The sequence below is a fragment of the Streptomyces gamaensis genome (genome assembly GCF_042656465.1).
In the GTDB taxonomy this organism is placed as follows: domain Bacteria; phylum Actinomycetota; class Actinomycetes; order Streptomycetales; family Streptomycetaceae; genus Streptomyces; species Streptomyces gamaensis.
Genome location: NZ_JBHSPB010000002.1, coordinates 229,416 through 284,782, shown reverse-complemented (window position 1 = coordinate 284,782; position 55,367 = coordinate 229,416). Strand labels below are relative to the sequence as shown.

Annotated in this window: 52 protein-coding genes and 1 tRNA gene (2 of these 53 cut by a window edge); 24 read left to right on the top strand and 29 right to left on the bottom strand. The window is 73.1% G+C overall.

Features of this window, described 5'->3' with window-relative positions:
• The 4 genes from ACFP1Z_RS03935 to ACFP1Z_RS03920 form a co-directional block, all read left to right on the top strand.
• Positions 1-2,972: the 3' portion of a ferritin-like domain-containing protein gene (locus ACFP1Z_RS03935; RefSeq protein ID WP_390314421.1), read on the top strand. Its footprint begins 355 nt before the window's first position; the window shows 2,972 of its 3,327 coding nt (coding positions 356-3,327); its start codon lies off the left edge, out of view; the stop codon is at positions 2,970-2,972.
• 6 nt (positions 2,973-2,978) lie between these two features.
• Positions 2,979-4,610, top strand: a complete 1,632-nt coding sequence (locus ACFP1Z_RS03930; protein WP_390314420.1) for an FAD-dependent monooxygenase — start codon at positions 2,979-2,981, stop codon at positions 4,608-4,610.
• Positions 4,607-5,815, top strand: a complete 1,209-nt coding sequence (locus ACFP1Z_RS03925) for a cytochrome P450 (RefSeq protein ID WP_390314418.1) — start codon at positions 4,607-4,609, stop codon at positions 5,813-5,815. Before ACFP1Z_RS03930 ends, ACFP1Z_RS03925 begins: the two co-directional genes overlap by 4 nt.
• 158 nt (positions 5,816-5,973) lie before the next feature.
• Entirely contained in the window at positions 5,974-7,227 is a 1,254-nt protein-coding gene (locus ACFP1Z_RS03920; RefSeq protein ID WP_390314416.1) for a phophatidylserine decarboxylase associated domain-containing protein, read from the top strand.
• A 70-nt stretch (positions 7,228-7,297) separates the two neighbouring features.
• Here the strand turns inward: ACFP1Z_RS03920 and uriT are convergent, their stop codons facing one another.
• Together uriT and ACFP1Z_RS03910 are read right to left on the bottom strand one after the other, a co-directional pair.
• Complete coding sequence (uriT, locus tag ACFP1Z_RS03915) at positions 7,298-8,749, bottom strand: uridine transporter UriT (protein WP_390314414.1); 1,452 nt, start codon at positions 8,747-8,749, stop codon at positions 7,298-7,300.
• A 158-nt stretch (positions 8,750-8,907) separates the two neighbouring features.
• A tRNA-Leu gene (locus tag ACFP1Z_RS03910) sits at positions 8,908-8,995 on the bottom strand.
• 105 nt (positions 8,996-9,100) lie between these two features.
• On the opposite strand from ACFP1Z_RS03910, the gene ACFP1Z_RS03905 reads away from it, so the two are divergent.
• Positions 9,101-10,441 (top strand): DUF2254 domain-containing protein, encoded by a 1,341-nt coding sequence (locus ACFP1Z_RS03905; protein ID WP_390314412.1) that lies wholly within the window; start codon positions 9,101-9,103, stop codon positions 10,439-10,441.
• A gap of 35 nt (positions 10,442-10,476) precedes the next feature.
• Here the strand turns inward: ACFP1Z_RS03905 and ACFP1Z_RS03900 are convergent, their stop codons facing one another.
• Positions 10,477-12,036: an aldehyde dehydrogenase family protein gene (locus ACFP1Z_RS03900; RefSeq protein WP_390314410.1), complete on the bottom strand. Its 1,560-nt coding sequence runs from the start codon at positions 12,034-12,036 to the stop codon at positions 10,477-10,479.
• Positions 12,037-12,288: 252 nt separating this feature from the next.
• On the opposite strand from ACFP1Z_RS03900, the gene fdhD reads away from it, so the two are divergent.
• Together fdhD and ACFP1Z_RS03890 are read left to right on the top strand one after the other, a co-directional pair.
• Positions 12,289-13,122: a formate dehydrogenase accessory sulfurtransferase FdhD gene (gene fdhD, locus ACFP1Z_RS03895; protein WP_390314408.1), complete on the top strand. Its 834-nt coding sequence runs from the start codon at positions 12,289-12,291 to the stop codon at positions 13,120-13,122.
• 231 nt (positions 13,123-13,353) lie between these two features.
• Positions 13,354-15,306, top strand: coding sequence for an exo-alpha-sialidase (locus tag ACFP1Z_RS03890; protein ID WP_390314406.1), 1,953 nt, complete (start codon positions 13,354-13,356; stop codon positions 15,304-15,306).
• Positions 15,307-15,634: 328 nt separating this feature from the next.
• On the opposite strand, the gene ACFP1Z_RS03885 is transcribed toward ACFP1Z_RS03890, so the two are convergent.
• A complete protein-coding gene (locus ACFP1Z_RS03885) occupies positions 15,635-16,660 on the bottom strand; it encodes a bile acid:sodium symporter family protein (RefSeq protein ID WP_390314403.1) in 1,026 nt (341 codons plus the stop codon).
• A gap of 86 nt (positions 16,661-16,746) precedes the next feature.
• Between ACFP1Z_RS03885 and ACFP1Z_RS03880 the strand changes: the two genes are divergently transcribed.
• The 4 genes from ACFP1Z_RS03880 to ACFP1Z_RS03865 all read left to right on the top strand — a co-directional run bounded on the left by ACFP1Z_RS03880 (position 16,747) and on the right by ACFP1Z_RS03865 (position 21,929).
• Positions 16,747-17,616: a LysR family transcriptional regulator gene (locus ACFP1Z_RS03880; RefSeq protein WP_390314401.1), complete on the top strand. Its 870-nt coding sequence runs from the start codon at positions 16,747-16,749 to the stop codon at positions 17,614-17,616.
• A gap of 189 nt (positions 17,617-17,805) precedes the next feature.
• Positions 17,806-19,653: an AMP-dependent synthetase/ligase gene (locus tag ACFP1Z_RS03875; RefSeq protein ID WP_390314399.1), complete on the top strand. Its 1,848-nt coding sequence runs from the start codon at positions 17,806-17,808 to the stop codon at positions 19,651-19,653.
• A gap of 172 nt (positions 19,654-19,825) precedes the next feature.
• A complete protein-coding gene (locus ACFP1Z_RS03870; RefSeq protein WP_390314397.1) occupies positions 19,826-20,668 on the top strand; it encodes an aldo/keto reductase in 843 nt (280 codons plus the stop codon).
• A gap of 91 nt (positions 20,669-20,759) precedes the next feature.
• Positions 20,760-21,929, top strand: coding sequence for a DUF1266 domain-containing protein (locus tag ACFP1Z_RS03865; RefSeq protein ID WP_390314395.1), 1,170 nt, complete (start codon positions 20,760-20,762; stop codon positions 21,927-21,929).
• Between the two features lie 24 nt (positions 21,930-21,953).
• On the opposite strand, the gene ACFP1Z_RS03860 is transcribed toward ACFP1Z_RS03865, so the two are convergent.
• Positions 21,954-22,259 carry a 4a-hydroxytetrahydrobiopterin dehydratase gene (locus tag ACFP1Z_RS03860; protein WP_390314394.1) on the bottom strand — a complete coding sequence of 102 codons (306 nt, stop codon included), beginning with the start codon at positions 22,257-22,259 and terminating at the stop codon, positions 21,954-21,956.
• Positions 22,260-22,460: 201 nt separating this feature from the next.
• On the opposite strand from ACFP1Z_RS03860, the gene ACFP1Z_RS03855 reads away from it, so the two are divergent.
• The gene (locus ACFP1Z_RS03855; protein ID WP_390314392.1) at positions 22,461-24,341 is read left to right on the top strand and encodes a hydroxysqualene dehydroxylase; all 1,881 of its coding nucleotides are present in this window, start codon (positions 22,461-22,463) and stop codon (positions 24,339-24,341) included.
• Positions 24,342-24,620: 279 nt separating this feature from the next.
• Positions 24,621-26,039, top strand: coding sequence for an amino acid permease (locus tag ACFP1Z_RS03850; protein ID WP_390314390.1), 1,419 nt, complete (start codon positions 24,621-24,623; stop codon positions 26,037-26,039).
• On the opposite strand, the gene ACFP1Z_RS03845 is transcribed toward ACFP1Z_RS03850, so the two are convergent.
• Positions 26,029-26,790, bottom strand: coding sequence for an SDR family NAD(P)-dependent oxidoreductase (locus tag ACFP1Z_RS03845; RefSeq protein WP_390314388.1), 762 nt, complete (start codon positions 26,788-26,790; stop codon positions 26,029-26,031). The genes ACFP1Z_RS03850 and ACFP1Z_RS03845 overlap by 11 nt on opposite strands.
• A 67-nt stretch (positions 26,791-26,857) precedes the next feature.
• Positions 26,858-27,442, bottom strand: a complete 585-nt coding sequence (locus ACFP1Z_RS03840) for a TetR/AcrR family transcriptional regulator (RefSeq protein WP_390314386.1) — start codon at positions 27,440-27,442, stop codon at positions 26,858-26,860.
• Between the two features lie 177 nt (positions 27,443-27,619).
• On the opposite strand from ACFP1Z_RS03840, the gene ACFP1Z_RS03835 reads away from it, so the two are divergent.
• The gene (locus tag ACFP1Z_RS03835; protein ID WP_390314385.1) at positions 27,620-28,828 is read left to right on the top strand and encodes an aminotransferase class I/II-fold pyridoxal phosphate-dependent enzyme; all 1,209 of its coding nucleotides are present in this window, start codon (positions 27,620-27,622) and stop codon (positions 28,826-28,828) included.
• 34 nt (positions 28,829-28,862) lie between these two features.
• A complete protein-coding gene (locus ACFP1Z_RS03830; protein WP_390314383.1) occupies positions 28,863-30,137 on the top strand; it encodes an MBL fold metallo-hydrolase in 1,275 nt (424 codons plus the stop codon).
• A 56-nt stretch (positions 30,138-30,193) separates the two neighbouring features.
• Here ACFP1Z_RS03830 and ACFP1Z_RS03825 read toward each other — a convergent pair whose 3' ends face one another.
• Entirely contained in the window at positions 30,194-30,733 is a 540-nt protein-coding gene (locus ACFP1Z_RS03825) for a GNAT family N-acetyltransferase (RefSeq protein ID WP_390314381.1), read from the bottom strand.
• An 87-nt stretch (positions 30,734-30,820) separates the two neighbouring features.
• The gene (locus ACFP1Z_RS03820) at positions 30,821-31,393 is read right to left on the bottom strand and encodes a TIGR03086 family metal-binding protein (protein ID WP_390314379.1); all 573 of its coding nucleotides are present in this window, start codon (positions 31,391-31,393) and stop codon (positions 30,821-30,823) included.
• A gap of 163 nt (positions 31,394-31,556) precedes the next feature.
• Here ACFP1Z_RS03820 and ACFP1Z_RS03815 point away from each other — a divergent pair, with 163 nt between their 5' ends.
• Positions 31,557-32,423 (top strand): methyltransferase domain-containing protein, encoded by an 867-nt coding sequence (locus ACFP1Z_RS03815; RefSeq protein ID WP_390314378.1) that lies wholly within the window; start codon positions 31,557-31,559, stop codon positions 32,421-32,423.
• Between the two features lie 199 nt (positions 32,424-32,622).
• Here the strand turns inward: ACFP1Z_RS03815 and ACFP1Z_RS03810 are convergent, their stop codons facing one another.
• From ACFP1Z_RS03810 to ACFP1Z_RS03780, 7 genes are all read right to left on the bottom strand, one after another.
• Positions 32,623-32,973: a VOC family protein gene (locus tag ACFP1Z_RS03810; protein ID WP_390314377.1), complete on the bottom strand. Its 351-nt coding sequence runs from the start codon at positions 32,971-32,973 to the stop codon at positions 32,623-32,625.
• Between the two features lie 91 nt (positions 32,974-33,064).
• On the bottom strand, positions 33,065-35,104 hold the full coding sequence (locus ACFP1Z_RS03805) for a DUF5107 domain-containing protein (RefSeq protein ID WP_390314375.1): 2,040 nt from the start codon (positions 35,102-35,104) through the stop codon (positions 33,065-33,067).
• A 24-nt stretch (positions 35,105-35,128) separates the two neighbouring features.
• The gene (locus ACFP1Z_RS03800) at positions 35,129-35,710 is read right to left on the bottom strand and encodes a GNAT family N-acetyltransferase (protein WP_390314373.1); all 582 of its coding nucleotides are present in this window, start codon (positions 35,708-35,710) and stop codon (positions 35,129-35,131) included.
• 44 nt (positions 35,711-35,754) lie between these two features.
• Positions 35,755-37,188 carry a CoA transferase gene (locus tag ACFP1Z_RS03795; RefSeq protein WP_390314371.1) on the bottom strand — a complete coding sequence of 478 codons (1,434 nt, stop codon included), beginning with the start codon at positions 37,186-37,188 and terminating at the stop codon, positions 35,755-35,757.
• A 91-nt stretch (positions 37,189-37,279) separates the two neighbouring features.
• Positions 37,280-39,520, bottom strand: coding sequence for an ATP-binding protein (locus tag ACFP1Z_RS03790; RefSeq protein WP_390314370.1), 2,241 nt, complete (start codon positions 39,518-39,520; stop codon positions 37,280-37,282).
• 181 nt (positions 39,521-39,701) lie between these two features.
• Entirely contained in the window at positions 39,702-40,325 is a 624-nt protein-coding gene (locus ACFP1Z_RS03785; protein ID WP_390314367.1) for a DUF6879 family protein, read from the bottom strand.
• On the bottom strand, positions 40,318-40,587 hold the full coding sequence (locus ACFP1Z_RS03780; RefSeq protein WP_390314366.1) for a hypothetical protein: 270 nt from the start codon (positions 40,585-40,587) through the stop codon (positions 40,318-40,320). The genes ACFP1Z_RS03785 and ACFP1Z_RS03780 overlap by 8 nt, the downstream gene beginning before the upstream one ends.
• A gap of 502 nt (positions 40,588-41,089) precedes the next feature.
• On the opposite strand from ACFP1Z_RS03780, the gene ACFP1Z_RS03775 reads away from it, so the two are divergent.
• The 3 genes from ACFP1Z_RS03775 to ACFP1Z_RS03765 are packed head-to-tail and all read left to right on the top strand — an operon-like array spanning position 41,090 to position 41,835.
• The gene (locus tag ACFP1Z_RS03775; protein WP_390314364.1) at positions 41,090-41,377 is read left to right on the top strand and encodes a hypothetical protein; all 288 of its coding nucleotides are present in this window, start codon (positions 41,090-41,092) and stop codon (positions 41,375-41,377) included.
• A gap of 15 nt (positions 41,378-41,392) precedes the next feature.
• Positions 41,393-41,683 (top strand): hypothetical protein, encoded by a 291-nt coding sequence (locus ACFP1Z_RS03770; RefSeq protein WP_390314362.1) that lies wholly within the window; start codon positions 41,393-41,395, stop codon positions 41,681-41,683.
• The gene (locus ACFP1Z_RS03765) at positions 41,680-41,835 is read left to right on the top strand and encodes a hypothetical protein (protein WP_390314361.1); all 156 of its coding nucleotides are present in this window, start codon (positions 41,680-41,682) and stop codon (positions 41,833-41,835) included. The genes ACFP1Z_RS03770 and ACFP1Z_RS03765 overlap by 4 nt, the downstream gene beginning before the upstream one ends.
• 68 nt (positions 41,836-41,903) lie before the next feature.
• Here the strand turns inward: ACFP1Z_RS03765 and ACFP1Z_RS03760 are convergent, their stop codons facing one another.
• The gene (locus ACFP1Z_RS03760; RefSeq protein ID WP_390314360.1) at positions 41,904-42,122 is read right to left on the bottom strand and encodes a hypothetical protein; all 219 of its coding nucleotides are present in this window, start codon (positions 42,120-42,122) and stop codon (positions 41,904-41,906) included.
• Positions 42,123-42,326: 204 nt separating this feature from the next.
• Here ACFP1Z_RS03760 and ACFP1Z_RS03755 point away from each other — a divergent pair, with 204 nt between their 5' ends.
• On the top strand, positions 42,327-42,611 hold the full coding sequence (locus tag ACFP1Z_RS03755) for a hypothetical protein (RefSeq protein WP_390314358.1): 285 nt from the start codon (positions 42,327-42,329) through the stop codon (positions 42,609-42,611).
• Between the two features lie 144 nt (positions 42,612-42,755).
• Positions 42,756-43,679, top strand: coding sequence for a hypothetical protein (locus ACFP1Z_RS03750; RefSeq protein WP_390314356.1), 924 nt, complete (start codon positions 42,756-42,758; stop codon positions 43,677-43,679).
• Positions 43,680-43,696: 17 nt separating this feature from the next.
• Here the strand turns inward: ACFP1Z_RS03750 and ACFP1Z_RS03745 are convergent, their stop codons facing one another.
• Positions 43,697-44,536 carry a radical SAM protein gene (locus tag ACFP1Z_RS03745; protein WP_390314354.1) on the bottom strand — a complete coding sequence of 280 codons (840 nt, stop codon included), beginning with the start codon at positions 44,534-44,536 and terminating at the stop codon, positions 43,697-43,699.
• A gap of 20 nt (positions 44,537-44,556) precedes the next feature.
• On the opposite strand from ACFP1Z_RS03745, the gene ACFP1Z_RS03740 reads away from it, so the two are divergent.
• Positions 44,557-45,351, top strand: a complete 795-nt coding sequence (locus ACFP1Z_RS03740; protein ID WP_390314351.1) for a VOC family protein — start codon at positions 44,557-44,559, stop codon at positions 45,349-45,351.
• A 29-nt stretch (positions 45,352-45,380) separates the two neighbouring features.
• Here ACFP1Z_RS03740 and ACFP1Z_RS03735 read toward each other — a convergent pair whose 3' ends face one another.
• From ACFP1Z_RS03735 to ACFP1Z_RS03725, 3 genes are all read right to left on the bottom strand, one after another.
• The gene (locus ACFP1Z_RS03735) at positions 45,381-45,572 is read right to left on the bottom strand and encodes a hypothetical protein (protein WP_390314349.1); all 192 of its coding nucleotides are present in this window, start codon (positions 45,570-45,572) and stop codon (positions 45,381-45,383) included.
• A 102-nt stretch (positions 45,573-45,674) separates the two neighbouring features.
• On the bottom strand, positions 45,675-45,887 hold the full coding sequence (locus tag ACFP1Z_RS03730) for a DUF397 domain-containing protein (protein ID WP_390314346.1): 213 nt from the start codon (positions 45,885-45,887) through the stop codon (positions 45,675-45,677).
• Positions 45,884-46,714, bottom strand: a complete 831-nt coding sequence (locus ACFP1Z_RS03725; RefSeq protein ID WP_390314345.1) for a helix-turn-helix domain-containing protein — start codon at positions 46,712-46,714, stop codon at positions 45,884-45,886. The genes ACFP1Z_RS03730 and ACFP1Z_RS03725 overlap by 4 nt, the downstream gene beginning before the upstream one ends.
• A gap of 394 nt (positions 46,715-47,108) precedes the next feature.
• On the opposite strand from ACFP1Z_RS03725, the gene ACFP1Z_RS03720 reads away from it, so the two are divergent.
• Entirely contained in the window at positions 47,109-47,279 is a 171-nt protein-coding gene (locus ACFP1Z_RS03720; protein WP_390314343.1) for a hypothetical protein, read from the top strand.
• Positions 47,276-47,686, top strand: coding sequence for a DUF6255 family natural product biosynthesis protein (locus ACFP1Z_RS03715; protein ID WP_390314342.1), 411 nt, complete (start codon positions 47,276-47,278; stop codon positions 47,684-47,686). Before ACFP1Z_RS03720 ends, ACFP1Z_RS03715 begins: the two co-directional genes overlap by 4 nt.
• A gap of 83 nt (positions 47,687-47,769) precedes the next feature.
• On the opposite strand, the gene ACFP1Z_RS03710 is transcribed toward ACFP1Z_RS03715, so the two are convergent.
• From ACFP1Z_RS03710 to ACFP1Z_RS03675, 8 genes are all read right to left on the bottom strand, one after another.
• Positions 47,770-48,060 carry a hypothetical protein gene (locus tag ACFP1Z_RS03710; protein WP_390314341.1) on the bottom strand — a complete coding sequence of 97 codons (291 nt, stop codon included), beginning with the start codon at positions 48,058-48,060 and terminating at the stop codon, positions 47,770-47,772.
• Positions 48,057-48,335 (bottom strand): hypothetical protein, encoded by a 279-nt coding sequence (locus tag ACFP1Z_RS03705; RefSeq protein ID WP_390314340.1) that lies wholly within the window; start codon positions 48,333-48,335, stop codon positions 48,057-48,059. The genes ACFP1Z_RS03710 and ACFP1Z_RS03705 overlap by 4 nt, the downstream gene beginning before the upstream one ends.
• Positions 48,336-48,457: 122 nt before the next feature.
• Complete coding sequence (locus ACFP1Z_RS03700; protein WP_390314339.1) at positions 48,458-49,561, bottom strand: PP2C family protein-serine/threonine phosphatase; 1,104 nt, start codon at positions 49,559-49,561, stop codon at positions 48,458-48,460.
• A gap of 16 nt (positions 49,562-49,577) precedes the next feature.
• Positions 49,578-49,844 (bottom strand): DUF1049 domain-containing protein, encoded by a 267-nt coding sequence (locus ACFP1Z_RS03695; protein WP_390314337.1) that lies wholly within the window; start codon positions 49,842-49,844, stop codon positions 49,578-49,580.
• 42 nt (positions 49,845-49,886) lie between these two features.
• Positions 49,887-50,573, bottom strand: coding sequence for a 4'-phosphopantetheinyl transferase family protein (locus ACFP1Z_RS03690; protein ID WP_390314625.1), 687 nt, complete (start codon positions 50,571-50,573; stop codon positions 49,887-49,889).
• 62 nt (positions 50,574-50,635) lie between these two features.
• Positions 50,636-52,012, bottom strand: coding sequence for a condensation domain-containing protein (locus ACFP1Z_RS03685; protein WP_390314335.1), 1,377 nt, complete (start codon positions 52,010-52,012; stop codon positions 50,636-50,638).
• 130 nt (positions 52,013-52,142) lie between these two features.
• Positions 52,143-54,143, bottom strand: a complete 2,001-nt coding sequence (locus ACFP1Z_RS03680; protein WP_390314333.1) for a dipeptidyl-peptidase 5 — start codon at positions 54,141-54,143, stop codon at positions 52,143-52,145.
• A 41-nt stretch (positions 54,144-54,184) separates the two neighbouring features.
• Positions 54,185-55,367: the 3' portion of a M20/M25/M40 family metallo-hydrolase gene (locus ACFP1Z_RS03675; protein ID WP_390314331.1), read on the bottom strand. The gene runs 158 nt beyond the window's last position; the window shows 1,183 of its 1,341 coding nt (coding positions 159-1,341); its start codon lies off the right edge, out of view — the gene reads right to left on this strand; its stop codon occupies positions 54,185-54,187.

Here is a 55,367-nt window from a genome sequence, read left to right as displayed (position 1 = left end):
GGGGGCACTACAACCCGTATCTGCGCACGACCGTCAACCGTGCCCGGGTCTTCGACCTGGACCCGGCCTCGCGGTGGACGACCGCGCTGATGGTGGGTCAGTTCGGGCTGGGCCGGGCGGGCCGCTCGCACGACGGCGGGTACATGCTCCTGGGGGACGTCGAGGGCTGCCACCCGCCCCGCTGGGTGGACTTCCGGCGGATCCTGGACGTGGGCGAGCACGTGCTGGCCCCGCAGCTGCGCTACGGCGCGGTGCACCAGTTCGTGGTGGACAAGGGCGCGGGGCGCTGGCTGCCGGACGCCGGACTCTCCCCCGCCGTCGGCGCGTTGCGCGCGGCCGTCGACGGCGGGGCGGACGGTCTGGTGGTGCAGCTCGCGCTGGACAACATGGCCTCCCCGCGCGTCCCGGACGCCCCGGACGTCTGGCGCGTGCGCGGCACGGTCGCGCCCTGGCACGCCCACGAGCCGCGCTCCTGCCCGGCGGGCCGGCTCCTGGTCCCCACCGGCAGGCGGCTCCCGGCCCGCGCGGGAGGCGACGGGGAGGTTCCGGCCGCCGGTCCCCCGCTGCATCACCTCACCGTTCGTCTCGCCCAGGGCACGGCCGTCTTCAACCTGGTCACCGCCGTCCCTCTCACGCACCGCGCCGAGCACCCCGGCCCCGGACCGCTGCACCGGCTGGGCCCGCCCCTGGACGCGGGGGACCTGGAGCTGCGGACGGCCGGCTCGGGGCGGCTGCTGGCCCGGCTGCCGTCCGGCGCGTACCCAGGGGACGCCACCTCGGGCATCGTCACCGTGCCCGCCGCGCCGGGCGCGTGCGAGGCGGCCGAGGACGAGGCGCTGTGCCTGACCGCCGCCGGCCGCGAGGGGCGGCCGGTGCCCCTGCTCACCGAACGGGAGGTGCGCGTCGACAGCGACGAGGCGCTGCTGTTCGTGCACCCTCCCGACCGGGCGCGCGGCCGCGACCACGCGGTGCGGGTGCCGCTGCGCAGCTACGTGCACGGCCGCCCGGCGGGCGCGACGGTGCGCGTGCGGCAGTACGCCAACCCCCGTGCCCTGCCCGCCGATCCCCGCGCGGGCGCGCCCGGGGCCCGGTGCGGGGACGCGGTGGTCCTGGACGTCCGGGGCCAGGACGGCGGGTACGCCGAGGAGTGCGTGGTGCGCACCGACGAGGCGGGCCACGGGGTACTCACCGTGCGCGGCCGGCGGGCGGGCAGCTGCCGGGTCCTGCTGGGCACCGGCCCCCAGGACGTGCCGCCCGTCGACGAGGACGCGCCGGGTTCGGCGTGGGCGGCCTACGACGACGCCGACGCGCTGGGCCACTGGGCGGGGGTGGGCACGCTGCACGCGCGGGTGCTGCCCGACGACTGGCACCTGGACGAAGTCCCCCGCCAGGACGTGGACTTCGAGCTGTTGCACCGTGAGGTGTTCGCCCCCTACGAGCAGTTGTCGTCGTTCATGCGCTCGGAGGTCTTCAGCCTCGCCGACAGCTGCAAGGTACGTACGTACGCGGAGCTGATCTGGCAGATGTGCGATCCGCGCAACAGGGACCGCACGTACCACATGCCGTCCACCCGCGACCTGACCGAGCCCAAGGCACGGCTGTTGCTGGCGTATCTGCGCAACTGCCAGGCCCGCGTGCGCCCTCCGCTGCCGGTGCCCGCCGTGCCCGTAACGGATCCGGTGATCACCACGCGGGCGCAGCTGTGGTCGGCGCTGCGGCAGGCGGCGGCGCTGGAGCTGGCCGTGATGCTGCAGTACCTGTACGCGGCGTTCTCGGTGCCGACGTACGGGGCGGGGCTCGCGTACGTGCGTCAAGGGCTGTGGACCGAGCGGCAGTTGGCGCTGGCGTGCGGCGGGGGCGGGGCGGGGCGCGACGACGGGATCCGGGGCGCGCTGCTGGCCGTGGCCCGCGAGGAGATGGTCCATTTCCTGCTGGTGAACAACATCATCATGGCGATGGGGGAGGCGTTCTGCGTCCCTGTCGTCGACTTCCCCGCGATCGGCGGCGAGCTGCCGGTGCCCGTGGACTTCGCGCTGGAGCCGCTGAGCGCGGGCAGCGTGCAGCGCTTCGTCGCGATCGAGCAGCCGGCCGCACTGGTCCCCGCGCTGCGCCGGGAGGGCGAGGAAGGGCCGGCGGCGGACACCCGGGGCGAGAGCTTCGTGTGGAGGTCGGCCAGTGAGCTGTACGCGGGGATCCGCGAAGGCATCCAGCGGGTGCCGGAGCTGTTCCTCGTGGAGCGGGGGCGCGGCGGCGGCGAGCACCATCTGTTCCTGCGGGAGTCGGTCAACTCCCGCCACCCGGACTACCAGTTGGAGGTCGACGACGTCTCCAGCGCCCTGTTCGCCGTCGACCTGATCACCGAACAGGGCGAGGGCGGCCGGCTCGCACCCGAGGCCCCGGAGCGGGACGAGGGCGCGGAGGTGTCGCACTTCCGGACCTTCCTGCGCATCGGCGAGCAGCTGACGGCCGAGCACGCTCCCGGCCCGTACGGGCGGCAGCTGCCCTGGAGTCCCGCCTACCCGGTGCTGCGCAACCCCACGCTGCGCGGGGAGGACGGCGCGAAGGACGCGATCACCGACCCCGGGGCGCGGGCCGTGGCCCGGCTGTGCGACCGCTCCTACTACCTGTCGCTCCAGCTGATGGCCCAGCACTTCGGGGAGGGCGCGGACACCAGCCTGCGCCGCTCGAAGCTGATGAACGCGTCGATCGACGTGATGACCGGCATGCTGCGGCCGCTCGCCGAAGTGCTGGTCACCCTGGACTCGGGGCGGCGGGGCAGGACAGCGGGGCCGCCCTTCGAGCTGGAGGCCGCGCCCTGCTGCGTGCCCCGCCCGGACGTCGCCCGCCGGTCGCTGGCGCTGCGCTTCGCGCACCAGGCGCGGGCGGCCCGCGCCTGCGGGCACGTACCGGGCCATGTGGCCGACCTGATGGAGTACTACGCCGGGTACTTCCGGCGCGCGGAGGGGGTGTGAGGCGTCATGGCCGGAGCACGGCTGGAGACGGACGTGGTGGTGGCCGGCGGCGGGCCGGTGGGGCTCGCCCTCGCCCGCGACCTGGGGCGGCGGGGGGTGCGCACGCTGGTGCTGGAGGCGTCCGACGGAACGGTCACCCGTCCCAGGACCGCCACCGTCGGCCCCCGGTCGATGGAACTGCTGCGCCGCTGGGGACTCGCGGGCCGGGTCCGCGCCGCGGGGTGGCCCGGGGACCATCCGCTCGACGTCGCGTGGGTGACCGCGCTCGGCGGGCACGAGATCCACCGGCTGCGGCTGGGCACCTGCGACGAGCGGCCGGCGCAGCCGTGGACCCCCGAACCCGGCCACATCTGCCCGCAGGACGTCCTGCTGCCGCTGCTCGCGGAGGCCGTCGGCACGCACCCCGGCGGGCCGCTGCGCCGGCTGTGCCGCTTCGACGCCTTCACCGAGCACGCCGACGGGGTCACGGTGACAGCCACCGACCTCGGTGACGGCGGTGAACTGACCGTCGACGCGCAGTACTTGGCGGGCTGTGACGGCTCGTCGTCGGCCGTCCGCGAGGCCGCCGGCATCAAGGCCCCGGACCGGTACACCACGCGGGTCCTGCGCGACATCGTCTTCCGGGCGCCCCGGCTGCGGGAGCAACTCGGGCCGCGCGCCGCCCTGCTGTACTTCCTGACCCGGCCGCCCGCGCTGCGCTTCCCGCTGCGGGCCCTGGACGGCCGGGAGCTGTACCGGCTGCTGGTCCCGGCGGACGGCGCGCAGGGCCTCGACGCCGGAGCGCTGGTCCGCGCGGCCGTCGCGCTCGACACCCCGCTGGAGACACTCTCCGAGCACGTGTGGCATCTCACCCACCGGGTCGCCTCGGCCTACCGCGCCGGCCGGGTGCTGCTGTGCGGCGACGCCGCGCACACCCTGTCCCCCTCCGGCGGCCTCGGCCTGGACATCGGCCTCGCCGACGCCGCCGACCTGGGCTGGAAGCTCGCCGGCACCGTCGCGGGCTGGGCCGGGCCCGGGCTGCTCGACAGCTACGACACCGAGCGCCGCCCGGTCGCCGAGGCCGGCCTGGAAGTGGCGAGGACGCATCTGGTGCGGACGCTGCGCCGCGAGCTGCCCGCCGCGCTCCTGCTGGACTCGGCCGAGGGGAAGCAGGCCCGCGCCGAACTGGCCGAGCAGCTGTCCGGCAGCGAGGTGCGGCGTGAATTCGACTGCCCCGACGTGCACTTCGGCCACCGCTACACCTCGCCGCTGGTCGTGCCCGACGCCCCGGAGAGGAACCCCGGGCCGGCCGCCGACGACCGGCGCCCGCGCGGCAGGGACGCGTGGCGCGGCGAGGCGCTGCCCGGCGGCCGCGCCCCGCACGTGTGGCTGGCCGACGGCACCTCGACGCTCGATCTGTTCGGGCCCGCCTTCCATCTGCTGCGCTTCACGGAGTCCGTGCGGCTGACCGCGTTCACGGCGGCGTTCGCGCGGCGGCACGTCCCGCTGACCACGACCCGCTGCCCGGACCGGCGGGTGGCCGCCTGCTACGGGCGCCCGTACGTGCTGGTGCGCCCCGACGGGCACGTCGCCTGGCGCGGCGGCGAACTCCCCTTCGACGCCGGGACCTTGGCGGACCGGCTGCGGGGAGCCCGGTGAGCACGCGGCCGCCGGGCCCGTTCCGTACGGCCGACGTGCCGCCGGCGGACCCGTACCCCTGCTACCGGCGCTACCGGGAGGCCGACCCCGTGCACCGGGGCGCGGACGGCGCCTGGTACGTCTTCCGGCACGAGGACGTCGTGCGCGTGCTGACCGACCGGCGGTACGTGCGCGGCGGCCCGCCCGCCCGGATCCCCGAGAGCTGCGCGCACCTGCGGCGTACCACCGCGCACTGGCTGGTGTTCCTGGACCCGCCCGAGCACACGCGGGTGCGCGCGCTGCTCGCCGGGAGCTTCACCCCGCCCGTGGTCGACACGCTGCGGCCGCGCATCCGGCGGCTGGCGGCCGGACTCGTCGCCGCCATGGGCGAGAAGGAGCGCGTGGACCTCGTCACCCACTTCGCCGCGCCCCTGCCCCTGCTCGTCATCGGCGAGCTGCTGGGCGTACCGGCGGAGGACCGGGGCTGGTTCCGCTCGCGCGCCCTGGACCTGCAACTGGCCACCGGCTCGCGCACCGCCCGCCGGCCGGAGGCGTACGCGCTCGCGGACGCGGCCGCCCGCGACCTGGACGCCTACTTCCGGGCCGAACTCCACCGGCGGCGCGCACCGGGGCGCGGCCCGGGCACGGATCTGATCGGGCGGCTGCTGCGCTGCGCCCGCGAGGAGGACCTCAACGACGACGTGCTGGTGGGCAGTTGCGTACACCTGCTGACGGCCGGTCACGAGACGACGACGAACCTGCTGGCCAAGGGGCTGCTGGCGCTGCTCGGCCACCCCGGGGAACTCGCCCTGCTACGAGCGGGACCGGCGCTGCCGCAGGGGACGGTGGACGAACTCGTCCGCTACGACTCCCCGGTCCAGATGATCAGCAGGCTGGCGGGGGCGGATACCGAACTGGGCGGCCGGCGCGTGCGCCGGGGCGCGAGGATCGTGCTCGTGCTGGGCTCGGCCAACCGCGATCCGCGCCGCTTCACCGACCCGGACCGGCTGGACCTGCGCCGCGACGCGGCCCGGCACACCGGCTTCGGCCTGGGCCCGCACTACTGCCTGGGCGCCCCGCTCGCCCGCGCCGAGGCGGAACTCGGCCTGACCGAGCTGCTGCGCGGGCTGCCCGGACTGCGCCTCGACCCGGACGAAACCGTGTGCTACGCCGACGACTTGGTCTTCCACGGCCCGGAACGGCTCGTGATCCGTACGGGCGCCTGACCGCCCGGCCCGGTGTCCGTCACCCGATCCGGTCCCGGCGCCGGAACCGGCACCGGGGACAACCGTTTCGGGCGATATGCCAGCGGCATGGGACGGCGTAGGTTCGCGTCCACGGACCGGACGACGGGAGTGCCGGGCGACGCGAAGGGAAGCACCGCATGAGCGACGCGATCCCCCAGGCCGTACTGGAGGCCCGCTACCAGCGGTCCTTCGGACGGCTGGCCGGGTATCTGCCGGAGGACCGCGAGGCGGTCGAGGAGTGGCTGGCCGGCCTCGTACGGACGGCCGCCGACTCCACACAGGACTGGAGCACGGCGGTCAAGAGACTCGACGCGCTGATCCAGCGCGACGGGACCGTCCGGCAGTACGTGACCGAGATGATCGAGCAGGTGCCCGTGAACTGCGCGGGCCCCGCGGACATTCCCCAGCTTCTCGCCTGCCTCGACCACATCGGACGGCACGCCCCGCAGTACGCGCCCAAGGGAAAGCGGAACTTCTTCCCGATGTCGGCCCTGTTCGTGCACATGATGGAGACGGAGGCCGGTGAAGTCGCCTTCCGGCTGACGGAATTCAACAACGCGCTCCGCGACATCCTCAAGGAATGGTGCGACCACCTCGACTCGCCCGCCAGCAGAACGGTTCTCGACAAGGACACCGGCTGGCTGTCCCGGGACGCCTGGCGGGAATTCAGGCTCGACGACTTCGACATTCCCGACCCCCACGACGAGTACGGGGGGTTCAAGTGCTTCAACGCCTTCTTCCACCGCGAGATCAAGCCGGACAAACGGCCCGTCGACCCGTCCCGGGAGGGGATCGTCTCCCCCAACGACGGCAAGGTCTACCGCTACGCACAGGTCACCTCGCCCGACGACCGGTTCTGGCTCAAGGCACAGTCGTACTCGCTGACGGACATGGTGCGGGGCCGTGAGCGCGCGCGGCCCTTCGTCGGCGGCTGGGTGTTCCAGTCCTTCCTCTCGGGGGCCGACTACCACCGCTGGCGCTCCCCCGTCGCCGGCACCGTCTCGCGCGTGGAGCTCGTACCCGCCCTGATGTTCAGCGAGACCGTCCGGCCCGACCCGACGGCCGGCACGTACTCGCAGGGCTACCAGGCGTCGGTCAACACCCGCGGACTCGTCTTCATCGACAGCGACTTCGGCAAGCAGGTCTGCGTGATGCCCATCGGCATCACCGAGATCTCCTCGGTCCGGTTCGCGGAGGGCCTGCAGGGCAAGCGCGTGGAGAAGGGCACCGAGCTGGGGTGGTTCAGCTACGGCGGCTCCAGCATGTGCGTGCTCTTCGAGAACGGGCTGATCGACCGGTTCACGGTGCCCAACAACGACCCGATCGAGGGCGACCCCGACGGCGGCGCCCCGATCAAGGTCAACGCGCGGATCGCGACGGCGAACCTGTAGCCCGGACACGCCCGTGGCCCCGGGCGGAGTGTTCCGCCCGGGGCCACGGGTGTGCCGGCCGTGCCGGATGTCAGTGCTGCGCCTCGGCCGCCACCGGCTTCGGGATCAGGAAGGAGGTCGCGAGCGCGGCCGCCAGGATGACGACGCCCGCGATCATGCCGGCGGTGTAGCCGGTGGCCGAGGCCGGGTCGTCGGGCAGGGCCGCGGTCTTCACCGCGTACAGCAGCGCGAAGCTCAGCCCGGCGCCGAGGTTGAAGGCACCGGCGTTGAGCCCCGGCAGGAAGCCCGGGTTCTCGCTGGGCGAGAGCACGATGCCCAGGCCGTTGAGGACGATGTTGGCGACGCCCGCGTAGGTGATGCCCACCAGGAGCGAGATCACCAGCAGCAGGACCTTCGAGTGCGCCGGGATCGTGACGATCATCAGGATCACGGAGGCGACGGAGCCGATCAGGCCGAGCCGCAGCACCCGCCCGTAGCCGAAGGTCGCGGCGAGCCGCCCGGCGACCGGGCCCATCGCCAGGCCCGCGAGCGCGTAGGGGGTGAGCGTCCACCAGGCCGAGGCCTCGGCGGACATGCCCAGGCCCGCCTGCCCGTCCTGCGCGAACGCCGGGATGAGTCCGTTCATGACGGCGAACACACCGGTCATGGTGAGCACGGTCGTCAGCAGGGTCGCCCAGGTCCCGCGCTGCCGCAGGTGCCGGGTGGCGACCAGCGGGTGGGACGAGCGGTCCTCGGCACGCCAGAACAGGGCGAACGCCAGCGCCCCGAGCACCACGAGCCCGGCCACCAGCGGCCAGTTCGCGGCGGCGAGCTTCCCGGCCTCGTTGAGGGCGATCAGCAGCGCCCCGACGGAGACGACGAGCAGGGCGACGCCCGGCCAGTCCATCCGCGTCGCGGCGGCGACCCTGGTCTCCGGGGTCATGGTCGCCACCAGCGCCGTGGCGATCACCGCGACGGCGCCCATGGCCCAGAAGACGGCCTGGAAGCCGTGGTTGTCGGCGAGGTAGCCGCCCGCGAGGGAGTCGACGCCGGCGATGCCGCCGTTCACCGCGGTGATCACGCCGAGCAGGGTGCCGTACTTCTTGGGCTCGGTGACCTCCACCCGCAGCATGATCAGGCACAGCGGCACGGTCGGCCCGGACGCGCCCTGGATGACACGGCCCACGAACAGCACGGGCACGCTCGTCGCCAGCGCCGCGACCACACACCCCACGGCCATCAGCGCCATCATCCCGACCAGCACCTTGCGCCGCCCGACGATGTCCCCGAGCCGGGGCAGGAACAGCGAGAACAGAGCCGCCGAGGTGAAGAACGCGGTCTGCGTCAGCCCGATCTCCGCGGAGCTGGCGTGCAGCTGGTCCTCGATGCTCTTGAGCGCCGGGCTGAGCATGCTCGCGTTGAGCTGGAAGGCGACGCAGGCCGTGAGCAGCGCGGTGACCAGCACGGCTACGCGCGTAGCGCGACCTGCGGGAGCGGTGCCGGCCTGCTCGTCGACAAGGGGTGGTGTGGTGGGTCTGGCCATGAAGGAGCCCCTTTGCTCAGCGGCTGAACGATGGTGCAGTGGATCTCTTGAGCGGTGCAGCAAAAGGGCTGCGACGGGAGACCCGGCGCCAGAACACAGTGACACGGTGTTCCCATAAACAAAAGAACCCCAGCTCACAGAGCTGGGGTTCTTCCCGCTGGTGTCCGAGGGGGGACTTGAACCCCCACGCCCGATAAAGGGCACTAGCACCTCAAGCTAGCGCGTCTGCCATTCCGCCACCCGGACAAGGTGTCTGTCTCCCACGGTGTTCCCCGCGGCGACATGGACAACTCTATCAAGGTTTCGGAGTGCCGTTGACCAGCCCGTTCATCCGGCACATACGGTCCGTTCATGGGCAATCCCGGACACTTCGCAGCGCAGGCCCCCGGACCGGTCCCCGTCCGGGCGCGGCCGCGGCCGCTCTCCCCGCTGCGCGAGCACCTGCGGGACACCTTCTGGTTCACCCCCGGCCTGGGGCTGGTGGGGGCCGTCGTGCTGGCGGCGCTCGCGCTGGACTTCGACGCGTGGCTCATCGCGTGGCTGCGCACCGAAGGGGACTACGACACGATCGGCACGCTGATCACGCTCGCCGACGACGCGAAGTCGATCATCACGGCCGTGGGCTCGGCGATGCTGACCTTCATCGGCGTGGTCTTCTCGATCTCGCTCGTGGCCCTGCAGATGGCCAGCGGCCAGTTCTCGCCCCGCGTGGTGCGGCTGTACGTGCGCAGCAGGATCACGAAGGCCACGTTCGCCGTGTTCCTGGCCACGTTCCTGTTCGCGCTGCTGGTGCAGACCGCGTACGAGGCGAACACCGACCCCCGGACCGTGACGACGGTGCCGTTCGCCTCCGCCGTCCTGTGCGTGCTGATGGTGCTGGTGAGTCTGGCGCTGTTCGTGGCGTACGTGAACTCCACGCTGCGGCTGATGCGGGTCAGCCACGTCATCGACCGGGTCATCCGCGAGTCGTTCCGGGTCCTGGACAAGCACGGGGCGGCCGAGCCGGAGCCGCCCGCGCTGCCGGCGGCCCGGGCGGAGGTGGCGCACACCGGGCGGGCCGGGGTGCTGCGGGACGTGCACATCGCGCGGCTGGTGCGGGTGGCGCGGCGGCACGGGGTGGTGCTGCGGCTGATCCCGCGGATCGGGGACTACGTGGTGCCGGGGACGCCCGTGCTCGCGGTGCACGGCGGGGCGGCCCCGCCGCGCCGGGCCCTGCGGTACACGGTCTCGGTGGGGGTGGAGCGCACCTTCCACCAGGATCTGGGCTTCGGGCTGCGGCAGCTCTCCGACATCGCGCAGCGCGCCCTGTCCCCGGCCGTCAACGACCCGACGACGGCCGTGCAGTGCCTGGACCGCATCGTGCAGTTCCTCGCGGCGCTCGCGCACCGGCCGCTGGGCGCGCTGCACCACCGCGACCGCCGGGGCCGGGTGCGGCTGGTGCAGGACCTGCCGGGCTGGACGGACCTGGTCGACCTCGGCCTCACCGAGATCCGCGGCTGCGCGACCGGCAGTCCGCAGGTGACGCGGCGGCTCGTGGCCGGCCTCGACGACCTGTGGCACCTGGCGCCCGAGGAACGGCGGGAGCCGCTGGAGCGGCATCGCGCGCTGCTGACGGAGGCCGTGACGCGCAGGGTCCCCGAGGGCGCCGACCGCGCGTTCGCGCTGGAGCCGGACCGGCAGGGCATCGGCTGAGACCGGGCCGCACCCCGCGCCGGCCCCGCCCCCGGCTACGGCATCAGGTGGTAGTCGGGGAAGTTCCCCGGCAGCCGCTCCGCGCGCGCCGCCCTGGCCGACACCGGCCGGGTCACCGCCCGTACCAGCAGTTCGCCGCCGACGAACGCGCCGCGCCAGGAGGCGCCGAAGCCGCCGAAGAGCTCCTCGCGGTCGCCGCGCGAACGCGGCCTGCCGTGGCCGGTCTTGAAGGCGCGGATCTGCGGGGCGAGCCGCTCGTAGGCGGCCGCGTCGTCGCAGGAGAGGGTGGCCACGAGGGCGCCGTTGCTCGCGTTCATCGCGGCCAGCAGCTCGGCCTCGGTGTCGACGAGCACGATGGTGTCGACGGGCCCGAAGGGCTCGGCGTGGTGCAGGGGCGAGGACGGCGGCGGCCCGAGCAGGGTGACGGGCGGCAGGTAGGCGCCGGTGTCCTGCCCCGGCAGGAAACGGCCGTCGGCGAGCGAGCCCCGGTGCAGCGGGACGGCGCCCCGGCCGATGGCCTCGGCGACCTGGTCGCCGAGTTCCTTGGCCTTGGCCGCGTTGATCAGCGGGCCGAAGTCGAGGGCGGGCGGCTCGTCGCCGGGGTCCGCGACGGCCAGCGGGTGGCCGAAGCGTACGGACCGTACCGCCGGCAGGTAGCAGGCGAGGAAGTCGGCGAAGGCCGAACGCTGCACCACGAAGCGCGGGTAGGCGGTGCAGCGCTGCTTCGCGTAGTCGAAGGTGCCGCGGATCCGCGCCGCGAGCGCGCCCCAGTCGCTGAAGTTCCACACGCCCCAGGTGTTGAGGCCCTCCTGTTCCAGGATGTGCCGTTTGCCGAGGTCGGCGACGGCGGTCGCGACACGGGCGCCGGTGTCGCGGCCGCCGACGAAGGAGACGCAGCCGATCTCGGGCGCGCGCACCAGGGCCTCGGACAGCTCGCCGCCGCTGCCGCTGACCAGCGTGACGGGCACCCCCTCGCGGGCGACGAGGGCGGCGGAGAGGGTCAGCGCGGCCAGGCCGCCGTCGGTGGGCGTCTTGGCGACGACGGCGTTGCCTGCCAGGGCCTGGACGAGCATCGCGTGGACGAGCACGCTCATCGGGTAGTTCCAGCTGGCGATGTTGGAGACGGGCCCGGTCAGCGGGACGCGCCCGTCGAGCATGGCGTCGATGCCGGCGGTGTACCAGCGGACGCCGTCGATGGCCCGGTCCACGTCGGCCAGCGCGAGCCGCCACGGCTTGCCGATCTCCCACACGAGGAGCAGGGCGAGGAGCTCGCGGTGCGCCTCCAGCGCGTCGAGGGCGGCGCCGACGCGGGCGGTGCGGCCGGCCTGCGGGACCTCGCGCCAGACGCGGTGGGCGTCGAGCGCGGCGCGTACGGCCTGCCGGGCGGTGGCCGCGTCCAGGCGGGGCGGGCCGGCGACGGGGGTGCCGTCGACGGGGGTGACGGTGGCGAGGGGGCGGCCGTCGGCGTGCCAGGTGCCGGCCCACAGATTCAGGACGCGGTCGTCGCGGAACGCCTCGGGGGCGGCGGCCAGGCAGCGCTGCCAGGCGGCGGACCACTCGGTTCCGGGTTTGAGGAGCAGGGGGGTGGGTGCCATGGTCTCGGTCTCCGCTCTCTGCGCGGGGCGGGTCGGACAGCACGTACCTACTGAACCGTAGCCACCGGGAAGGGAGTTGGGGGCGGGGACGCCGGACATGAGGCGCGCGTCACGCGTGACGCCCCACGGGCGGGACTTCGCAGACGGCGCCGCGGTGCTCGGGCCGTCGGCACCCCATGGCCCGCGCCCCGGCCCCGTCGACGACAATTGGCCAGGTCAGCCGAACTTTCGAGCAGCAGGACGGAATTCGCCATGGGACGGGTCACCGCACGCCGCCGCGTCATCCGCATCCGGGACGGCGCGGCCGGCGCCCGCCCGGACACGCTGGTGGCCGAGGAGCCGATGGAGATCCGGCTCGACGGCAGGCCGCTGGCGGTCACCATGCGCACCCCGGGCGACGACTTCGCGCTCGCGGCCGGCTTCCTGGTCAGCGAGGGGGTGCTCGCCGACGCCGGGGAACTGGCGAACATCGTCTACTGCGCGGGCGCCACGGAGGACGGCGGCAACACCTACAACGTGGTCGACGTCCGTCTCGCGCCCGGCGTGCCCGTCCCCGACATCACGCTGGAGCGCAACGTCTACACCACGTCCTCGTGCGGGCTGTGCGGCAAGGCGAGCCTGGACGCGGTGCGCACGACGGCCCGCCACGCCGTCTCGGACGGGCCGGTGCCGCTGCGGCTGACGCCGCGGCTGCTGGCGGGGCTGCCGCAGCGGCTGCGCGCCGCGCAGCGGGTCTTCGACCGGACGGGCGGGCTGCACGCGGCCGCGCTGTTCTCCGCCGACGGCGAACTGCTGGACGTGCGCGAGGACGTGGGGCGGCACAACGCGGTCGACAAGCTCGTCGGGCGCGCGCTCCAGCAGGGGCGGCTGCCGCTCGCGGGGGCGATCCTGCTGGTGTCGGGGCGGGCGTCCTTCGAGCTGGTGCAGAAGGCGGTGATGGCGGGCATCCCGGTGCTCGCGGCGGTCTCGGCGCCGTCCTCGCTGGCGGTGGAGCTCGCGGAGGAGGCGGGGATGACCCTGGTGGGCTTTCTGCGCGGCTCGTCCATGAACGTGTACGCGGGGGACCACCGGATCGCCCTGGAGTGAGACCGGGGTGGGACCGGGGTGGGACCGGGGTGGGGCCGGGGTGGGGCCGGGGTGGGACACGAGTGACACCGGAGTGACGCCGTGCGCCGGGGGCGCGTCGGGGAGGTGCGGGGGGGTCGCGTGACGCGTGGGCGCTCTTCGGCGCGCGGCGCGCCGGGGAAGCTTGTGGGGCGGGCACGCGGGCCCCTACCTTCGGACGCGCCTCGACGCCCGACGCGAAAGGGCCGGTCCATGGTGCCGTTCCTCCCCGCCGTCCCCTTCCGGCTTCCCGCCGGCCGTGCGCTCCTGCGCGGCGGCTCCGCCGTGCTCGCGGGCCTGCTGCTCGTCCTGTCCGCCCCGCCGGGCGTGGCCCGGCAGGCGCCGGGCTTCGCGGAACAGGTGCTGTTCAAGGCCGGGGACGAACCCGGTTCCGGCTACGCGTGCTTCCGCATTCCCGCGCTGGCGGCCACCCCGCGCGGCACACTGCTGGCCTTCGCCGAGGGCCGGCGCGGCACCTGCGGGGACGCCACCGACATCGACATCGTCGTCAAACGCTCGACGGACGGCGGCCGTTCGTGGGATCCGCTGCGGGTCGTGGACGCCGGGCGGGGCGACACGCACGGCAACCCGGCCCCCGTCGTCGACCGCCGTACGGGCCGGATCGTGCTGCTCTCCACACGCAACGCGGGCCGCCGCGACGCCGCGAACTGCGCGGTGCCCTGCGACCGCACCCCGTACGCGCAGGTCAGCGACGACGACGGGGCCGGCTGGTCGCGCCCGCGCGAGCTGACGGCGGCGCTGCGGCCGCGCGCCTGGAACTCCTGGTACGCGACCGGGCCGGGCCACGGCATCCAGCTGACGCACGGTCCGCACCGGGGCCGGCTGCTCGTCGGCGTCAACGCCGAGAGCCGCCAAGGGAGTCGGGCCGCCGCGAACCACGCGGCGCTCGCGCTCAGTGACGACGGCGGGGCGACCTGGCGGCTCGGCGCCGTGGACTCCTTTCCGGTCGCGCCCGACGGCACGTACCGTCAGATGCCCTCCGAACTGGCCCTGGCCGAACGGCGCGACGGCAGCGTCTATGTCAACGGCCGTGAGCAGAACGGCACCGACCTCGGCAACCGCGACGAGGCGGTGAGCCGTGACGGCGGCGCGGGCTTCGCCGCGCCGTTCCGGGCCCTGCCGGACCTGTACGCGCCGACGGTGCAGGCGTCCGTGCTGCAACTGCGGCCCGGCCGATGGCTGTTCGCCTCCCCCGCCGACCCGGACCGGCGGCGCGCGATGACGCTGCGGTCCTCCTACGACCAGGGCCGCGCCTGGGAACCCGTCGAGCGCGGCCGCCGGGTGAGCGCGGACTGGTCCGGCTACTCGGACCTCGCGCTCCTCGCCCCCGGCACGGCGGGCCTGCTGTTCGAGGCGGGGAGGGCGGACGCGCGCGAGGAGATCCGCTTCGCGCGCTTCACGGAGGAGTGGCTGGGGCGTCCGCGCCGCGGCCCCGGCCCCACGACGCCGGACCTGGCGCCGGGCGCGCGCGGCACACGGGGCGCGGAGGTGCTGGGCGGGGTGCGGCGGGTGGCCGGCCGGTCCGGTGGCGCGCTGGCCTTCGACGGTGTGGACGCGGCGGTCCGGGTGCCGTTCCGTACGGGCCTTCCGCTGGGCACCCGGGACTTCACGGCGTCGCTGTGGTTCCGCTCGCGGCCCGGGGCCCGCCCGGAGCCCGGCGAGCAGCCGCTGCTGTGGATGGGCGGGCCCGGGGGCGCCCCGAAGGCCGTACTGCGCGCGCCGCGCCGGGGCTTCTCGGGGACGGTGACCGCCGTCGAGGGCACGGGCCCGGCCCGTACGGCCACGGCCACGTCCACGGCGGGCAACGGACCGTACGCCGACGGCCGTTGGCACCACGTGGCACTGCGGCGCGGCGGCGGCCGCATCACCCTGACCGTGGACGGCACCTCCACGTCCGTGCCCGACGTCCCGGGGACGGTCAGCCGCACGTCGACCTTCGGGGTGCATGTGGGCCAACGGCCGGACGGGCGGGCGTATCTGACGGGGGATCTGCGGGATGTGCGGCTGTACGGACGGGCGCTGACGGACGGGGAGTTGACGCGCCTACGGACGCCGGACGCGGCGGCCGCCCACCGGGACCTGCTGCTGTGGCTGCCGTTGGACCGGGTGCGGCCGGGGGCGGAGGCGGGACGTAGGGGGTGGTGACGGGGCGTCGACGCACAGGGGTACCGGCCGGGGGCGGCGGGACGTACCGACGGTGACGGGGCGTCTGCCCACAGCGCCGCCGACCGGGCAGCCAGGCAATGCCTGGGGTGCCCGCACGCCGCACCGGCCCCGAACCGCCCGGCTCCGGCCTACCGCTCGGGGCACCCACCGCCCACCCACCGGCCCGACCGCTCGGCTCCGGCGGGCCGTGCCCGGGCGCTCGGAGCTCCCGGGCCGGGCCGGGCGACCGGAACGCCCCGGTGCCGGGGGCCGCGTCGGCCGACGGGGGCTGCCCGGCCCGGCAGGGCCCCCGCGTGGCACCCCGCCCTCAACTCCCCTGAGCCGGAACCGCTTCCTGCCTCCCCCGCACCGCTTCCGGTGCCGCAGGCACCCCCCGCGCGTACCTCTTGGCCAGGACCGCGCACACCATCAGCTGCATCTGGTGGAAGAGCATCAGCGGCAGCACCGCCAGGCTCGCCTGCGCGCCGAACAGCACGCCGGCCATGGGCAGTCCGCCGGCCAGGCTCTTCTTCGAGCCGCAGAAGACGATCGCGATGCGGTCCTCGCGGGAGAAGCCCAGTCTGCGGGAGGCGAGGGAGGAGACGGTGAGCATCACCGCGAGGAGGACGGCCTCCACGCCGAGCAGGGCCAGCAGCCGCAGCGGGGTCACCTGGTGCCAGATGCCGCGCACCATGCCCTCGCTGAACGCCGCGTAGACGACGAGGAGGATCGAGCCCCGGTCGACGTAGCCGAGGATCTTCTTGTGCCGGGTGAGGAAGCCGATGACGCGGGAGCGCAGCAACTGCCCTGCCGCGAACGGCACCAGCAGTTGCAGCACGATGGAGACCAGCGAGTCGAGGGAGAAGCCGCCGCCGCTGCCGCCCAGCAGCAGTGCCGCGAGCAGTGGGGTCAGCACGATGCCGACGATGCTGGAGAAGGAGCCCGCGCAGACCGCCGCCGCCACGTTGCCGCGCGCGATGGAGGTGAAGGCGATCGAGGACTGGATCGTGGAGGGCACCAGGCACAGGAACAGCAGCCCCGAGTACAGCGGCCGGCTCAGCACGGTGGGCACCAGGGCGCGGGCGGCCAGCCCGAGCGCGGGGAAGAGGACGAACGTACAGGCCAGTACGGTCAGATGGAGCCGCCAGTGGCGCAGCCCCGCCACTGCCTCGCGGGTGGAGAGCCGGGCTCCGTAGAGGAAGAAGAGCAGGGCGACCGCGCCGGTGGCGGCCCCGTCGGCGGCCGGGGCGGCCGCGCCGCGCGCGGGCAGCAGCGCGGCGAGGCCGACCGTGGCGAGGAGGGCGGCTATGTAGGGGTCGACCGGGACTCGGGTCAGGAAGGCGGGGCGTCGCATGATCTCCAGGGTGGCCCCGGCGCCGGCTCATCGGGAACCCTGTTCACCGCTCTGACTGTTATCACGGATCGCGATAGCCTGGATGGGTGTTCGATCCGATACAGCTGCGGACGTTTCTGGCGGTCGCCCAGACCCTCAGCTTCACGCAGGCCGCCGGCCGGCTCGGGGTGCGGCAGTCCACGGTCAGCCAGCAGGTCCGGCGGCTGGAGGCGGCGGCCGGGCGGCCGCTGTTCGTCCGGGACACGCACGGGGTGGAGCTGACCGAGGACGGCGAGGCGATGCTCGGTTTCGCCCGCGCGATCCTGGAGGCGAACGAGCGGGCCGCGCACTGGTTCGCGGGGACGCGGCTGCGGGGGCGGCTGCGGTTCGGGGCCTCGGAGGACTTCGTCGCGACCCGGCTGCCGGAGATCCTGGAGGGTTTCCGGCGCGAGCACCCCGAGGTGGATCTGGAGCTGACCGTTGACCTCTCCGGCACTCTGCACCGGCGGCTCGCGGCCGGGCACTTCGACCTGGTGCTGGCCAAGCGGCACCCGCAGGAGCCGCACGGGCGGCTGGTGTGGCGGGACCGGCTGGTGTGGATCGGCAGCGAGCGGCTGCGCCTGGAGCCGGGCCGCCCCGTGCCGCTGGTCGTCTTCCCGCCGCCGGCGGTGACCCGGGCGCGCGCCCTGGAGGTCCTGGAGCGCGAGGGCCGTACCTGGCGTGTCACGTGCACGAGCGGCAGTCTCAACGGGCTGGTGGCGGCGGCCCGTGCCGGGCTGGGGGTGATGGCGCACACGCGCGGCATGATCCCGCCGGGGCTGACGCGCGTCCCGGCCCGCGCCGGGCTGCCGGAGCTCGGCGGCATCGACGTGGTCCTGCTCTACGGCGCGGACCCGGGCAGCGCGGCCCGCGGCCCGGCGGAGGCGCTGGCGGAGGCGATCCTGGCGGCGGGCGACCGGCTGCAGTCGGCGGCCTGAGCCCCGCCCCGCGCACACCCTGGCGCATACCCGTGGCGCATACGCGTCCGTGACGCCCCCGTGCGCACCCCGCAGAGATTGTGTGCAGACCGCACGCAAGCGGGGCCGCGCGGGCCGGATTCGGGTTCGCCGCCGCTGTCGGCCGGGTACGGTCACCGCGCTGTGCGGAGCGGCGCGAGGAGCGGTCCAGTGCGCGAGTTCTCGGTCCCACCCCTGGTGGCGACGCCCCACGCCGGAGGGCTGGCGGACGCCGTCTTCGAGCGTGCCGGGCACGAGCCCGACCGTGTCGTGCTCGCGCGCCGCGAGACGGACGGCACCTGGCGGGACGTGACCGCCGCGGTCTTCCGCGACGAGGTGCTGGCGCTGGCGAAGGGACTGCTCGCGGAGGGCGTCCGGTTCGGCGACCGGGTCGCGGTGATGTCGCGGACCCGCTACGAGTGGACGCTGTTCGACTTCGCGCTGTGGACGGTCGGCGCGCAGCCGGTGCCCGTGTACCCCACGTCCTCCCCCGAGCAGGTCGGCTGGATCCTGCGCGACGCGGGGGTGACCGCGTGCGTCGTGGAGCACGCCGACCACGCGATGACCGTCGGCTCGGTGATCGGCCGGCTGCCGGGGCTGGCCCGGCTGTGGCAGCTGGACGCGGACGCGGTGGGCCGGCTCGGCGCGGCCGGGGCGGGGATCGCGGACGAGGTGGTGCACCGGCACCGGCGGGCGCTGACCCCGCGGTCCCCGGCCACCGTCGTCTACACCTCGGGCACCTCCGGCCGCCCCAAGGGCTGTGTGCTCACGCACGCGAACTTCATGGCGGAGGCGGACAATCTCGTCGCCCACTACGACAGCGTCTTCCGCTCCCGCCCCGGCGAGCAGGCGGCGACGCTGCTGTTCCTGCCGCTGGCGCACGTCTTCGGGCGGATGGTGCAGGTCGCGGCGGTGCGCGGCGGGATCAGGCTCGGGCACGAGAGCGAGCTCACGGCGGGCGCGCTGCTGCCGGCGCTGCGCGCGTTCCGGCCCACGTTCGTGCTCGCCGTCCCGTACGTCTTCGAGAAGATCTTCGCGGCGGCGCGGCGCAGCGCGGAGAGCGAGGGCCGGGGCGAGGTCTTCGAGCAGGCCGTGAAGGTCGCGGTGCGCTACGCGATGGCGCTGGAGGACAAGGCGTTCGGGATCGGCCCGGGTCCGTCGGCGGCGCTGCGGGTGCGGCACCGGTTCTTCGACCGGACCGTGTACGCGAGGCTGCGGGCGGCGCTCGGCGGGCGGATGCGCTGCGCGATGTCCGGGGGCTCGGCCATGGACCGCCGGCTGGGGCTGTTCCTGGCGGGCGCGGGTGTGACCGTCTACGAGGGGTACGGGCTGACGGAGACCACCGGTGCCGCGACCGCCAACCCGCCCGGGCGCCCGCGTTTCGGCACCGTGGGCCGGCCCGTGCCGGGCACGGCGGTGCGCATCGCCGAGGACGGCGAGGTGTGGCTGCGCGGCGGGCAGGTCTTCTCCGGCTACCTGGGCGACGCGGGGCGGGGGGAGGCCCGGGTCGACGGCTGGTTCGCCACCGGTGACCTGGGCGCGCTGGACGGCGAGGGCTATCTGTCGCTGACCGGGCGCAAGAAGGACATCCTGGTGACGTCGGGCGGCAAGAGCGTGGCACCGGGCGCGCTGGAGGAGCGGGTGCGGGCGCACCCGCTGGTCGCGCACTGTCTGGTCGTCGGCAACGACCGTCCGTACGTGGCCGCCCTGATCACCCTGGACGCGGACGCGGTCGCGCACTGGCTGTATCTGCGTGGCAGACCTGCGGCCGACCTGGCGGGGGCGGCGGGCGACGCGGAGCTGCACACGGAGATCCGGCGGGCGGTGGTGGCCGCCAACACCCTTGTCTCGCAGGCCGAGTCGATCCGCGCGTTCCGCGTCCTGGGCAGCTCGTTCACCGAGGAGCACGGTCTGCTGACGCCCTCGCTGAAGCTGCGCCGCAAGGCGGTCGAGCGGCGGTACGCGCACGAGATAGCGGCGCTGTACGGGTCGTCGAAGGCACCGCTGTACGGGACGTGAGCGCACGTCACCGGCAGTGATCCACGCGTGGTCCGCAAGGTGACCCGCATGTGATCCGCACGTTTTCGACGGATTCGGGAATGCCCGGGCGGGAGCCCGGGTTGACGCCGGACGGAAGGATGTCAGCTGTCGTCCTTCCGCAAGATGTCTCCGTCACAAGGATCGAGCGCTCGTGAGCAAGGTTCCCACCATCACTCTCAACAACGGCGTCGCGATGCCGCAGCTCGGCTTCGGTGTGTGGCAGGTCCCGGACGCCGAGGCGGCGGCCGCGGTCGGCACCGCGCTGGAGGCCGGCTACCGCAGCATCGACACCGCTGCCGTCTACGAGAACGAGACGGGTACGGGCAAGGCGATAGCCGACTCGGGCATCGCGCGCGAGGAGCTGTTCGTCACCACGAAGCTGTGGAACAGCGCGAAGGAGACGTGGACGCGCGAGAGCGTGCTGCGCGAGTTCGACGCCTCGCTCGCGCGGCTGGGCCTCGACTACGTCGACCTGTACCTCATCCACTGGCCGCGCGCGATGCGCGACGACTACCTGACCATTTACCGCACGTTCGAGGAGATCGCGCGCAGCGGCCGCGCGAAGGCCGTCGGCGTCTCCAACTTCCACCAGCACCACCTGGAGCGGCTGCTGGCCGAGACCTCGGTGGTGCCGGCGGTCAACCAGATCGAGCTGCACCCCCATCTCGCCCAGTCCGGGCTGCGCGCCTTCCACGCGCGGCACGGCATCGCCACCGAGGCGTGGTCGCCGCTGGGCCAGGGCAAGGCCGTCCTGGAGGACGCCACGGTCGCGCGGCTCGCCGGGAAGCACGGCCGTACCCCCGCGCAGATCGTGCTGCGCTGGCACATCCAGCTGGGCAATGTCGTCATCCCCAAGTCGGTGACCCCCTCGCGCATCCGCGAGAACATCGACGTCTTCGGCTTCGAGCTGGACGCCGACGACATGACGGCGCTGGCCGCCCTCGACAACGGCACCCGGCTGGGCCCGGACCCGGAGGACTTCGACTGGAACTGACCGTCCGTCGCCACTGAGCGCGGCAGGGGGTGCCGCCCCGAGGGGGCACCCCCTGCCGCGCTCGTCCGCGCGCTCTATAGGGTCGGCGACCATGTACTACACGCCCTGGATCGCGCCCACCGAGACCGAACGTCTGCTGTACGAGGCGACAGCACGCGGGGACTGGGACGGGCAGATCGCGGCGCTGGCCGCCGGCGAGCTGTATGTGGCGGTTCCCCGGGCGGAGGCCGACGGCCTCGTGCCGCCCACTCCCCCGGCCCCCTACCGGGATCCGGCAACGGGCAGGCCCTGTCTGCCGGTGGTGACGCGCGGCGGGCTGCCGCCGTGGCAGCCGGACTGGGTCTTCGAGCGGATGACGCTCGCGGAGCTCGCCGGGGTGTGGCCGGACGACAGGTGGCGGCTCGCCGTCAATCCGGGGACGCCGGGCGCGGCCGTGATCGAGGCGACGCCCCTGGACCGCGAGGCGTGGCTGGAGGTGTGCGCGGAGACCCCGAGGGCGGGCGCGGGGCGGCTCGTGGGCCTGATGACGGGTCCGCTGCACGGGCCGCTCGCGCGGGGGCTCGCGTGCGGGGCGCCGTCGGCCGTACGGGACGGGGTGCCCTGGAACGAACTCGGCGCCGTCCACCGCGACTACCAGCAGGACCGGGCGGAGCTGTGGGAGACCTGGGGTGTCAACGACCCCGTGTCCTGGCGGCAGTTGACGGAACGTCTGCTGAGCGGTGCGGGCGCCGGGCGCGAGGCGGAGTTCGCGCTGCGGGCCCGCGAGGGTCTGTCGGAGCACGCATCGGGGAAGGCGCCGACGGCCGAGGAGTGGCGGGACGCCGTACGGCGGGTACTGCTGCACCGCGCGGCGTCGGACGGGGACACCGAGGCGTTCACGTCGGCGGTCGACCGGATTCTCGCGTGCGAGGAGCGGCTGCGGGCGGACGCGGTACTGCCGCCCGGGGGCCGCGTCGCCTCGGCGGCCGCCTTCGACCACGGGTGCGCGGTCCTGCTGGCCCGGCTGGGGCTCGCGGCCCGGCTGTGTGCTCCGGCGGACGCGGAGTACCTCGTGGTGAGCGCCGGGGAGCGGGCCCGCGCGGCGTACGGGTCCTGGCAGGAGTTCGCGGCGGGCTTCCTGCTCGGGCTGGCGCTGCGGGAGCGGGAGCGCAACGATCCCAGGGGCGGGCAGCGGGATGCCCGGTACGCGTCCGCGCTGGCCGCGCACCGCGTGCTCACGGCGGACGCGGCGAGCCCGTGGGCCAACATCCCCTGGACCTGACGGTCGCCCCGGCCCGGCGGCGGGTCAGCGCGCGCCGTGCCCGGGGGCGATCTCCTCGACGCGGCGCGCGAGTTCGATGTCGAGGCCGGTGACCTTGCCGCCGACGCTGTGCGTGTTCACGGACACCGCGAGCGTGTGGTAACCGAGCGTCAGCTCCGCGTGGTGTCCCAACTCCTCCTGGATCCCCGCGACATGGACGACCATCGCGGCCGCCGCGAAGTGGCCGTCGAAGGTGTAGGTGCGGCGAAGGCGCAGCCCGTCGGTGCTCCAGCCGGGCAGCTCCTCCAGGCGTTCCTCGATGTCCTTCTGCGACAGCGGCTCGACCGCCATGGCGCCGGCTCCTTTCTCCTGTCGTGCCGGTTTCCCTTGTCGTGCCGGCCTGTGGCCCCAGCGTCCCACGGGGCAGGGACGGTTTCGCGTCAATGTAGGACCGGTACCCGCCCGGGCCGGCCGCACTCTTCCGAGTACACAGGGGCGCCCCTATCCTCCTGCGCCGGACGTGACCGGACGGGCGACGGCGGGAGCGGTGGCATGGCGGAGACGGGCGGCACGGAGACGGGCGGGGCGGAACGCCCGGACACGACCGGCAGCAACGGCACGGGCGAACCCCCGGCCACGAGCCCGGCCCACGGCACCCGCAGGGCGTTCCTCGGCGGGGCGGCGGCCGTGGCGGGGACCGTGGCCCTGGCCGGTACGGCGGCGCAGCAGGCGGCCGCGGCCCCGCGCCCGGCCCGCCCACCCGGCGGCACGGCCCGCGCGGGGCGCACCGTGGCGGTGCTCGGCGGCGGCGTCGCCGGGCTGACGGCGGCGCACGAACTGGCCGAGCGCGGCTTCCGGGTGACGGTGTACGAGCGCAAGGCGCTGGGCGGCAAGGCCCGCAGCATGGACGTGCCCGGCAGCGCGCGCGGCGGCCGCAGACCGCTGCCGGGCGAGCACGGCTTCCGTTTCTTCCCCGGCTGGTACCGCAACCTCCCCGACACGCTGCGCCGCATCCCCTTCCCCGGCAACGCCGAGGGCTGCCACGACAACCTCGTGGACTCGCGCGAGGTGATGATCACGCGGATGGACGGCCGGGAGGCCCTGCGCGTCCCCTTCGCCACGATCGGCACACCGCTGCCGGTGCTCACCCCGGACGCGCTGGCCCGCGCGCTGAAGGGGTTCTTCGACACGCTGACGGGGCTCCCGGGCGAGGAGATAGCGCACTTCGTGGGCCGGCTGCTGGTGTGGTTCACCAGCTGCGAGCGGCGGCGGCTGGAGCAGTGGGAGCGCGTGCCGTGGTGGGAGTTCACCCACGCCGCGCGGATGTCGCGGGACTACCAGCGTCTGCTGTGCGTCGGCATCACCCGCAACATCGTCGCGACCAAGGCGGAGGTGGCGAGCACCCGCACGGTGGGCACGTACAGCGAGGCGTTCGTCCACAACTTCCTGCGCCTGGGCGCGGACGGCGAGCTCGACCGGGTCCTCGACGCCCCCACCAACGAGGCCTGGATCGACCCGTGGGTGAGCCATCTGCGCTCCCTGGGCGTCGAGTTCCGGGTCGGTCACGCGGTGAGCGAGCTGCGTCTGGCGGACGGCCGGATCGCCGCGGCGGTCGTACGGACCCAGGACGGGGCGCGGCGGACGGTGGGCGCGGACCACTTCGTCCAGGCGATGCCGGTCGAGCACGCGCGGACCACCTGGAACGCCGAACTGCGGGCCGCCGACCCGCAGTTGGCGCGGTGCGACCGGCTGCGCACCGACTGGATGACGGGCATTCAGTTCTATCTGACCGAACCGCTGCCCCTCGTGCGCGGGCACGTCGACCACGTGGACACCCCGTGGTCGGTCACCTCGATCAGCCAGGCGCAGTTCTGGCCGGGGCGCGAGTTCCGCCGGGACTACGGCGACGGCACGGTCACGGAGTGCCTGTCGGCGATCGCCTCCGAGTGGGACAAGCCCGGCATTCTGTATGGGAAGACCGCCAAGCAGTGCACGCGCGAGGAGGTCGTGCGCGAGGTGTGGGCCCAGCTGAAGGCGGGCCTGAACACCGGCGGGCGCACGGTCCTCAGCGACGCGAAGCTGCACTCGTGGTTCCTGGACCCGGCCGTCTCCCTCGGCGGAGGGCATCCGGAGAACGACGAGCAGCTTCTGATCCACCCCGTCGGCACCTGGTTCGACCGCCCCACGGCCCGTACCAGGATCCCCAATCTCTTCCTGGCCGGCGACTATGTGGCCACCGATGTGGACCTGGCGACGATGGAGGGCGCCAACGCCTCCGCGCGCCTCGCGGTCAACGCCCTGCTCGACGCGGCGGGCTCGGACGCCGAGCGGTGCGCGGTGACCTCCCTGTACCGGGCGCCGGAGCTGGAGGCGGCCCGCTGGGACGACGAGGTGCGCTTCTCCCTGGGCCTGCCGAACCTCTTCGACGTGTGACGGGAGGCACGTGTGACGGGAGGCACGGCCCGGGCCGCACCGGAGACCGGAACTACAGATTCCTGTTGATCTCCACCTCTTGCTTTCCCCCGGTTTCCTCCTGATCGTGATCAGTGAACGATTCCCGGCCGGGCGGCCGGTCGACAGCACCTTTTACGGCTGCCGGACCCGCCCGACGGAACAAAGAATTCCGATTTGGAGGACCCGGGCCGGGCGGTGACCATGTGCTGTCGCACAGATCCGGCGACCTGCCCGCAGGACGAGAGGCACATTCCCGCAATGCACGACACCACCGACGGCGCCCGCAGTCGCCGTTTCGGCCTCCCCACCGCCATCGCGCTGGTGATGGGGAACATCATCGGCGGCGGCATCTTCCTGCTGCCCGCCTCGGTCGCGCCGTTCGGCACCGTGAGCCTGCTCGCCTTCGGCGTGCTCACCATCGGCGCGATCGCCCTGGCCCTGGTCTTCGGCCGGCTCGCCGAGCGCGACCCGCGCACCGGAGGCCCGTACGTCTACGCGCGCGAGGCCTTCGGCGACTTCGCCGGCTTCCTGTCGGCCTGGTCGTACTGGACGATGACGTGGGTGAGCAACGCGGCGCTGGCCGTCGCGGGCGTCGGCTACTTCCATGTGCTGACCGGGGGCTCCTCCTCCAAGGGCGAGGACCTCGTCGTGGCGCTGGCCGCGCTGTGGCTCCCGGCGCTGTCGAACCTGGCCGGCACGCGCTGGGTCGGCGCGATCCAGCTGGTCTCCACGGTGCTGAAGTTCGCCCCGCTGCTGTTCGTCGCCGTCGTCGGGCTGTTCTACTTCGACCCGGCCAACCTCGGCGGGTTCACCGCGGGCGGCGGCAGCTGGCTGGGCGGTCTGTCGGCCTCGGCCGCGATCCTGCTCTACAGCTACGTCGGCGTGGAGTCGGCGGCGATGAGCGCGGGCGAGGTCCGCGACCCCGAGCGCAACGTGGGCCGGGCGAGCGTGCTCGGCACGGTCGGCGCCGCGCTGGTGTACCTGCTGGGCACACTGTCGGTCTTCGGCAGCGTCCCGCACGACCGGCTCGTGACCTCCACGGCACCGTTCTCCGACGCGGTGAACTCCTGGTTCGGCGGCCAGTGGGGCGGCACCCTGATCGCGGCCGCCGCCGTCGTCTCGATCATGGGCGCGCTCAACGGCTGGACCCTGATGAGCGCGCAGGCCCCGTACGCGGCGGCCAAGGACGGCCTGTTCCCGGCCATGTTCGCCAGGAAGCGGCGCGGGGTGCCCACCGCCGGGGTGCTCGCGGCGGCTGTTCTGGCCTCCCTGCTGACGGTCGTCAACTACACGGTCGGCGCGGCCGGGGTCTTCGAGATCCTCGTGCTGATCACCACGTTCTCCGCGACCGTGCCCTACCTGCTGGCGGCCGCCGCCCAGGTGTACTTCCTGCTGACCGGGCAGCGCGAGAAGGTCCGTACGGGCCGGATGGCGCGGGACATGGTGCTGGCCCTGGCCGCCTTCGGCTTCTCCTTCTGGCTCGTCGCCGGTGCCGGGTACGAGGCGATCTACCAGGGCGTGCTCTTCCTCTTCGCGGGCATCCTCGTGTATGTGTGGATGGCGGCCCGCCGCCCGGCGGGGGAGGCCGGACGACGGGCCGGTACGGAGCCGGCCGCCGCCGCGCCCGCAGACGCGCGGCAGGAGACCGCTCCGGCCGCGGCGTCCGTCACGCAGTGACACCGCCGTCGACGACGAGGTCGGCTCCCACCGTGAAGCCGGCCTCGTCGGAGGCGAGGTGGAGCACCGCGGCGGCGAGCTCCTCCAGACTGCCGGTGCGGCCGGCCGGGACGTCCCGCCGCATCCGCTCGGCCTTCTCGGCCGCGGACTCGCCGGGCCGGGTGGACATCGGGGTCTCGGTGGGGCCGGGGCTGACGGCGTTGATGCGGATGCCCTCGCCGATGTGGTCGCGGGCGGCGTTGCGGGTCAGGGCGGAGACGGCGGCCTTGCTGACGGTGTAGGCGCCGAAGCCGTCCTTGCGCATGTGGGCGCCGATGTTGGAGGCGATGTTCACGATGGCGCCGCCACCGTGCTCGCGCATGTGGCCGATCTCGTGCTTCATGGACAGCCAGACGCCCTTGAGGTTGGTGTCCATGACGCGGTCCCAGTCGGCCTCGTCGATGTCGCCGACCCTGGCCGCCGGCACCAGCATGCCGACGTTGTTGACCGCCACGTGAAGTCCGCCGAAGCGCTCGACGGTCCAGGCCACCAGTCCCGCCACGTCCTCGGAACGGGTCACGTCGGCGGTGACCGCGAGGGCCTCCCCGCCCTCGGCCTCGATCAGGGCCACGGTCTCCTTCAGCGGCCCCTCCCTGCGGCCCGCGACCACCACCCGGGCGCCCTCACGGGCGAAGGCGAGGGCGACGGCCCGTCCGATGCCGGTGCCGCCACCGGTGACGAGGGCGGTCCTGCCGGTGAAGCGGTGCGTCATGAGCTACTCCCCAAAGAACGATCAGTCTTGAACAAGGGCCCGATGCCCTGGCCGAGGGGACCGGGCATCAGTCGAGCAGGGCGAGCGCCTGCGCGGCGGCGTCGCGGATCCGGGCCGGGCTGCCGGGCGCCGCCTTGCCCACGACCCGGATGCCCTGCATGAGCACGAGCAGCATCCGCGCGAGCGCGACCGGGTCGCGCTCCCCGGGCAGCTCGCCCTGCGCGCGGGCGCGCATGAGCGCCGAGGTCAGGGCCGTCTCCACGCAGTGCCAGCTGGCCTCGACCGCGCGGCCCGCCGCCGGGTCGTGCGCGGCGAGCTCGACGGCGGTATTGGTCACGAAGCAGCCGCGCCGCAGCTCGTCGCAGCCGGCCTCGTCGGCGAAGCGGAGCACCAGGGCGCGCACGGCGGGCAGCACCGGCCCGGGCCGCGAGAGCTCCTCCACGATGCGCGGGTCGTACAGCTCCCCGTACCGCTCCAGAGCCCTCTGGTACAGCTCGCGCTTGCTGCCGAACGTCGCGTACAGACTCGCCCGCGCGATGCCCAGGTGCGCGACGAGGTCCGCCATCGACGTGGCTTCGTAGCCGCGCTGCCAGAACAGCTCCAGGGCCGACTGCAGTGCGGCGTCAGGGTCGAATTCCTTGGTCCTGGCCACGTCATCGACTGTAGCGATATCGAGAACGTTCGGTCAAGAATTCTGGGGAGTGGCCCGCGGTGCCCCCGGAGCGGGTGCCGCCCGTCACCCGGCCGCCCGCGTCGGACCGCAGCGCACCCGCTGATCTGCGAAGGTGGGGGCGGATCGGCCAGTGGCGGTGCGGCGGCGGAGGTAGGCATGCGGGCGAGCTCGGCGGCGCTCCCGGCGGTCACCGCACCGGAACGCGGACTGCCGGTCCTGCCCGAGCTCGCCGAGCGGCTGGCCGCCGCCGCCCGTACGAGCGAGCCCGAGCCCGCCGGCGGCGGAGCGGCACTGCGCGCGGCGGCCTGCGGCTACTGGGCGCGGCGCGCACTGCCCACCTCCCCCGAGGACGTCCTCGCGGCCTCCGGGGCGGCGCCGCTGCTGCTGGCCCTGCTGGCCTCGGCGGGCGGCGACGTGCTGCTGACCCGGCCGTGCGCCGCCTGGTACGCGCCACTGGCCCGGCTCGCCGGGCGCCCCGCCTACCACGTGCCGGTGCCCGCCGAGTGCGGTGGCGTGCCCGACCCGGTGGCGCTGCTGGAGACCGTGCGGCGGGTCCGGGACGAGGGCGGCCGGCCCCGGGTGCTGGTGGTCTCCGTCGCCGACGACCCCACCGGCACCGTCGCCCCGCCGGAACTGCTGCACGAGGCGGGCGAGGCGGCCGTCGCCGAGGGGCTGACCGTCGTCAGCGACGAGACCTGGCGGGACGTGCGGCACGCCCCCCGCGAGACCGTCTTCCCCGTGCCGGCGGAGATGTGGCCGGAGCACGTGGTCGTGCTCACCGACCTCGCGGGCGCCTTCCTGCCCACCGCCTGGCCGGCGGCCGTGGCCCGCTTCCCGGCCGCCGGGCGGGGCGCGGCGCTGCGGGAGCGGGTGGCTTCGGCGCTCGCCGGGGTACGGGCCGAACTGCCGCCGCCCGTGGCCGTCGCCGCCTCCTACGCGCTGGCCGAGCCGGAGCCGGTACGGGCGCGGGCGGCGGCGGCCGCGCGGGTGTACGGGGCGCTGGCCGGCGCGGTCCGGGAGCGGCTGCTGGCGGCCGGGGCGCTGTGCCGTCCCCCGCAGGCGGGCCCGTATCTCTACGCCGACCTCGGCGAGCTGCGGGAGGCGCTGGCCGCGCGGGGGATCACCGACTCCGTCGAGCTGGAGGACCGGTTGAGCGCCGCGCTCGGCCGCCCCGTGCCCGGCGGGCACCGCTTCGGCGACGCCCCCGACGAGCTGCGGCTGCGGTTCTCGGTGCCGCCGCTGCTGGGCGGGGACGACGCGCGCAGGCAGCACGTCCTGTACGCCCCGGACCCGCCGGCCGTGCCCGAAGTCGCCCGGGAACTGGCCGGTTTCACCGCTGCCCTGACCGAACTCGCGGGCGGCTGAGCGGACTTCGCTTCCACGGATTGGAGCACCCTCCATGACCGAGCAGATCGAACGCACGCAGAATCCGGACGAGGGGACACCACCCCTGCCGCCGCACGCCGGGCCGCCGGACCCGGCCCCCGTCCTCATGGCCACCGCCCCGGCGGCCGTTGAGGACTGCGGTCCGGCCGACCTCGCGCTCGTCTGGCCGGAGCACCTGCGCGGCATCCCGGGCGGCCACGGCGGACTGCCCGGTGCGCACCGCCCCCGGCCCGCCGTGTGTCCCGGCTGCCCGGAGACCTCCCCGGACGGGTCGCCCCGCCTGCCCGCTCCGCGTCCCCTGTACGAACTCCGCCGCTGGCCGCGGTCGTTCGCGCGTCGGCTCACCGCCCCCGCGCCGGGCGTGCGCGCGCTGGCGCGGCTCGCGCGGGAGGGGCGGCTGCGGCCGGCCCCGTACGCGTTGCGGGACATCCCCAGGCTGCCGGTCGAGCCGGGTCCGCTGCCCGCCGCCCGCGTCACGGACATCGCTGTGACGTGGGCGGGGCACGCGAGTTGGGTGCTGCGCGTGGGCGGGCTGACGGTGCTGACCGACCCCGTGTGGTCGCGGCGGATCCTGGGCACCCCGGCCCGTATCACCCCGGTGGGGGTGCGCTGGGAGGATCTGCCGCCCGTCGACGCGGTCGTCATCAGCCACAACCACTACGACCACCTGGACGCCCCCACCCTCAGGCGGCTGCCCCGCGACACCCCGCTGTTCCTCCCGGCGGGCCTGGGCGGCTGGGCGCGGCGCCGCCGCTTCACGCGCGTGACGGAGCTGGACTGGTGGGAGGGGGCCCGACTGCCGGGCCCGGCGGGCCCGGTGCGCTTCGACTTCGTGCCCGCGCACCACTGGAGCAGGCGGACGCTGCTGGACACGTGCCGCACGCTGTGGGGCGGCTGGGTGCTGACGGCGCCGGACGGGCGGCGGGTGTACTTCGCGGGGGACACCGGTTACGGGCACTTCTTCGGCCGGATCGGCCGCCGCTACGGCGGGATCGATCTGGCACTGCTGCCGATCGGCGCGTACGAGCCGCGCCGGATGCTCGGTGCCGTGCACACCGACCCGGAGGAGGCGGTGCTGGCCTGCGAGGAGTTGGGCGCGCGGGCGATGGCGCCGATGCACTGGGGGGCGTTCCTGCTCTCGGCGGAGCCGCCGCTGGAACCGCTGTCGCGGGTGCGCAGGGCCTGGGAGCGGTCGGGGCGGCCGCGCGAGGACCTGTGGGACCTGCCGGTCGGCGGCTCCCGGGTGCTGCCGCCGGTCCGGCACCCGGTGGCCACGGCCGGGCCGTGACACCCGGCCGCCGCGTCCGCGGGAGCCACCCGCCCCACGGGCTCCGTCGGCGGTCCCTACGGGCGGAGCTCCAGGACGTGCACCCGCACCCGCGTCCCGTACACCGGGTTCCGCGTCTCGCGCTCCAGCCGCATGCCGAGCTTGCGCATGATCTGCTCGGAGGCGTCGTTGCCGACGGTGCTGATGCTCACGACGCGGGCCAGGCCCCGCTCGCGCAGCGCGAAGTCCAGGACGGCGCGGGCGGCCTCGGTGGCGAGCCCCTGCCCCCAGTAGGGGCGGCCGAACCGCCAGCCGATCTCCACGGCGGGCAGGATCTCCGGCAGGAAGCCGGGCACGGACAGCCCGGCGAATCCGGCGAGTTGCCGGCTCTCGCGCAGTTCGACGGCGAAGAGTCCGAGCCCCCACTCCTCCCAGTCCCTCTCCCAGCCGGCGATCCCGGCGGCCGTCTGGTCGCGGTCGCGCACCGAGCCGTCCCCGATCCAGCGCATCACCTCCGGGTCGGCGTGGATGGCGGCCATCGGCTCGACGTCGTCCTCGCGCCAGCGGCGCAGGGTCAGCCGGGGCGTGAGCAGGCGTGGTGTCAAGAGGGAGGTCATGGGGCCATCCTGCCCGGTTGAGCGCGGGGGGAAGCCAAATGTGCGAAACGGGCGCCCACTTCGGTCACTACGCGGGACGGGTGTGCGTCAGACCCGGCGGCCCAGCTGTGCGAGCAGGACGGTCTGCGCGTCGGCGCCGGGCGGCGGCTCCACGGGCGGCGCGAAGAGTCCGGTTCCGGCCAAGTCATCGGCATACGCCCCGAATTCGCCCTGCGTGAAGTCGAGCAGCGTCTTGGGGATCGTCTCGTCGGCGCCGATGGCCCGCGCGAGGTCCCAGGCGTGGACGGTGGCGTCGGCGGTCATCTGCGAGCAGTACGCGGCGCAGGGGCTCGGCCCGTAGGAGAGGTGGACGGTGCGGTCGAGGGCGCCGGGTTCACGGAACGCCGCGAGGGCGCCGGCGACGGCGTGGTCCCAGGCGCGGGTGGGGTGGTCGCCGAGCCGGTCGCCGTCGAAGCGGTCGCCGACCTCGGCCATGGTCGCGCCGCCGACGGTGAAGGGCACCCACAGCTGTTCGGCGGTGAGGTGGTTGACGAGGTCGCGCACGGTCCAGTCGGCGCACGGTGTCGGCGCCCGCCACTGGTCGCGGCCGATGGCGTGCACGTGCTCGGTGAACAGCTCCAGGGCCTCGCCGTGCCGGGCGAGCAGCGTGTCGTGTGTCATACGGCCATTGTCGGAGCCGAGCGGCCGCGCGGCGACCCCGTCCGACTACGACAGATCCGCCCACTCCCACATCCTGAGACAGATCTCTCACCATCCGGTACTCCCGCCTACGGTGGACGCACGCCGGGCGAGGAGCCACCCGCCCGCAGTCCGAGGGAGCCTCATGCAGTACGAGACGCAGTACGAGACGCAGCACGAGCAGCACAGCCCGTCCTCCTCGCCCGCCGGGCGCACCGCCGTCTACACCCACGGCCACCACGAGTCCGTCCTCCGCTCGCACAGCTGGCGCACCGCCGCCAACTCCGCCGCCTATCTCCTGCCGGAACTGACCCCGGGGCTGGACATCCTGGATGTGGGCTGCGGCCCTGGCACGATCACCGCCGATCTGGCCGCGCTGGTGCCGCAGGGCCGGGTGACGGGGCTGGACGCGGCCGCGGACGTCCTGGACAAGGCCCGCGCGTACGCGCGCGAACGCGGCCTGGACAACGTGGAGTTCACCACGGGGGACGCACAGCACCTGGACTTCCCGGACGACTCCTTCGACGTCGTCCACGCCCACCAGGTGCTGCAGCACGTCGGCGATCCGGTGGGCGTGCTGCGCGAGCTGCGCCGGGTGTGCCGCCCGGGCGGGCTGATAGCGGTCCGCGACGCCGACTACTCGGCCATGACCTGGTATCCGGACGCGCCCGTTCTGGACGGATGGCTGGAGCTGTACAAGCGGGTGACCCGCGCGAACGGCGGCGAGCCCGACGCGGGCCGCCGTCTGCTGTCCTGGGCACGGCAGGCGGGCCTGACCGACGTGACCGCCTCCGCGAGCGCCTGGTGCTACGCGAGCGCGGACGAACGCGCGTGGTGGAGCGGCCTGTGGGCGGACCGCGCGCTCGCGTCGGCGTTCGCCTGCCAGGCCGTGGAGGGCGGGCACACGGACCGGGCGGGGCTGGAGCGGATCGCGGCGGCGTGGCGGGAGTGGGGGCAGCACGAGGACGCGTGGATCGCGATCCTCAGCGGCGAACTCCTGTGCCGCGTGTGACGCTTGAGAGGTGACGCTCGCGCGACGCCTGGTCTCGCGCGACACCTGAGCAGGTGTGACACCTGAGCTCGCGCAACGCTTGAGCTCGCACGACACCCGAGCTCGCGCGACGCCCGGGAGGGGAGCCGACGGCTTCGGTACGGACCGCAAGCCGGGCCGAGGCACGGGACGGCACGGGACGCCGCCGGCTCCCCTCCCCTCAGCCCGGCTTGCGGTCCACGTACTCCAGGACCAGCCCGTCCGGATGGCGGGCCACCAGATTGCGGCCGATCGGGGTCGGCACGGGACCCGCGACGATCTCCGCGCCCACCGCCCGCAGATCCTCGGCGGCCTCGTCCACGTCCTCCACGGCGATCGTCGCGGTGATCCTCCGCAGGATCGACAGCTCCTTCTCCGGCCCGCTCATGAGGAAGAACGCGCCGACCGCCGCGACCGCGACCCCGCCCCGCTGAAACCTCAGCGCCTCGGCTCCCGTCAGCCGCTCGTAGACCCTGATCGCGTGCTCCAAGTCGTCCACGCACACCCGTAGCGAAGTCCCCAGAATCTTCATGGGAGCAAGGCTAGTTGGCGGGGCGGGGCCAGGTGGACGGTGCCGGGACGCCACCCGATCGATACCGCCCCTTCCTCTTCCTCCCCTGTCCCTACCCTCGTTCCGGGCGCATCCGGAAGTCGTACCGCGACGGCAGCGGATGCAGCGCGCGGGCACGCGCGCGTACCTCGTCGGTGACCGGGCCGTCCCCCGCGACGAGCCGTTCGGCGACCGCGTACCAGGTCTCGCCCACCACCTCGTCGCCCTCGCGCAGGTCCTCGACCTCGAAGCCCTGGTCGAAGATCTCGCGTGCCGCGCCGGCGTCGCCCTGCGCGAGCAGGACGCGCGCCAGCAGCAGCCGGAAGCGTCCCCGGTCGAGCGTCCCGGGACGCAGCCCCGACAGCACCTCGCGGGCCTCGTCCGCGCGCCCGACCGCGAGCAGCGCCTCCACCGTCTCCCGGGCGAGGGCGGCCGTCGCCGCCGTCCACGCGGGCCCCGCGCGATGCTCGTCGCGGACCGACGCGAACGCCAGCAGGAAGCGGTCGGCGGCCCGTTCGGGATGACCGTCGACCTGGTCGGCGACGGCGAGGCAGCGCATCGACGGCCAGTGGCCGGTGGCCACCTGCTCCCAGCTGCGCACGGCCTGCGAACGGTCACCGGCGTGCCAGCGGGCGACCCCCAGGTGGTAGCACAGACGCGCGTCGCCCGCGCCGCTCTCGGCCATCTCCAACTGGTCGCGCCAGTACGGCGAGACGAGCGACGGCTCGGGCGGCAGGGCGTCCTCGCAGTCGGGCATGGTGCCGGTGTGCAGCAGGTGCAGCCAGGGCTGCTGCTCCTCCCCCAGCGTGGCCGGGTCGAAGGGGGTGCCCGGCAGCCGGTAGCGGCCGCGTTCGACCTCCAGCGCGCCCCAGCCGGAGCCGGTGGCCAGGATCTCCTCGTCGCCCTTGGGGTCGAGGTCGGCGTACGGCCGCCAGGCCGCGTACGCGTCGTCGACGGCGGTACGCGGCAGCGCCCGTTCCAGCTCGCGCTCGACGGCCGCGCGCGCCGCGCCCCAGTCCTCGCCGTGCACGGCGGCGGGGTCGGCGGCCAGCGGCCCGTAGGCCTCCAGCCACGCGAACTCCCCGCCGGCTTCGAGCGGTACGTGTTCCAGCTGGGTACGGGCCAGCCCCGCCTGGATCTCGGCGTAGCCGCCGGTGCCCGGCTCGGTCAGCCACTCCTGCCAGCGCCGTCCCCCGGGCCCCGCCCCCCACACGAACAGCTTGCGCCCGCGCAGAACGTCCGTCGAGGTCTGCACGAGCCCGTGCCCGTCCTCCCCCACCGCGGCGATCCAGCGGCGGGCGCCGTCCGGCACGTCGTAGAAGAAGTCGGCCGGGTAACGGCTGTTGAGCGGGTACGTACGGTCGGCGCCGTCCCACCGCGGGACGGGCACGCTCAGCAGACTGCGCTCGTACCCGAAGCGCCAGGCCGCCCCGGCGGGCGCGAGCACGCGCGTGCGGTCGGTCTCGGGGACGGCGGTGTTGGACCACCAGTACACGGCGCGCGGTCTGTCGTGCGGGTTGCGCACGCGCACTCCGACGTGCAGGAAGTCCGAGCCCTCGGGCAGCCACAGGTCCACCTGGAACGGCAGGTCGCGCAGCCGCTCCCACTCCCACAGCCGCAGCATCTCCCCGCCGTCGGGCGCGGGCACCCGGGCGGCGTGCACGGGGGCGACGGACAGCGGGGTGTGCCCGGTGGCGCCGATGTTCCACTCGACACCGCCGGAGAACCACGCCCCGTTGAGCGCGAACTCGGCGGGCTGGAGCACCGGGTTGCTGTACAGCAGCTGCCGTCCGCTCGGCTTGTGCTCGATCCCGTGGATCCGCCCGCCGAGCCCGGGCAGCACGGTCACCCGCAGCCGGTCGTTCTCGACGACCACCGCCTCGACGTCGGTACGGGCACGGTGGCGGGTGTAGGCGTCGTGGCGCCGGGCCGGCATCGCGGTACGCAGCGGCTCGTGGCCGAGCTGCCGCGCCATGTCGGCCGGCAGACCGGCCCGTTGCGCGGGGTCGAAGCGGTGCGTCTCGACGGGCAGCAGCAGCGCGGGCAGCGGATTCCCGGGCCCCAGCGGGGCGGCGGGCAGGGACAGCACGGCTCGGCGGATGGTGGTGGGCACGCGGCTCCCTCGGTCTTCTGTCGCTCAGTTGGGGTGGACGGAGGTCATCTCGGCGGTGACGGCCCAGCGTTCGTGATCGCGCCACGCGCCGTCGACGAAGAGGAATCCCGGCGAGAAGCCCTCCAGCCGGAATCCGTGCCGCCGCACGAGCGCGACCGACGCACTGTTGCCGGGCTGGATATTGGCCTCCAGACGGTGCAGCCGCAGCGGCCCGAAGGCGTACCGCAGCGTCAGTCCGAGGCCTTCGCTCATCAGTCCGCGCCCGGCGGCGGGGGCGAAGGCGCCGTAGCCGAGGACTCCGCACTGGAAGGCGCCGCGCACGATGTTGTTGATGTTGATGAACCCGGCGAGTTCGCCGCTCTCGCAGAGCCGGACGAGCAGCCCCACGGACCGCTCTCCGTCGAAACGGGCCACGTATGTCGCGAACGCGTCGTCGGTGGCCGGCATCTCGACCCAGGGATGGTGCAGCCGCGTACTGGCCCGTACGAGGCGCGTGAACTCGGCGCAGTCGCCGGGCGTGACAGCCTGGAGGCGGACGCGGGGGCCTGGCGGCACGGCGTCCGGGCCGGGCTCCGGAGTGCCGTCTGCGGCCGGTGGGTGCGGCATCGGGTCATGGTACGGGCCGGGGGTGCCGGTTGTCCGGGAGGGCCTCACGCCCACGTGGCGGGATCCGTTCCCAGGCGCCCGGGCGTCCGCGCCCAGTCCCGGGGCCCGCCGGCGAAGGAGACGGGCGGCAGGGCGTAGCGGATCCGACTGGGGAGTCCGTCAGCTTCGCCGTCGACTTCGATTTCGGCTTCGGTGAGATGGGGGTCGGGGCTGTACGGGTCGCCGCCGTCGCCCGTGTCCCGCCCGGTGGCGGTCGTCAGCCAGCACGCGGTCTGCGCGAGGGCCGGCCGGGCGAGGCGCGTACCGCCGCCGTGGGTGCGCTGCTCGGTGAGGGCGCGCAGGACGGCGGCGGCGAGGAGGTAGCCGGTGCCGTGGTCGAGGGCCTGGGCGGGGAGGACCCCGGGGGTGCCGTCGTCGTGCGCCTCGGTGACGGCGATCCCGACGGCGGCCTGCACAAGACTGTCGAACCCGCGCCGCCCGCCCCACGGCCCGTAGTCCCCCCACGCGCTCAACTGCGCGACGACCAGGCCCGGGTGCCGTTCGGCCAGCGCTTCGGGCACCAAGCCGTGACGGTCGAGGGCACCGGGGCGGTAGCCGGTGACGACGACGTGGGCGGTGGCGAGGAGCTCGTGGAAGGTGGCACGGTCGGCCGTGTCGTCGAGGTCGAGCACGGTCGACCGCTTGCCGAAGCCGGTGTCGTTGTGCGCGTCCTGGAATTCGGGAAGGCGGGGCGAGTCGACGCGCAACACGTCGGCGCCGAGCAGGGCGAGGGTGCGGGTGGCAACAGGCCCGGCGATGACACGGGTCAGGTCGAGAACGCGCAGCCCCTTTGCGGGGAGGCCGGGTTCGGGTGAGATTCCTGCATCCCGGGTGGGCCCGTCGTCGGCGATACGGTCGAGGGTGAGCAGGGGCCGTTGGGCCACTGCCAGGCCCTGGGGGTGAGCGGCCCACTGCTGCGGGGTACGGACGGCGACGGCGAGGCCGTCGGCGGCGTAGACGGCATCTTCGATGTCGCTGGCGGGCCGCTCGGCGAGCACACGGGCGACCCGGTCCACAAGCGCCTCATCGCTGCCGTCGTCGGGGATGCGGAGCGCGGCGAGGAGCCGTTCCCGATGGTGCGGATAATTGGCGTGCGTCCGCACCCACCCGTCGACGGCCCGCCAGAACCGGGACAACGGCGCGAAGGTGGTGGCGGCGCGATCGTCGATGCGCAGATGCCGCTCACTGACGAAGGCGGTGGCGACGGCGCCGTCGTCGACGGATACGGCGGGAAGCGGCTTCCCACTCCGTACGGCCGCCAACTCGGCGGCAGCGAGCGCACACACGGCAACACTGGCCCGCGCCATCTCCCGCACGGGCAGCCGAGCGGGGAGCACTCCGGCACCGGGGCCGCCGTACTCGACGGCGCCGAGGTGAGCGGGGTCACCACCAAGGGCGGCCCAGGCGTGGGCGGTTGGGGCGGTGGCTCGCTTGATCATCTTGCCAGTGTGGCACCGGTGGGGGCAGGGGTGCCAGAGTGTCTGGCTGTGACCTTGGGTGAGGGAGCCCTGTGTGCGATAGGGAGGCTGTTCAGTCGCCGGCTTCAGCCAGCCGCCTCTCCAAGCGTGAGCGCATGGCCGTGGCCCGCGGATCAGTGTACGGAGTCAGGTGGGTCAGGGCCTCGGCCCAGTGGGTGCGAGCCGCCTCGGGGTCTTGTGGGTGGACGGCGGTGGCCAGGTGGTCGAGCTCCAAGGCGAGCTCCCACTCGTCCCCGAGGTTGCGGTGGACGGCTACGGCTTGTCGGTGGAAGGCGGCAGCCTCGCCGTGCCGGTCCAGCGCGACGTACGTCTGCCCTGTACCGCGCCAGGCCAGGGCTTCCCGACTGCGATCGCCGAGGCGCCGGTGGAGCATGGCCGACCGACGGTAGGAGACCAGGGCGTCGCCGTGCTGGGCGGCGGTGCGCTGGATGTCTCCGAGGGTGAGGAGCCAGAAGCCTTCCCGGGTGTGGTCGCGGAGAGCGAGCGCGATGTCGAGCGCCTCGTCGATGGATCGCTGGGCGGCATCCGTGTCGCCCTCTTCGAGTCGCAGGGCGGCTGCGATCCGAAGGAGGTTGCCTTCACCGCCACGATTGGCCAGGGCCCGGTGCGCGGCAAGCGCCTCGTCGATGACCGAGGCGGCCTCGGACAGGCGGCCGGCGCTCAGGCGAGTGCTGGCGATGTTGGACAGTGCGGTGGCGACTCGTTGGCCATTTCCCAGGTCTCGGAAGACGGACATGGCCTGCCCGAAATACGCGTCCGCCAAGTCGAGTTCGCGCTGTCGTAGATGGATCAGGCCCATGAGGTTGAGGGCCTGGGCCTCGTCGAACCGGCTCTGCGAGCTGCGAGCCAACGTGACGGCTCGCTCCAGAGCGTCCAGGCCCTCGGAGAAATTGTTCAGAGCCCTGTGCGCGATGCCCGTGTTGATGAGCAGCCGTGTCTGCGCTCTCTGGTCCTCTCGTCTTGTCGCTGCCTCTAATCCGATTCGGCCCAGTTCCAGCCAGTCCCGCTCCGACGAGGAGGCGGGACGTGCGAACCACAGGACGGTGGCCAACTGCCAAGCCGTGTCGTCCATTCCATTTCGGACGGCGTCGCGCACGACGGGGAGGAAGTTGCCCTGTTCCCGTTCGGACCAGTCGGCGGCGGCGTTGTAGTCGGTGAAGACGAGGGGCGTGACTTCCGGCAGGGGTCCAGGCAGTGGCAAGTGGTCCTCTGACGGATAGAGCCACGTCTGGGCGGCGTCGGCAGTGTGGAGGTACCAGCTCAGGACGCGTCGTCGCGCAGCTTGCCTGTGGTCGGACGACTCCTCTGCCTGCGCAAGGTCGGTGGCGTACGCGTGTAGGAGGTCGTGGAACTGGAACCGGTCCGGAGCGGTCTGCTCCAGCAGGTGGGCCCCGACCAGATCGTCGAGCAGCTGGCGTGTCCGGCTGGGAGTGACTTCGCCGAGGGCGGCGGCAGCGGGGAGGCTGAACGCCGCTCCAGGGTGCAGGCCAAGGAGGCGGAAGAGGCGGGCCGAGTGCGTGGACAGAGCGCGGTAGGACCAGGTGAAGACCGAACGGATGGCTTCGGCCTCGTCATCGATGCCGGTGCTGAGGGCGTCCCAGAGGGTGGACTCGTCACGCAGGTCGCTGATGAGATCGTCGAGTCGCATGTGCGGGTGGCTGGCGGCCCGTTCGGCGGCGATCCGCAGGGCAAGCGGCAGACGGGCGCACAGGCGCGCCAGTTCTGCAAGTTTGTCGCCGTCGTCCTCGGGGCGATAGCCCCTCGTGACCGCGCGCAGCAGAGCGACTGCCTCCGGCTCTGGAAGCGTGCCCAGGGTGATCCTGTGGGCGCCGTCACGCACCGAGAGACCCGCCAGGCGGCTGCGGCTGGTGACCACGACGAGGCTGTCTCCTCCGCCGGGGAGCAGCGGCCGGACTTGGCTGACGGTGGCCGCATTGTCCAGGAGGATCAGGACCCGGCGGTCGGCGATCAGCGATCGGTACATCGCTGCTGCGTCGTCGACGTCCTGAGGAACCTCGGCCGGGGCCACGCCCAGGGCCCGCAGGAAGCGCTGAAGTGCCTGCGCGGCTGTGACTGGTTCTCCGGGATCGTACCCGCGGAGGTTGACGAAGAGCTGGCCGTCGGGGAACTGGTCCTTGACCTGGTGCGCCCAGTGCAGGACCAGCGAGGTTTTGCCCGCGCCCGCCGTGCCGGCCACCACGTGAACGGAGACGACGACGCGCCCGCCGTCTCGGTCGGCAAGCACCGCGTTCAGCTGTCCCAGTTCGTCGGAGCGGTTGACGAAGGTGTTCACGTCGGCCGGGAGCTGGCGTGGGACGGGCCCCGATGGCCCCGAGGCGGCGACGTGGTGGAAGTGGATGTCACCAGCGATGCTCCCGGCCTGTACGACATCGTGAGACGACCCGGAGAGGTCGTTCTGCGAGTCTCCGGGTCGCCTGTTGCCCTCTGTAGGCACGTCGATCAATGCGCCCTGGTCAGGCCGCGGGCGGTGGAGGCAGGTCGGCCACGGCACGGTCGAAGTACGCCTGGACGTCCTCCGCAGCCGCGTACAGTTCCTGCAGATGGTCCGCCCAGTTCCTCACGGTGCTGGGATCGGTGAAGCGAATCGCCCCGTCCGGTCGACCGGCAGCGGTGTACAGCACACGGTAGAGAACCCGGCTGTCCAGAAGGTTCAACTCCGGCAGCAGCGCATCGGCCTCCGCGGCGGCGACCGCGGAAGCAGGCAGGACGCGAACGGAATGCCCGCATTCCGCGCTCAGTCGTAGCCAGTGCAGCTCCCACTGCACATACGGCGTAAGCGGCTCCTCAACCACACGAATACGGTGAAAGACCGCCCCGCGCGACACTGCATCCCTGGCTTGTCGAACCAAGGCGTCACGGTCGGCCTCGAACAGCCGCAACACTGCTGGCCAGTTCCCCTGACGCAGCGCCTCCCGGCTGTCGTCGTTCGTCTCCTCGAAGTGCTGCAACCGCTCCAGTTTCCAGGACTCCCCATCGCGGATCGCGGCGCACCGCTCTCGGAAGTCCCGCTTGTAGTCCTGGCGTGTGAGCCGCTCACCCAACTCGTCCGGGAGCCCGGGAGCGAGGAGATCAAGCATCGGGAATGTCCACCTTCGCCGCACTCAGCATGTTGCCCGGGATGACGACCAACCGCTCGTCCGGCCCCAGGTTCACCTCGCCCGGCAGGCGCGACCGGTAGTGCGCGGTGAGATCGCGGCCGATCACGGCAACGTCACCGTTGCTCAGCTGCCAGATGTCCGGGCACTCGTCGTCGTTCTTGGAGTTGCCCAGCTCCGCCGCCGACTTACCGAGGCGCTTGACGAATAACGCAGACGGATCGGCTTCCCAGGCTCGGGCCACGGGTGCCCCCTCCAGGCTTGCACTGTAACGCACTGCCACGACCACAATACCGTGCGAGATGGGGCGCCCAAACACTTCGGCGACGACCGCCGCCGGGTACTGGCCGAGGCAGATGTCGACCCTGCCTGATCGTCAGGCGCCCGGCCACCGACCGGTCCCGAGCCGTACTGGTGGAGCTCACCGCCGCCGGCCACGACCTCGTCGAGCGCACCGTCGACCGTGTCCTGGAACGCGAAGTGGAGCTCCTCGACGGTCCGTCCGAGGAACAGCACGAGGTGCTCACCGAATTGCTGCGCGTCCTGCTGGACGATGTCCAGGCCAAGCTGAACGTCCACGACGTTTCCCACGTGGGCCACCCCCGACCGTCGCGCGACTTCAAGATGGGCCCAAACGCGGCGATTTGCAATCTTGGCAGCGTGGCACCGGTGGGGGTAGCGGTGCCAGAGTGTCTCACTGCGACCTTGGGTGAGGGAGTCCAGTGTGCGACAAGGAGGCGTGAGAGATGCACATCTACTCGAAGAACCGGTTGCATGAACGCATCTCGGAGAAGATCGAAGAAGACCCCGAAGAAAGCTTCATCTCGATCTGCGAGGCCGCCCCGGAGGGCAGCGTCATGGGCGGAGTGCAGCGCTACGGTGACACGATGCTCAACGAGCCCCAACTGAAGCGGTTCGCGGAGGAGCTGAACCGCCTCCCCGAAGACCAGCAGACAGCCGTGATCCGTCAGGTGAAGGAGCTGACGCAGCAGGCGCTCTCCTGCCGTGGCTACCTGTTCATCTCCGGGGACTAGAAGAAGGCGGACCGCATGCCCCTCGTCATCTACGTGGAAGACCAGGTCCACGGGCGCATGGCCAAGACTCATGAAGACCACAAGGAGACATTCCTGGCCTTGTGCGAGGCAGCCCCGGAAGACAGTGTTCTGAACGGTGTACAGCGCCACGGCGACACGATGCTGAACGAACTCCAATTGAGGGGGTTCGTGGACGAATTGAAACAGCTTCCCAGAGAGAAGCAGAACAGCACGGTTCGAAAGCTGGTGGCGGCAGCCGAGTTCGCCATCGCTTCTCACGGCTACCTCTACTTCGTCGGCGCATGAGCCGCGAAGACACGCTGCGCTGCCTCCTCGTACGCGCCCAGGGGGCCGATCCCCCCCTGTACGCGCCGGGCACGGATTTCTGCGCGGACAGCGGCGGCTTCACCCACAACCTGGCGACCGACGCCCCCGTCTTGCTGCGGCCCGCACCCTGATGACTGGGGGGGGCGAGCGCACCCAATGGCGGGCTCACCGCCACCGGCACGTCTGCCTCATGCTCCCTTCAGCAGATGCCACCAGGGCAACGGCCACCACTTCGATGATCAGGCTCAGAAGCGGGCGAACGGGCACCACGCCCCCTGCGCACCGCCCAATCGCCGGCCACGCGAAGCAAGTCGATCAGCGCGATCCCGAGCGCCTCAGGGAACCCCGCCGTGCTCAGCAGCACCAACACCGCGATGCCCACCGCAGCGGCGATCAACGCGATACCGGCCTTGTCCATGTCCGCCTCCCGTAGTCGCGACGCTCTTCCGCGTCGCAACTTCAGGGTCGGCGCCGAGCGCCCGCCGATGAACTCCCGTCGGCGGGCGGTTTCTCCGCCACTGGCACCGCGCTGACGTGCACCTTCGCCGTAACTCCGGGACGTTTTCCCGCCCTGCCGGGCACGGAGTTCCGCCACGCTCCGTAGAGCGCTACGGTACAGACCGTGGCTGGGGGAACCATGACACGTACGCGCAAGGGCAAGCCCGGATGCAAGCAGGCGTGGCGGTACGCCCACGGAATGACCCAGGACGAAGCGGCCGAGCGCTGTAATTCCCTGACGCGGGACGGCGAATACCTGCTCACCGGGAAGCGGATCAGCGAGTACGGGCTGTGGCCGCCGTCCAGGTCGCAGCCTGGTGTACAGCTGCTGCGTCGACTGGGACATGCGTACGAGACCAGCCCCAACGAGCCCACAGATCTGCTGGATCGGATGCACTTACCCCGTTGAGGAGCTTGAACTGCTCCGCACGACCGGTGATCTCGCTCTCATACGTCCCCTGAGGACGGCGAGTCCCAAAGGAATGTCATTGCTGTCCCCGATCGGGGATCCGAACCACGAGTGCACACACGGGAAATCAAGGAGGCAGCCGTCATGGCAGCGGCTCACGAATCCAGCGATCACGCCGCCTCGGCGGAGACGAGCAACATCGGCCCTTCCGGCCTGGACACGCTACGCGACGACGTGGTCCGTCTCTCCCGCGAACTGGTCCACAGCGATCCCCTGCCGCTCTTCGGTCATATGGTCGCCACCCGGGACCGTATCTACCGCATCCTGGAAGGAAACCAACGCCCCCAGCAGACAGCAGACTTGTACTTCCTCGCCGGAGTGCTCTGCTGTCTCCTGGCCGATGTCAGCCACACCTTCGGTTACTACTCCGCAGCGCTTGAGCAAACGCGTGCCGCCTGGGCCTATGCCGAGATCGTGGGGCACGACTCGATGAGGGTCTGGTGCAGGGCCGCACAGTCCTGGTACGCGTACCGTGACCAGCGCCCGCAGGCGGCGGCCGCGCTGGCGCGGTCCGGGCAGCGGTTCGCGGGCCGGAACGAGGCGTCGAAGCAACGGCTGTACTCCATGGAAGGCACCGCGCTTGCCTCTATGGGAGACGTGGACGGTGCCCTTCGGGCTTTCCGGCTCGCGGAGGAAGCGCGGGATCGCATGAGTGGGCTGGACGACTTCTTCGACGAGGTAGGAGGGATCTTCACAGCTGACCGAGCCCGGCAGTTCCACACCGTCTCAACCGGGATGATCAGCCTGGGCCGTGGCGAGGAAGCCGGTGCACGCATCACGCTCGCCACATCCTGGCTCCTCCGAGGCGATGTCGAAGCCGCGCAGGAGACGCTGCGCCCCGTGCTTGACATTCCTGTGAACATGCGAAGCGACCACATGCGGGCCATGCTCGTCGAGTTCGCCAGGGTCCTGGCCCTGCCGAGCATTCGGAGTGCGGCGCTGTCTGCCGAACTGCGCACGTCCGTGGAGGACTTCCGTATCCCCGTGCTCCCCGGAGGGGCCCATTGACGCTCTCCGGGCGCCGCTTACGGCATGCAACCCCCGTCAGTGCCACTGCTGTTGCAATCCACGGACAGCTCGCGCTCGCTCAAGGCGGCCTGGATCCCTGCCCGCACCTCGCCCACCCTCCCCCCGCCCACAATCTCCCGGAGCGACGCACCGCGCACATTCCCCACCGGCAACCACCGAGCCATAGTGCACGGAAAGACATCCCCGATCGGCGTGACCGCCAGCAGTTCCCCCGAGCACCGGCCGCACAGGTCGGCCACCGTCGAAACCCGTCCGCCCGCCGCGCGCCCCACCGCCTGTAACGGCGCCACCTTGTCGTTCCGTACGCCCAGGGACCTCAGGGCCGCCCGGGCCGGTTCGGGGTCGGGCGCGGACTCCGTGGTCATCACCAGGCCGGCCAGGCGTACGCCCAGGCCCGCGGCCTTGCGCAGGTTGGCCGACATACGGCGGTGACTGCCCCGGCGCCGGGTCATCGCGTCATGAGGGCCGGGCTCGGCGGAGTAGTAGCTGACCGAGACGAACACCCTGAACAGCTGCCACAGCCGCTCCGGAACATGGACGAAATTGCTCACCACCCGGACCAGCAGCCCGAGTTCGAGGGCGTACTCCATGAATCGCGGCAGCAATGGATGCAGCAGCGGTACCCCGCCGATGAACACCACCGTCCGCACCCCGATCTCCGTGGCCTCCCGCATCACGCGTAACCAGTCCTCGGCCTCCATGACCCCACGCGGAACCCATGAGCGCAAGGCGCGGTCCGGTCGGAACAGCGGCAATACCCATGAATTTCCGCGAGGAGTGCAAGGCTGGCCTCGCCCGCACGCACCCGGCCCGTCCCGGGCCCCGGCGAAGCCCACCCCGAAGGGAGACCTCCTCCGTGATCACCACCGACTACGTCCCCGGCTCCCCCTGCTGGCTCGACCTCGGCGCGCCCGACGTGCCCGCCGCCGTGCGTTTCTACAGCGCCGTGTTCGACTGGGACTTCCAGTCGATGGCCCCGCACGCGCCCGACCACGGCATCTTCCAGGTGGACGGCAAAGCGGCCGCCGGCCTCGGGCCGCTCACCGAGGAGGGGGCCCGGTCCGCCTGGATGATCTACTTCCGGACCGACGACGTCGACGCCACGGATGCCGCCGTGCGGCAGGGCGGCGGTACGGTCCGGGTGCCCCCGAGGGACGCGGGTGAGCGCGGCCGTATGGCCCAGTACACGGACCCCCAGGGCGGACAGTTCGCCGTCTTCCAGCCCCGCGCGTACGCGGGCCTGGAGGCCGTCGACGAGCCGGGCGCCCTGTGCTGGACCGAGCTGTACACGACGGACGCGGCCGCCGCGAAGCGGTTCTATGGCTCGGTCTTCGGGTGGGCGACTGAGGACATCCCGCTGCCGGGCGACGACGGCATGACGTACACGCTCCTCGCGCCGTCGGGGCTCGGGCAGGAGCGCCGGCACGGCGGGCTGATGCAACTGGCTCCGGAACAGTTGCCCGTGACGGACGGGCGGGCCTACTGGCATCCGGTGTTCGCTTCGGCCGACTGCGATGTGACGGTGCACAAGGTCACGGGCGGCGGCGGGGCGGTGCAGATGGGGCCGGTGGATGTGGAGGGGGTAGGGCGGCTGGCCGTGTGTACGGACCTCGCGGGGGCGGATTTTGTGGCGTTGACGCCGTCGGATTGACGGGGACAGCAGCGGCGGAACGGGCCGGGTCAGTGGGCGCGGCCCGGTTCGCCGGGGTCGAACTCACGGAGTGCTTCGCGGGCTGCGGTGCGTTGCGCCGGGGTGGGGTCGGTGAGGCTGCCCGCTTCCGCGAATGCGGTGCCGCTGCGGGCCATTGACTGCTTGAAGGCGTCGATGTAGCGCTGGAGGACGGTGGGCTCTTCGTGCGCACGGTCGGGCATGGTTGTAACGGTACCGGTGGACACGCCCGTGCGGCGTGCTCGTACCGGGTACGCGGCACAGCGCAGGCCCGGCGTTCGCTGTACGCCCCGGCTGCGCAGGAGTTACGCGCCGAAGGCGCCGTCCTGGAGAGCGGCCAGGAAGTCCTTCCAGGACGGAGCGGGGACGAACAGGGTTGCGCGTCCGGGACGCTTGCTGTCCCGGACGGGGATCAAGTCAGGTACACGATCGGCAACTTCGAGGCACTCACCCCCGTTGCCGTGGCTGTAGCCCGACTTGCGCCATGCCGAGTCCGGTATTCGAGGCGGATTGCTCATGAGTACTCTTCTTTCAGGATCGCGTCGATCAACAGGGCAGACTCTTCGGGCGACAGCGCATCCGCACGAAGCAGATCGTAGGAGTGTGCCCCTCCAGCAACGTCCGCCCGATCCCCCAGTACATACCCTCGGGGATAGCCATCCACGTACAGTGCGTCCGGCTCGTCGCTGAACGACAGCAGGCCGAACGGCCCACAGCTGCCGTTGTAGGGCCTCCCGTCCTCGGGAATGACCTGAATCACGTGCTGCGGCGTCTCGGCAATGCCCTTGAGCCGTTCCAACTGCTCCTTCATCACCTCACGGCTTCCGACGACGCGTCGCAGGACCCCCTCGTCCAGGATGACCCAGAGGTGCGGCGGAGCTTCACTCGCCAGAATTCGCTGGCGTTCCATGCGTGCCGTCACGTAATTTTCGGCGTTCGCGTAACGGCCAGCAGCCATGATGGCCCTTGCATACGCCTCCGTCTGCAACAGCCCAGGCACGAGCTGGCAGTGATACATCCTGATGGCCTCGGCCCTCTCCTCCAGTTCCACGTACTTCCGGAACCAGGGCGGGAACGCGAATCTCACCACCAACCTCGACAGCCGGACAAACCGCCCATGCGCATCCGGAAACAACCGATCGCACGCCTCCGCGAACTCAAGCCGTGGCACCCGCTCCCCCGCCTCGATCTTCGCCACCAGTGCGTAGCTGGCATGCGCCTCCGCGCCCAACTCCCGCCGCGAGATGCCCAACCGCTCCCGCTCCAGCCGAACCTCCTGCCCAAAATGGGCCAGAGGCAACGCCCTCGGGTCGGCCGGGTCAACGGACTCTTCTTCGGTACTCACACAAACCCCCGAACACAGCTGGACACGTCACAGCGTCTAGGTATCCGACCTGTTCAGGCTATGAGCGGAACCGGAACCCTGGAGGCGTACCCGAAAGGCACCGCCCGCACGGGCGAACGTACGAACAGAGGTCCCCCATGCCCCATACCCCCGACCGCCCCGGCGAACCCCGCCCCTACGAACCCGCCGTAGGCGACCTCGTCTGGGACAGCGCGACCAATCGCGTGGGAGAGGTCCGGGACCACAGGTGGTCCCGGTACCAACTGCGCCCACCCGGCGGGGGAATCGAGTGGGACGCGGCACCCCACCGTATCCGGAAGGCCACGCGCGCGGAAGAACTCAGCGCGAGGGTCGCGGCGCGGAACGCGACGAGCAGGCGGGAGTGCGGCGACAAGTGACCACGTACGACGAGAGTTTCGACGAGAGGCGCCCCGAACCACCGCGCTGCGAGGAGTGCCACCGCATCTACGACGGCTACATCGCGGCCGCGCTCAAAGGAGATGGCGAAGAGGGCCTGAAGTGGAAGACGGCGCGGAGCCGGCACCTGTGGCTGGAGCACGCATGACGCGCCGAGCCGTCGGACGACTGGTCAACCAGTGTGCGCACCCGGAGGGTTGGCAGACACACGACGGCGTCACCACATGCGCCAGCGGCTGCGGCACGGAACGCTACATGGGGTACGCGGCGCTGCTCACCCCGCAGCCACCGGCGGACACGCTCACTCGCCGTGCCGCCGGGATCAGCCGTGCGCTCCCGGCGGATCGCCGCGCCGACTTCGACCAGGCCCTCCAGGACGCCTCGACGCCGACCGAACGCGGCCGGGTCCTCCTGCTGTGGGGGACGATGCTCCACGACGCCGACGACACCCACCTCGCCGAACAGGCCCGGCTCGCCCACGAGGGCAAGCTCAGGACCCACACCGAGGAAGAAGTCCGGCAGATGCTCGCCCGCCGCCGGAAGACCGCTGAGTGAACCGGCCCTTCAACCCGTGAAAGACACTGACCGTGCCGCCGGGCCCAGTTGGGCCCGGCGGCACGGTCAGTGAACAGAACCGGTCAGTCTGCCCACACCACGCGCAGGATGAGCACACACCGTTGCGAGGCGTTCGGGTTCCGGTCCGGGTCGTGGACCTGGTAAGGGATCATGACGTTGCCGAAGGCAGCTACACGGTCCCACTCAGGGCCGATGTCGGACTCGGTCGAACCGGCACCATAAGGATCCGCAGTGATCCACTGGATCAACGCAAGGACCTCGTCCTGCGGTACAGGCGCTGCAGGATGCCCGGCGAGTGCGTCGTACTGCTGAAGGGCTTCCTTGGCGGGCGCCCAGGGCCAGGGGTCGGTCACCTCGCTCCTCGCAGGGGCCACGGCTCGGCAAGCTCAAGTTCGCCGTTCATGGCAGCGATGCGGTCGGCGGCGAGCTCACTGTCCATGGCCGCCAACGCCCGTCCCCACCACTTGTCCCGAAAAGCGGCGACAGCCGCCAGGTCGCTCAGGTCGACGTGATCACGGGCCTTGTCGAAGGCGGCACGCTGGTCGGCCGGAAGTGCTTCGCGGATGGCGGCGAGGGTCTTGGCCGGATAGCGGGTTGCGGCAGGCGGTTCTACGGGCTGGCCGCTCATGACGCGTTTGCCTCCTTGCGATGATGGCGGACTCCGCTCCCCCGACCCTACAGGCGCACCCCGCGCAGGGGAGCGGCAGTTGATCCGACCGATGGCCACGTGGTACAAGCCGAGCCCCGCTCTCACCCCCCATGCTCCCGCCGCACCACCAACAGCGCCGCGTCATCCGCCAGTTCCCCACCCGCATAGGCCAGCAGGTCCGATACGAGCTGGTCGGCCAGGGCGGCGGGCGTGCTCTCCCTCAGGGCCGCGAACCGCCGCTCCAGCGGGTAGAAGTAGCCCGACGTGTCGCGGGCCTCGGTCACGCCGTCGGTGCACAGCAGCAGGAGATCCCCTCTGCCGAAGGGGAAGGTGCCGAGGTGGTACGGGCCGGCGACCAGCTCCCTCAGCCCCAGGGGCGGGTCGGTCCGGTCCGCCCCGGTCTCCACCGCGGTCACCTGGCCCTCGTGGCGGACGAGAGGCGGCAGGTGCCCGCAGTTCACCACCTCGACCGGGCCTCCCGTGCGCGGGATGCCCAGCAGCGCGGCGGTCACGAAGTCCTCGCCGATACCGCGCCGGCGCACGGTCGCGTCCAGCCGTCGGGCCACCGCTGCCAGCTCCGCCTCCACCTGGGCGGCCTCGCGGAAGGTGCCGAGCACATCGGCCGCCGCCTCGATGGCGCCGAGCCCCTTGCCGCGTACGTCACCGATGAGCAGCCGGACACCGAACGGTGTCCGCAGTACCTCGTACAGGTCGCCGCCCACGCGGGCCTCGGCTGCGGCGGCCCGGTAGCGCACGGCCACCCGCAGTCCGTCGACGCGCTCGGGGACCGGCCGCAGCAGCGCCTGCTGCGCTGCCACGGCCACCGAGCGGGAGTGCACGAGTTCGCTCTCCCGCGTCGCGACGAGCACCACGTTCGCGGTGCTGATGCACGTGATCGCCAGCACGGTGCACGCCGTGGTCATGTGTGTGACGAGGGGGACCTTGGTGTCGTTGAGGGCCATCAGGGCCACGAAGAACAGTGCGCACAGGCCCGCGAGCAGCGGGACGCCGGCGCGCCGGGTGCCGATGCTGGCGAGCACGGGAGCGGTGGCCAGCACGGGGGCGAGGGTCACCCGGGGATCGATGACCAGGTCGAGGGCGACGGCGGCACCCAGCAGCGCCCAGGCGGCGAGCGTGAGCCCGCGTGACGCGTGAGGGAGGGCCGGTGCCCGGGACGGGCCGTCAGGGCCCGGAGCTCGCTTCATGGCCGCCCTCCTTCGGCTACCTCCTCCGCACCGTCACATACCGGCCCAGCAGCCACCCCACCACCAGCATCGCCCCCAATGCCAGCCACAGCGGTGACGTGACCTCCGGGCCGATCAGCCGGATCCTCACCTGCCGCGTGTTCTCGAAGACGAAGACGAGCGCGAGGATCAGGACGAAGAGCAGCACGACGCGGCCCGTCGTGGCCGACTCCCGTACGCGGCCCGCCCACGCCGACATCCGGCCCCCGCCACGGCGACGGCCCTTGCTCCGGGAAGCGCTCATACCGTCCACGATGGCAGCGCGGAGCGCCCGGCGAACCCGTGGCTACGCCGAACGTGTAGCCACGGCCGCCACGTATCCGTCGTCCACCGGCACGTCACGCAGCGCCCACCCCGCCGGCACCCCCGCCAGCTCCGCCCCTGTCCCCACATACGTCAGGGCCGGGCTCTGCGCGAGCCCCGTCCCCGTTCCTTTGAGGTACGCCTCCTTGCGCGTCCAGCACCGGGCGAAACCCAGGACCCGCTCCGCCTCGGGCAGCGCCGCGAGCTCGGCCGTCTCGTGAGGGTGCAGGGTGCGGGCGACGTCCGCCACCACATCCGCCCCCGGCAGTTCCTCGACATCCACCCCGACCGCCACGTCCGCGAAGCCGAACAGCGCCAGATCCCCGGCGTGGGAGAGGTTGAAGTGCAGGGGCGCCCCGGTCACCGCCGGCCGCCCGTGCGGGCCGCCGCACAGGGGGCAGGGTTCACGCGTCAGCAGGACGTCGGCGGCCGGCACCCCCAGGTACGCCCCGAGCAGCCGCCGCAGTCCCAGATGGGCGGCCACGTACCGCGTCCGGTGCAGGTCGCGAACGAAGCCCGCCGCCCGCGCCCGCTCCGCCTCGTCGAGGACGAGGACCTCGCCCGCCTCCGGCTCGCCCGAAGCGATCCGCAGGAGCCACACCTGGGGCGGGCCGCCCGGCGTCCATGTCCCCGGCAGCGGATCGCTGCCCAGCACCCACGGCTTCACCATCCGCCCCACTCACCCAGCCTTCAGCCGGCCTCGGCGGCGGCATCCGCCGAGGCCGGAGTCCATCATTCCGTACGCCCGGGGAGCTCCGCGAGCGCGCGGTGCGGGTCCCAGTCGGCGACGCGGGCGAGCAGTTCCACGAAACGCTCCTGGTGAGTGGCCAGTTCGTCCTCCCCGTACAGCGCCGGGTTGGCCTCGTGGTCGACGCGCAGGCCCGTGCTGTCGGCGCGGTCGTGGAGGGTGACGGTGAGGTCGTCGACCGGGCCCGGGGCCAGGCTCAGGGCCCGCGACGGGGCCTGTCCGAACAGCAGGCCGCTGTTGAAGGGCACCACGTTGACCACCGGCCCCACCAGCGGCACCCCGGCCGGCAGGCCCAGGTCGCGCCGGATGTCCTCCTGCCGGTAGCGCTGGTGGCGGCGCGCGGCGCGGACGGACTGCGCGGCCTGGTGGGTGAGCTCGGCGAACGTCGTGTCACGGCCGACGGTCAGCCGCAGGGGCAGGACCGTACGGACCATGCCGGGCACCCGCAGCGCGGACGAGGCCGTACGCCCCATCATGGGCACCCCGAGGACGACGTCCGAGGCGCCCGTGGCCCGCGCCAGGTCGTACGCCTGCGCCGCGAGGACGACGTCGGTCCACGTGGCCCGTACCGCCCCGGCGAGGTCGCGCAGGCGCTCGCTGGTGCGGCCGTCGAGGCGGGCCGTGCGGCGCAGGGCGGTGGGGGAAGCGGGCGCCGTGCGTCCGGCCGGTGTCGGGGCGCCCCGAAAGTCCGTCAACTTCCGCCGCCAGTAGGCGCGGTCGCGCTCGTACGCCTCGGAGGCGCGGTAGAGGGTGTCCTCGGCGACGAGCCCGGCGAGGCGTCCGAAGGGGCTCGGGCCGGGGGTCCCGCCCTCGGTCAGGGTCGTGTAGATCTCGGCGGCCCGGCGTGCGACCAGGCAGTAGCCGTAGCCGTCGAGGACGGCGCCGTGCACGCGCTGGTACCACAGCCAGCGGCGCTCGCCGACCCGGAACAGCGCGTGCGCGAACAGCGGCCCGGTCCGCGGGTCGAAGGGCGTGTCGAGGTCGGCGCGCATCCAGGCGTGCGCGGTGGCGTCGGGGTCGCCCTGGTCGCGCAGATCGGCGGCGTACAGCGGGAAGCCGTGCCCCGGCGCCTCGACGGCGATCGGCAACTGGCGTGGTCCGTCGGGGGTGTTGACGAGGCGTACGCGCAGGGCGTCCGCCTCGCCGACGGTGCGGTGCAGGGCCTCGGCGAACAGGACGGGGTCGAGGTGGCCGTGGATCTCCAGGCACTCGGCGGTGTTGGCGGCCGGGGCGGCGCCGGTGCGTACGTCCCACAGGGCCGCCTGGGCGGCCGTCAGCGGCAGGCCGGACGGTCCTGCGTCGGCGGGGCCCACGGCCCGGCGGCCGCCCGTCCTCTCGGCGAGGTCGTGAGCCGTGGTCACCTTGCTGCTCCGTTCCTCCGGCGGGGCCGCCGGTCGCGTGTGTCGGGTCCGGTGGCCGGAACCCCGGCCACACGAACTAAGGTAAGCCTTACCTTACAGCACTCGACGGCGGCCCGGAAGGAACTATTCCCTACGACTTCGTCAGCGCCAGCACCGGCACCCCCGCCACCTCCACCCCGAAAACCTGCCCGTACAGGGACAGTTCGGCCCGCAGCGCGCTCACGATCGTCTCCTTCCTGCGGAAGCCGTGCCCCTCCCCCTCGTACGCGAGGTACGCGTACGGCACGCCCCGCCCCGCGAGCGCCGCGAGGAAGCGGTCGCACTGCTCCGGCGGGCAGACGGGATCCTCCAGCCCCTGCAACAGGACGAACGGGGCGGTGACCCGGTCCGCGTGGTGCAGCGGCGACCGCTCCCGGTACCGCCCGGGCACCTCGGCCGACGGCCCGATCAGGGACTCCAGGTACTGCGACTCGAAGTCGTGCGTCCCGCCCTCGGCGGTCCAGCCCTCCAGGTCCAGTACGGGGTAGAGGATCGTGCCGCACGCGTAGAGCCCGGCACAGGACGGGGAGGTCAGCGACGCCGCGCTCGTCCAGCCGCCCGCGCTGCCGCCGCGGATCGCCAGCCGCGCACCGTCCGCGAGGCCCTCGGCGGCGAGCGCGCGGGCCACCGTCGCGCAGTCCTCGACATCGACCACGCCCCACTGCTCGCGCAGCCGGTCCCGGTAGGCGCGCCCGTAGCCCGTCGAACCGCCGTAGTTGACCTCGGCGACGCCGATGCCGCGCGAGGTGAAGTAGGCGACCTCCAGGTCCAGGACGAGCGGCGAGCGGGAGGTGGGCCCGCCGTGCGCCCAGATCACGTACGGGGGCAGTTCGCCCTCGGGCGCCGCGTACGCGGGGTTGCGCGGCGGATACAGGTGCGCGTGCACCTCGCGCCCGTCCGGCCCGGTGAACGTACGCGCCACCGGCTCCGGACAGTACGCCGGACCGACGGCGTCGCTGTGGACGGCGCCGATCGCGCGCGCCCGGCCCGTGCACAGGTCGAGCTCCACCACCTCGTACGCGCGCCGCGAGCCGGCGGCGACGCCCACGGCGCGCGTGCCCTCGACAGCGAGCGTCGACGCCCACTCGGTCCACGGTCCGGCGGCGTCGGCCACCTCGCCCGTCGTCGGGTCGAGTATCCCGAGGACCGCGGCGCCCTTGCCGTGCACGACAGCGATCAGACCGTTCGTCAGCGGGGCGAACCAGCGCGCGCCCGGCCGCCACAGCGGTCCCGCGAACTCCTCCTGCCGCGCACACAGGTTGACGGCCGCTCCGGTGTCGGGGTCGACGCGGTGCAGGTTCCACCAGCCCGTACGGTCGGTGGCCGCGAGCAGCGAGCCGTCGGGCGCCCACTCGACTTGCGAGACGGACTCCCGCGGCCCGCCCAGCACGGTGCGCACGTCCGTGAAGCGGCCGTCCGGGCCGATCCGACCCACCTTCACTTCGGTGCCGTCCCACGGCATGCGCGGATGGTCCCAGGCGATCCAGGCCGCCCGCCGCCCGTCCGGGGAGAGCCGGGGGCCGGTGACGAAACGGTGCCGGTCGTCGGCCAGTTCGCGTACGGCCGTACGGTCCTCGGCGGCCGAGCCGTCGAGGGGGACGGCGGCGAGCACCCGGCGCAGCTCGGTCGGACCCTTGCCGGTGAACTCCTCCAGTACGCACCACACTTCGCCCCGCTCCGGCAGCAGGACCGGATCCGCCCAGCGCAGCCCGCCGCCTACCGTCGAGACCGGGGTCAGCGGGCGCGGCTCGCTGTGCGGGACGTCGGGCTCGACCGCGTACAGCCGCTGGTCGGCGAAGTGCGTGAAGACCAGCAGGGGGCCGCCGGACTGCCGGGGGACGGCCGCCCACGGCCTGCCGCCGTACTCCATGACCCGGTTGCGCACGTCCCACGGCACGGGCAGCACCGTCGTCGTGCCGCCGTCCGCGCGGCGGCGCTCCAGCGCGCTGCGGCCGCCCTCCGCGGGGCGGGGCACCAGCCACCACACCTCGTCACCGACCGTTCCCACGAAGTCGGGACGGCCGCCGTGCGAGGCCGCGAGCTCCGCGTCGACGGGGGACTGCCAGGCTCCGTAGGGCGCCGTGGACACCATTGTCTGCTCCTCCTCGGGACGGTCCAGCCGAAACCATCCCATCACAACGAGTGCATCAGGAAGTGGTCGAGGACACGGACTCCGAAACGCAGCCCCTCGACCGGTACGCGCTCGTCCACGCCGTGGAAGAGGGCCTGGTAGTCGTAGCCTTCGGGGAGTTCGACCGGGGAGAAGCCGTAGCCCTCGATGCCGAGCGCGGCGAACTGCTTGGCGTCCGTGCCGCCCGTCATGCAGAACGGCACGACGCGCGCCCGCGGGTCGAAGGCCTCGATCGCCTCTCTTATCCGCGTGAACAGCGGTACGTCGACGGGCGCTTCGATGGCGTGGCCGTGCTGGTGGTACTCCCAGGTCACGTCCATTCCCGTCAGCCGGTCCACGGTCGTACGGAACTCCTCCTCGCCGCCGGGCACCAGCCGCCCGTCGACGTAGCCGACGGCGCTGCCCGGAATCACGTTGACCTTGTAACCGGCGCTGAGCATCGTGGGGTTGGCGGAGTTGCGGACGGTCGCGGCGACGAGCTTGCCGGCCAGGCCGAGTTTGCCGAGGAGCACGTCCACATCGAAGTCCGGCGCGTCCGGGTCGGTCTCGATGCCGTACTCGGCGGCGAGCCCGCGCAGGGCCGCCTTGACCGTCCCCGACAGCCGTACGGGCCACTGGTGCGCCTCGATCCGGGCGACGGCGGCCGCGAGGCGGGCGACCGCGTTGTCACGGTTGATCTTGGAGCCGTGTCCGGCGGTACCGCGCGCGGTCAGCTTCAGCCAGGCCACGCCCCGCTCCCCCGCCGCCACCGGGTACAGCCGCCGGCCGCCGTCGGCGTGGAAGGTGTACGCGCCGGACTCTCCGATGCCCTGCGTGCAGCCCTCGAAGAGCGCGGCGTGCTTGCCGGCGAGGAACTGGGCGCCCTCGATGCCGCGGTCCTCCTCGTCGGCCGTGAAGGCCAGCACGAGGTCCCGGGGCGGGCGCGCCCCCGCCCGCGCCCAGGCCCGTACGGTCGCCAGCACCATCGCGTCCATGTTCTTCATGTCGACGGCGCCGCGCCCCCACACCACCCCGTCGCGCACCTCCCCGGAGAACGGGGGCACGCTCCACTCCTCCGCCTCCGCCGGCACCACGTCCAGATGGCCGTGCACCAGCAGCGCGGGCGCCGCCGGGTCCGTGCCCGGGATCCGGGCCACCACGTTCGTGCGGCCCGGGGTCCGCTCCAGCAGCGTCGGCTCGACACCG

What these genes read in the sequence shown, in the direction of transcription:
- ACFP1Z_RS03930 (WP_390314420.1), top strand. Translation starts at nt 2,979, where the DNA reads ATGGCCGGAGCACGGCTGGAGACGGACGTGGTGGTGGCCGGCGGCGGG.
- ACFP1Z_RS03920 (WP_390314416.1), top strand. Translation starts at nt 5,974, where the DNA reads ATGAGCGACGCGATCCCCCAGGCCGTACTGGAGGCCCGCTACCAGCGG.
- uriT (WP_390314414.1), bottom strand. Translation starts at nt 8,749, where the DNA reads ATGGCCAGACCCACCACACCACCCCTTGTCGACGAGCAGGCCGGCACC.
- ACFP1Z_RS03905 (WP_390314412.1), top strand. Translation starts at nt 9,101, where the DNA reads ATGGGCAATCCCGGACACTTCGCAGCGCAGGCCCCCGGACCGGTCCCC.
- ACFP1Z_RS03900 (WP_390314410.1), bottom strand. Translation starts at nt 12,036, where the DNA reads ATGGCACCCACCCCCCTGCTCCTCAAACCCGGAACCGAGTGGTCCGCC.
- fdhD (WP_390314408.1), top strand. Translation starts at nt 12,289, where the DNA reads ATGGGACGGGTCACCGCACGCCGCCGCGTCATCCGCATCCGGGACGGC.
- ACFP1Z_RS03890 (WP_390314406.1), top strand. Translation starts at nt 13,354, where the DNA reads ATGGTGCCGTTCCTCCCCGCCGTCCCCTTCCGGCTTCCCGCCGGCCGT.
- ACFP1Z_RS03885 (WP_390314403.1), bottom strand. Translation starts at nt 16,660, where the DNA reads ATGCGACGCCCCGCCTTCCTGACCCGAGTCCCGGTCGACCCCTACATA.
- ACFP1Z_RS03865 (WP_390314395.1), top strand. Translation starts at nt 20,760, where the DNA reads ATGTACTACACGCCCTGGATCGCGCCCACCGAGACCGAACGTCTGCTG.
- ACFP1Z_RS03860 (WP_390314394.1), bottom strand. Translation starts at nt 22,259, where the DNA reads ATGGCGGTCGAGCCGCTGTCGCAGAAGGACATCGAGGAACGCCTGGAG.
- ACFP1Z_RS03855 (WP_390314392.1), top strand. Translation starts at nt 22,461, where the DNA reads ATGGCGGAGACGGGCGGCACGGAGACGGGCGGGGCGGAACGCCCGGAC.
- ACFP1Z_RS03850 (WP_390314390.1), top strand. Translation starts at nt 24,621, where the DNA reads ATGCACGACACCACCGACGGCGCCCGCAGTCGCCGTTTCGGCCTCCCC.
- ACFP1Z_RS03845 (WP_390314388.1), bottom strand. Translation starts at nt 26,790, where the DNA reads ATGACGCACCGCTTCACCGGCAGGACCGCCCTCGTCACCGGTGGCGGC.
- ACFP1Z_RS03835 (WP_390314385.1), top strand. Translation starts at nt 27,620, where the DNA reads ATGCGGGCGAGCTCGGCGGCGCTCCCGGCGGTCACCGCACCGGAACGC.
- ACFP1Z_RS03830 (WP_390314383.1), top strand. Translation starts at nt 28,863, where the DNA reads ATGACCGAGCAGATCGAACGCACGCAGAATCCGGACGAGGGGACACCA.
- ACFP1Z_RS03825 (WP_390314381.1), bottom strand. Translation starts at nt 30,733, where the DNA reads ATGACCTCCCTCTTGACACCACGCCTGCTCACGCCCCGGCTGACCCTG.
- ACFP1Z_RS03820 (WP_390314379.1), bottom strand. Translation starts at nt 31,393, where the DNA reads ATGACACACGACACGCTGCTCGCCCGGCACGGCGAGGCCCTGGAGCTG.
- ACFP1Z_RS03815 (WP_390314378.1), top strand. Translation starts at nt 31,557, where the DNA reads ATGCAGTACGAGACGCAGTACGAGACGCAGCACGAGCAGCACAGCCCG.
- ACFP1Z_RS03810 (WP_390314377.1), bottom strand. Translation starts at nt 32,973, where the DNA reads ATGAAGATTCTGGGGACTTCGCTACGGGTGTGCGTGGACGACTTGGAG.
- ACFP1Z_RS03800 (WP_390314373.1), bottom strand. Translation starts at nt 35,710, where the DNA reads ATGCCGCACCCACCGGCCGCAGACGGCACTCCGGAGCCCGGCCCGGAC.
- ACFP1Z_RS03795 (WP_390314371.1), bottom strand. Translation starts at nt 37,188, where the DNA reads ATGATCAAGCGAGCCACCGCCCCAACCGCCCACGCCTGGGCCGCCCTT.
- ACFP1Z_RS03785 (WP_390314367.1), bottom strand. Translation starts at nt 40,325, where the DNA reads ATGCTTGATCTCCTCGCTCCCGGGCTCCCGGACGAGTTGGGTGAGCGG.
- ACFP1Z_RS03775 (WP_390314364.1), top strand. Translation starts at nt 41,090, where the DNA reads ATGCACATCTACTCGAAGAACCGGTTGCATGAACGCATCTCGGAGAAG.
- ACFP1Z_RS03770 (WP_390314362.1), top strand. Translation starts at nt 41,393, where the DNA reads ATGCCCCTCGTCATCTACGTGGAAGACCAGGTCCACGGGCGCATGGCC.
- ACFP1Z_RS03765 (WP_390314361.1), top strand. Translation starts at nt 41,680, where the DNA reads ATGAGCCGCGAAGACACGCTGCGCTGCCTCCTCGTACGCGCCCAGGGG.
- ACFP1Z_RS03760 (WP_390314360.1), bottom strand. Translation starts at nt 42,122, where the DNA reads ATGGACAAGGCCGGTATCGCGTTGATCGCCGCTGCGGTGGGCATCGCG.
- ACFP1Z_RS03750 (WP_390314356.1), top strand. Translation starts at nt 42,756, where the DNA reads ATGGCAGCGGCTCACGAATCCAGCGATCACGCCGCCTCGGCGGAGACG.
- ACFP1Z_RS03735 (WP_390314349.1), bottom strand. Translation starts at nt 45,572, where the DNA reads ATGCCCGACCGTGCGCACGAAGAGCCCACCGTCCTCCAGCGCTACATC.
- ACFP1Z_RS03730 (WP_390314346.1), bottom strand. Translation starts at nt 45,887, where the DNA reads ATGAGCAATCCGCCTCGAATACCGGACTCGGCATGGCGCAAGTCGGGC.
- ACFP1Z_RS03715 (WP_390314342.1), top strand. Translation starts at nt 47,276, where the DNA reads ATGACGCGCCGAGCCGTCGGACGACTGGTCAACCAGTGTGCGCACCCG.
- ACFP1Z_RS03705 (WP_390314340.1), bottom strand. Translation starts at nt 48,335, where the DNA reads ATGAGCGGCCAGCCCGTAGAACCGCCTGCCGCAACCCGCTATCCGGCC.
- ACFP1Z_RS03700 (WP_390314339.1), bottom strand. Translation starts at nt 49,561, where the DNA reads ATGAAGCGAGCTCCGGGCCCTGACGGCCCGTCCCGGGCACCGGCCCTC.
- ACFP1Z_RS03695 (WP_390314337.1), bottom strand. Translation starts at nt 49,844, where the DNA reads ATGAGCGCTTCCCGGAGCAAGGGCCGTCGCCGTGGCGGGGGCCGGATG.
- ACFP1Z_RS03690 (WP_390314625.1), bottom strand. Translation starts at nt 50,573, where the DNA reads ATGGTGAAGCCGTGGGTGCTGGGCAGCGATCCGCTGCCGGGGACATGG.
- ACFP1Z_RS03680 (WP_390314333.1), bottom strand. Translation starts at nt 54,143, where the DNA reads ATGGTGTCCACGGCGCCCTACGGAGCCTGGCAGTCCCCCGTCGACGCG.